Genomic DNA, 55,031 nt, shown 5'->3' with positions numbered 1-55,031 from the left:
CCCTGTGACACGGCTGTGACAGTCGGCGGACACCGCGATGAACTGGGCCGGGCAAGCTTCTTGGCACACGGACCGAAGCAGACTCCAACCGACGGGGGGCGCGAGATGAACGCACTGCACAGCACCACCTCGAGCGCAGTAGTCACGCGTCTCCACGACGTCGTACGGAGCGCCGAGAAGTCCGGCGCGGCGAACGGGCGGGGGTGCGTTCGCAGCGTCGGGCGTCAGCACAAGCCGCCGTACATGGTGGCCGTCGCTGACGGGGGAGCGGCGTACGGGGAGGTCACGGGGGAGCGGCAGCCGAAGCCGGAGACGGGGAACGCCGAAGCGGCGTTCACCGCCTACGTCCAGGAGCGCCGCGCCTCCCTGTACGCCACCGCCTACCACCTCACCGGCGACCGCTTCGAGGCCGAGGACCTGCTCCAGAGCGCGCTGTTCTCGACGTACCGCGCCTGGGACCGGATCAGCGACAAGGCGGCGGTGGGCGGCTACCTGCGCCGCACCATGACGAACCTGCACATCAGCGCGTGGCGCCGGCGGAAGCTCAACGAGTACCCGACCGAGGAACTGCCGGAGACGGCGGGCGACACGGACGCGATGCGCGGGACCGAGCTGCGGGCCGTGCTGTGGCAGGCGCTGGCCCGGCTGCCCGAGCTCCAGCGCACGATGCTGGTGCTGCGCTACTACGAGGGCCGTACGGACCCGGAGATCGCGGAGATCCTGGACATCAGTGTCGGCACGGTGAAGTCGAGCATCTGGCGCTCCCTGCGCCGGCTGCGCGAGGACGAGGTCCTCAGCTTCGGCCGTGACGAGGAGGAGTCCTTCGGCGAGCTGGTGGCCTGAAGGCAACGGGGGGCACGGGGGAAACACGGGGGACGTACGGGGGTACGGGGGAAAAGACGCGGGTCGGACAAGCCGGGGGGGCTTGTACGGCCCGCGTTTCCCGTTGTGCCGCCGCCGTCGTCGTGGTCTCCGGCGGCGATTCCTCAGCGTGCGGCGGGGGTGCGGTGGCGGCCGGCCGCGGCTGCGGCAAGCCGGCCCAGGGCCTCGTCCTTGGCGCAGGGGTGGGCGCCCAGGGACGCCTGGCGGGCCACGATGGAACGCTCCGCGCGCATCAGGCGCCAGCCTCGGCGCAGCAGGAAGGGGACCGACTTGCGGCCCTCCCTCAGGTCCCGCAGGAGCCGGCGGCGGAACGTCGTCGAGGGGCGGCCCCGCAGACAGAGCGCGTCCGCGAGCACGTCCAGCTCCTGGCAGCGCTCCACGATCTCCGCGGCGAAGATGCCCTCCGCCACGAACAGCGGCGTCCGCCCGATGTCCAGGGCGTCGTGGCCCACGCGCGCGCTGGTGGCGATGGAGTACACGGGGACGTCGGTCCGTCCCGTACGGCAGAGCTCCACGATCGCCGTGACGGCGGCGTCCGCGTCCCAGGAGTCCGGGGAGTCCCAGTCGATGTCGGCGCTGCCCGCCACCAGCGGGAGCGTCGGGTCGTCGCCCTCCTTGTAGAAGTCGTCGAGGCGCAGCACCGGGAGACCGGCGACGGCGGCGAGGGACGACTTGCCGGAGCCTGAGGGGCCCGCGAGCAGGACGACACGGGTCGGGATCGGTTGGGAACTCACGGGACACCAGTGTGAACCATTCCCTCGGGAAGGGGACCCCCGAGGGCGGGGGTTGGTATCGAGCGTCACACGTCCACTACGCTCGGTGCTCCTGCGGTCACTCCACGCTAAGGACCTCACATGGCGCGTCACGCTCACCCAGGCTCCAGGAAATCCCGCCGCGGCGCCCTGCTGAAGGCAGGGCTGACGCTGACGGCGGCCGGCGCGGCGGTACTCGGCCTGGGCGCCGCGGCCCAGGCCGAACCGGCGCCGCTGCCCGCCCCGGTGACCACGCTCGCCGGCAGCGACGCCGCCTCGACGCTCGGCGCCACGACGCACGCCGTGGGCCCGCTGACCGGTCTCCGGCTCGACCCGCTCCACAACACCGGCGTCGACACGCTGGAGAAGCTGCCGGTGGTCGGCGGGGCGACCGGGTCGCTTCCGAAGTAGCGGCACCGCCGCCGGCCTCGTCGAGCGCACGGCGAACGGCCCCCGGGCGCACACCCGGGGGCCGTTCGTCACCGTTTCGCTAGTACGCCGAGCCGGACGCGCCGAGCGAACCCGTCGGGTGCCAGACGGTCTTGGTCTCCAGGAAGGCCGTCAGGCGGTCCGTGCCGGGGGACTTCGTGAAGTCCACGGCGCGCGGGCGCAGGACGCGCTTGAGGTTGTCCGCCGCCGCGATCTCCAGCTCGCGCGCGAGATCGGCGTCCGCGCCCGTCAGGTCGATCGCGTTGACGTCCTGGTGGGCCGCCAGGTGCGGGCCCATCTCCGAGGCCTTGCCGGAGAGGATGTTGACCACACCGCCCGGCAGGTCGGAGGTGGCGAGCACCTCGCCGAGCGACAGCGCCGGCAGGGGCGCCTTCTCGCTCGCGATCACCACGGCCGTGTTGCCGGTCGCGATCACCGGGGCGATCACCGACACCAGGCCGAGGAACGACGACTCCTGGGGCGCCACGACCGTGACGACACCCGTCGGCTCCGGGGTGGAGAGATTGAAGAACGGGCCCGCGACCGGGTTCGCCCCGCCGACGATCTGGCCGATCTTGTCGGTCCAGCCGGCGTACCAGACCCAGCGGTCGACGGCCGCCTCGACGACCTCGGCCGCCTCGGACTTCGACAGGCCCTCCGCGTGCGCCACCTCGCGCACGAACTGGCTCTTGCGGCCCTCCAGCATCTCCGCGACCCGGTAGAGGATCTGGCCCCGGTTGTACGCCGTCGCGCCCGACCAGCCGCCGAACGCCTTGCGCGCGGCGACGACCGCGTCACGGGCGTCCTTGCGGGAGGAGAGCGGCGCGTTCGCCAGCCACTTGCCCTTGTGGTCCTGCACTTCGTACACCCGGCCGCTCTCGCTGCGGGGGAACTTGCCCCCGACGTACAGCTTGTAGGTCTTGAAGACGCTCAGACGGTTCTGCTCAACGCTGCTCATTTATCGCTCGCCCTCCGGGCTCGACGGGGCGAGGTACGCCTCCAGGCCGTGGCGGCCGCCCTCGCGGCCGAAGCCCGACTCCTTGTAGCCGCCGAAGGGCGAGGTCGGGTCGAACTTGTTGAACGTGTTGGCCCAGACGACACCGGCCCGGAGCTTGTTCGCCACGGCGAGGATCCGTGAACCCTTCTCGGTCCAGATGCCCGCCGACAGGCCGTACTGGCTGTTGTTGGCCTTCGCGACCGCCTCGTCGGGCGTACGGAAGGTCAGCACGGACAGGACCGGGCCGAAGATCTCGTCGCGGGCGATGGTGTGCGCCTGGGTGACGTTCGTGAAGAGCGTCGGGGCGAACCAGTAGCCGGCGGACGGCAGCTCGCAGGCCGGGGACCAGCGCTCGGCGCCCTCCGCCTCGCCCTTCTCCACCAGCGTGGTGATACGGGACAGCTGCTCGGCCGAGTTGATGGCGCCGATGTCGGTGTTCTTGTCCAGCGGGTCGCCGAGCCGCAGCGTCGAAAGGCGCCGCTTGAGGGAGTCGAGCAGCTCGTCCTGGATCGACTCCTGGACCAGCAGGCGCGAGCCCGCGCAGCAGACCTGGCCCTGGTTGAAGAAGATGCCGGTGACGATGCCCTCGACGGCCTGGTCGATGGGGGCGTCGTCGAAGACGATGTTCGCGCCCTTGCCGCCCAGTTCGAGGGTGAGCTTCTTGTCCGTGCCGGCCACCGAGCGGGCGATGGACTTGCCGACGGCGGTGGAGCCGGTGAAGGCCACCTTGTTCACGTCCGGGTGCTCGACGAGCGCGGCGCCGGCGTCTCCGTACCCGGGCAGGATGTTGACCACACCGCGCGGCAGCCCGGCCTGGCGGCAGATGTCCGCGAAGAACAGCGCGGAGAGCGGGGTCGTCTCGGCGGGCTTCAGGACGACCGTGTTGCCGGTCGCGAGCGCCGGGGCGATCTTCCACGCCAGCATCAGCAGCGGGAAGTTCCACGGGATGACCTGGCCGGCGACGCCCAGCGGACGCGGGTTCGCGCCGTAGCCGGCGTGGTCGAGCTTGTCGGCCCAGCCCGCGTAGTAGAAGAAGTGCGCGGCGACCAGCGGGAGGTCCGCGTCGCGGGTCTCCTTGATCGGCTTTCCGTTGTCCAGGGTCTCCAGGACGGCCAGCTCGCGGCTGCGCTCCTGGATGATCCGGGCGATCCGGAAGAGGTACTTGGCGCGCTCGGAGCCGGGCAGCGCCGACCACTTCTCGAACGCCTTACGGGCCGCCTTCACCGCGCGGTCGACGTCCTCGGTGCCCGCCTGGGCGACCTCGGAGAGGACCTCCTCGGTGGCGGGCGAGACGGTCTTGAAGACCTTGCCGTCGGCCGCCTCGACGAACTCGCCGTCGATGAACAGGCCGTACGACGGGGCGATGTCGACGACGGACCGCGACTCGGGCGCGGGAGCGTACTCGAATGCAGATGCCATGATGATCAGTCCACCGTCACGTAATCGGGGCCGGAGTAACGGCCGGTCGCCAGCTTCTGACGCTGCATCAGCAGGTCGTTGAGCAGGCTGGAGGCGCCGAAGCGGAACCAGTGGTTGTCCAGCCAGTCCTCGCCGACGGTCTCGTTGACCAGGACCAGGAACTTGACGGCTTCCTTGGTGTTGCGGATGCCGCCGGCGGGCTTCACGCCGATCTGGACGCCGGTCTGGGCGCGGAAGTCGCGCACGGCCTCCAGCATGAGCAGCGTGTTGGCCGGGGTGGCGTTGACCGCGACCTTGCCGGTCGAGGTCTTGATGAAGTCCGCGCCGGCCATCATGCCGAGCCAGGAGGCGCGGCGGATGTTGTCGTACGTGGAGAGCTCGCCGGTCTCGAAGATGACCTTGAGGCGGGCCTTGTCGCCGCACTCCGCCTTGATCGCGGAGATCTGCTCGAAGACCTCCAGGTAGTGGCCGGCGAGGAAGGCGCCACGGTCGATGACCATGTCGATCTCGTCGGCGCCGGCGGCGATCGCGTCACGGGTGTCCGCGAGCTTCACGGGGAGCGCGGCGCGCCCGGCCGGGAAGGCGGTGGCGACGGAGGCGACCTTGACGCCGGAGTCCCCGAGGGCGGCCTTGGCGGTCGCCACCATGTCGGGGTAGACGCAGACCGCGGCGGTCGTCGGGGCCGTACGGTCGGTCGGATCGGGGTTGACGGCCTTGGCGGCGAGCGCCCGGACCTTGCCCGGGGTGTCCGCGCCCTCGAGCGTCGTCAGGTCGATCATCGAGATGGCCAGGTCGATGGCGTACGCCTTGGCCGTGGTCTTGATCGAGCGGGTGCCGAGGGACGCGGCGCGTGCTTCCAGGCCCACGGCGTCGACGCCGGGCAGCCCGTGGAGGAAGCGGCGCAGCGCACTCTCGGACGTGGTCACGTCGGCGAAAGGGGATGCTGCGGATGCAGTGGTGGGCATGGTCACCAGTCGAGCATATCTACGCGCGTAGCGACCTGTACAGCCCCGAGGTTCGTCAGGGCGAGAGGTGACCGCTGTCACAGAGCGGTGACATGGAACGGACGGCTCCCGCATACAAGATCATTAAATTTCTTCTCGCAGCCAGCCAGAACTCGACGGCCCCACTCGCACGAGATGTCAGCGGCATGCGGCTCTTCCTCACCCACCTGTTCTGATTCACAGGAGTCGTTATGCGCACCGCCCTCCGCACCGCCCTCGCCACCGCGCTCGTGGCAGGTGTCGTGATCACCCCCGCCGTCACCGCCGGCACGGCCTTCGCCGACGAGGCGAAGCCCGCCGTCACCGCCACCGCCACCGTCCCCGTCCCCGGCACCTCGCCGGACGCGGACACCAAGAGCGCCCCGGCCCGCACCGTCCCGCTCGACGGCGGACTCACCGCCCAGGACCGGGGCAGCAACGGCCAGGGCCCCGCCACCCCCGTCGGCGACAGCCTCGGCAAGCACAAGCTCGCCGACGGCACCACGGGCGAGCTGTGGCGCAAGGCCAAGGGCTGGTACACGCTGGAGCTCCTCACCGCCGACGGCAGGCCGCGCGGCAGCGTCACCGCCGGCGGCCCCGAGGGCGCGGCGGAGCAGGGCGCCCAGTTCGGCGAGATGTGGGTGACGCTCGACAACACCGGCCGGATCGGCTCCTGGCTCAACCGGAACCTCGGCACCGACTACTCCGACATCCGTGAGGGCTGCACGGTGACCCGCAACAGCGGCTCGGGCTTCGACGACGTGAGCCTGCGGCTGGTCAACAGCCCGTCGGGCGCGGTCGCCCGGCTCAGCAGCGACAGCAAGGTCCTGGTGACCCTGACGCTCAAGAAGCCGACCGGCCTCGCCGGCGGCGTGTGGATGACGCAGCCGGCCGACGCGGCCGTGCCGACTCTGAACATGCGCACCGCTGACCCGAAGGTGAACTTCGACCTGGAGTTCCCGGCGCTGCCGAAGGGCTGCGACCCCGCCACACCCGGCACCGCGCCGACCACGCCCGCGCCGACCACGCCCGCGCCGACCACGCCCGCGCCGACCACGCCCGCGCCGACCACGCCCGCGCCGACCACGCCCGCCCCGACCACGCCCGCCCCGACCACGCCCGCCCCGACCACGCCCGCGCCGACCACGTCCGGGCCCGCCGGCACCTCGACGCAGACCACCGTCGTGCCCAGGGGCGGCGTCGCCGCCGGAGCGGAGACGGGGAGCGTGGAGAGCGCCAACGACTCGGCGCTGATGGCCTCCGGTCTGGGTGCGGCCGCCGTCGTCGCGGCCGGTCTCGGCTTCCTCGTCCTGCGCCGCCGTTCCGCCGCCGCCGACCGCGGCTGACCCGTACCGACCGTTCCACCCCTGCCACTGACCCGAGCAGGAGCACCACCCCACCCCGGGCCGGCCGCCGCACCCCCTGTGCGGCGGCCGGCCGCACCCCGTCCGGAGCCGCCCCGTGCACCGCCGTCGTACCGCCCCCGCCCTCCTCGTCCTCGTAGCCCTGGCGGCTCTCACCGGCTGCGCCGGACACGACGCCGGGGCCGCGGCCGCCCTTCCGCCCGCCCAGGTGTCCGAGACCGCCGCGCCCGCCCCGACGGGCAGCGCCGCGGCCGTCCGGCCGCTGCCGCGCTCGAAGCCGGTCCGCGTCCGGCTGCCCGCCGCCGGGGTCGACACCGGGCCCGGCGGCCCGGTCCTGGAACTCGGCCTCGCCCCGGACGGCACGGTCGAGGTCCCGTCCGAGGCGGAGGCCGACCGCATCGGCTGGTACGACAAGGGCGTCACGCCCGGCGAGACCGGCCCCGCGATCCTCATCGGCCACTTCGACACCGCGCGCGGCCCCGCCGTCCTCAGGAACGTCTCGAAGGTCCGCGTCGGCGACGAGATCACCGTCACCCGCGCCGACGGCACCGACGCCGTCTTCCGGGTGCGCGAGCTGGAGCAGGTCGACAAGAAGAGCTTCCCGACCCGGAAGGTCTACGGGAACACCACGCGGCCGGAGCTGCGGCTGATCACCTGCGGGGGCGAGCTGGTCGACGGCCACCGCCCCGACAACATCGTCCTCTACGCCGATCTGGTCACCCGAGCCGCCTGAGCCGCCCTGAGCCGCCTGAGCCGGGCGCCGGGCGCTGAGGCAGAATCGGCGGTATGACGAGCCCCCAGCCGCCCGCCGAGCCGGCCTACGCCGACCGCGTCTTCCGTTCGCCCCTCGGGATCGCGGGCGGTGTCCTGCTGATCGCCCTCGCCGTCTGGTTCTGCGGCGACGCGATGGTCCGGGGCGAGGGCCGCGCACCGTGGGTGGCGCTGGCGGCCCTGCTGCTCGTGGTGCCGCTCGTCGTGGCGTTCACGGTCCGGCCCGCGGTGTACGCGAACGACGACCGGCTCAGGATCCGCAACCCGTTCCGCGACATCACCCTGCCCTGGGCGACGGTCGCCGACGTCCGCGCCTCGTACTCCAGCGAGGTCCTGACCCGCGAGGGCACCAAGTACCAGCTCTGGGCCGTCCCCGTCTCCCTGCGCCAGCGCAAGCGCGCGGCCCGGCGCCAGACGCGCGCCGCCCAGGACGACCCGCACGGCCGCACCTCCGTCCACGTGGACGTGAGCGATCAGGCCCGCCTCGCCCCGGCCGACCGGACGGTCGCCGACCTCCGCGACCTCGCCGAGCGCCGGGCCTCCCAGCCGGGCGCCCAGGGCGAGCCGCGCGTGCGCTGGGCCTACGAGATCATCGCCCCGGCGGCGGCCGGGCTCGTGCTGCTCGTCGTCCTGCTCGCCACGCGGTAGGGGAGAGACCAGGGCTTACGGCGGGCCGTTCCAGATCAGGAGCATGTGACCGCCCAGCCAGGCGGAGGACAGGGCCGCGCCGGCGAGCACCAGGGCGGCCACATGGCGGCGGGCCCGGCAGATCGCGAGCGCCAGGGGCAGCAGCAGCGGGAAGCCCGGCAGCAGGAAGCGGGCGCGCGGGAAGTAGACGCCGCCGCTGCCCAGGACGACCAGGAGCAGCACTCCCGAGAAGACCAGCAGGAGCACCGGCTGGCGGTCGGCGAGACAGAGCGCGAACAGCGCCGCCGCGACGATCAGCGTCAGCGAGACCATGACCAGGAACAGCTTCGGTTCCTCGGCGTAGACCAGATGGCCACGCAGCTTCCGCAGGGTGACCGAGCCGCCGTCCCACTCGTTGCTCCACTCCTTCTGGACCGCGAAGTAACCGTCCCAGCGGCCGAGGCGCAGCCCCACCCACCCGACGTAGCCCAGCCAGCCGAGCGGCGCGACGAGGGCCGCGGCCAGGGCCGGGCGGCTGCCGCGCCGGGCGGCGAGCAGCGCGGCGACGGTGACCGCCGCCGCGACCGCGACCCCGGTCGGCCGGGTCAGGCCCGCCCCGACGGCGAGTCCGGCCGCCCACGCCCAGCGCTTGTCCATCGCCGCGTACAGCGCCCAGGCGGCGAGCGCGGTGAACAGCGATTCCGTGTAGCCCATCCACTGGACGGCGGCGACGGGCAGCGAGCCCCAGAGCACCGCGAGGACCGTTCCCACCCGGCGGCCGTACAGCCGGTCGCCGACCGCGAAGATCCCCCAGGCGGCGATCAGCGAGCAGAGCACCGCGAGGATCAGGCCCACGGAGGCGCGTGAGCCGGGGGTGACGGCCGCCACCGCCTTGACGAGGGCCGGGTAGAGCGGGAAGAAGGCCAGGTTCCTGGGGCCGACGGACGCCCCGGGGCCGAAGCCGGGGCCGAAGTCGGGGCTGGGATCGAGGGCCGGCTCGTACCCGTACCCGCCGTCGGCGATGCCCAGGTACCAGCGGGAGTCCCAGCCGTTGGCGAGCAGCGGCCAGACGCCGTGGCCCTTGAGGTGCGTCCAGCGGATCAGGACGGCGAGCGCCAGGAGCCGTACCGCCAGATAGCCGAGGAGGGCGGGGGCCGCGTGCCGCAAGGTGCCGCGCACCCGCTTCGGAATCCCCGCGCCGAGCGGGGGCGGAGGCCGCCGCGAGGCGGGCACGGTCGGTCGGGCGGTCAGGACCGGGGGCACGGGGGCGGCTCCAGGGGTGAGCGGCGGGATACCGGGTCACCCTGGCGCGGACCACCTGATCGCGGGACGCGCGTTGCATCCGTTGCCGTACGGAATTCACCCGTTCGGGCAAGCGCCGAGGGGCCCGTACGGAAGATTCCGTACGGGCCCCTCGGCGTTTTTCAGCGGCGCGTGCTCGAAGCGCGTGCTCGAAGCGGGCCGCTCAGAGGCCGGCGGCCGCCGACAGGTCGCGCTTGATCGCGGCGAGGATCTCGGCGCCCTTCGCCCGGGCCGACGACAGCTCGCTCGCGTCGCCGACCGGGACCACGACCTCCAGGTAGCACTTCAGCTTGGGCTCGGTGCCGCTCGGGCGCACGATGACCCGGGCCTTGTGCTCGCCGTCCAGGTAGTAGCGCAGGCCGTCCGTCGGGGGCAGCGAGTCCGTGCCCTTGGTCAGGTCCTCGGCGGTGGTGACCGTCAGCCCGGCCAGCGAGACCGGCGGACGCTCCCGCAGCGCGCTCATCGCGTTCGCGATGACGCTCAGGTCCTCGACCCGCACCGACAGCTGGTCCGTGGCGTGCAGCCCGTGCGCGACCGCGAGGTCGTCGAGGAGGTCCGTCAGCGTACGGTCCTTCTCCTTCAGCTCCGAGGCCAGCTCGGCGACGAGGAGAGCGGCCGTGATGCCGTCCTTGTCGCGGACGCCCTCGGGGTCGACGCAGTACCCCAGCGCCTCCTCGTAGCCGTACCGCAGCCCCTCCACGCGGGCGATCCACTTGAAGCCGGTCAGGGTCTCCTCGTAGCCCACCCCGGCCGCCTCGGCGATCCGGCCGAGCAGCGAGGAGGACACGATCGACTCGGCGAAGACGCCCCGCGCCCCCTTGTGGACCAGGTGCTCGGCGAGCAGCGCGCCGACCTCGTCACCGCGCAGCATCCGCCAGCCGCCCACGACCGTCCCGTCCGGCACGGCCACCGCGCAGCGGTCGGCGTCCGGGTCGTTGGCGATCACGAGGTCCGGCTCCACGACCCGGGCCGCCTCGAAGGCGAGGTCCATGGCGCCCGGCTCCTCCGGGTTCGGGAAGGCGACCGTCGGGAACGCCGGGTCCGGCTCGGCCTGCTCGACGACGAGCGCCGGCGCCGGGAAGCCGGCGCGGGCGAAGGCGGCCGTCAGGACGTCCTTTCCGACGCCGTGCATGGCCGTGTAGACGGTCCGCGCGGTGCGCGCGGAGCCGGGGGTCAGGACGGCGTCCGTACGGGCGAGATAGGCCTCCACGACCTCGTCGCCGAGGGTCTCCCAGCCCCCCGACGGGCGGGTCACGTCGTGCAGCGAGCGCACCGCGTCGATCTCGGCGGCGATCTCGGCGTCGGCCGGCGGCACGATCTGCGAGCCGTCACCGAGGTAGACCTTGTAGCCGTTGTCGCGCGGCGGGTTGTGGCTCGCGGTCACCTCGACACCGGCGACGGCGCCCAGATGCCTTATGGCGAACGCGAGGACGGGCGTCGGCAGCGGGCGGGGCAGCAGCGCGGCGCGCAGCCCGGCGCCGGTCATCACGGCGGCGGTGTCGCGCGCGAAGTCGGCCGACTTGTAGCGGGCGTCGTAACCGATCACGACCAGACCGTCGGTCTGCCCCTTGGCCTTGAGGTACGCGGCGAGTCCCGCGGCCGCGCGGATGACGACCGAGCGGTTCATCCGCATCGGCCCCGCGCCCAGCTCGCCGCGCAGCCCGGCCGTACCGAACTGCAGCGTGCCGCTGAACCGGGCCGCGAGCTCGCGCTCGTCACCGGCCTCCAGGAGCGCGGCGAGCTCCTCGCGGGTCTCACTGTCGGGGTCCTCGTCGAGCCACGTCCGGGCCCGGGCGATGAGGTCCTGCGTCACGGTGTGTGCCTCTCTGCTGCTGTCGTACGAGGTCGGGGTACGGACGGACACGCGGGTACGGGTACGCGCGCCGCTCTCGCTCCACACGTACCCGTACCCGTACCCCGGTGGCGCCCGAAGGCGTCCGTCAGATCCGGTCGAGCACCCGGGTGAGCAGCTCGCCCATGCGGGCGGCCGAGTCGCGGCCCGCCTGGAGGACCTCCTCGTGGTTCAGCGGCTCGCCCGAGAGGCCCGCCGCCAGGTTGGTGACGAGGGAGATGCCGAGCACCTCGGCGCCGGCCTCACGGGCCGCGATGGCCTCCAGGACGGTGGACATGCCCACCAGGTCGCCGCCCATGACCCGGACCATGTTGATCTCGGCCGGGGTCTCGTAGTGCGGGCCGGGGAACTGCACGTAGACGCCCTCTTCGAGGGTCTCGTCGACCTCCTTGCACAGCGCGCGCAGCCGCGGCGAGTACAGGTCGGTCAGGTCCACGAAGTTCGCGCCGACGATCGGGGAGGCGGCGGTCAGGTTGATGTGGTCGCTGATCAGGACCGGCTGGCCGGGGCGCATGCCCTCGCGCAGGCCGCCGCAGCCGTTGGTCAGGACGACGGTCTTGCAGCCGGCGGCGACGGCGGTGCGCACACCGTGGGCGACGGAGGCGACGCCCCGGCCCTCGTAGAAGTGGGTGCGGCCCAGGAAGACGAGCGCGCGCTTCTCGCCGATCTTGTACGAGCGGACCTTGCCGCCGTGGCCCGCGACGGCCGGGGCCGGGAAGCCGGGCAGCTCGGTGACCGGGAACTCGGCCTCGGGGGCGCCGAGCGCGTCGACGGCCGGCGCCCAGCCGGAGCCCATGACCAGGGCGACGTCGTGGGTCTCGACTCCGCTCAGCTCGCGAAGACGGGCGGCGGCGGCCTCGGCGGCCTCGTACGGGGTGGCAGTTGCGTTCACTGACTCTCTCGCCTCGGGGAGGGGGGTCCGAGGGGAGCCCCGGACGGATTTCCTACGCGCAGAAGCGTAGCCCGAGAATGCCTACGCGCGTAGATGACGATGCTGACGGACATGGGATCGTTGTCTTGTCGTTTCCGACGAATGGCGTAGCGGACTCGGCCCGGACGTCTCAGCAAGGACGCTTGCGGAGCTCCATCACGTAGTCGTGAGGTGCCCCGGCCGATTCGGCCGCGTCCGCGATCTCGCCCAGGTAGCGTGCCGACGGCAGCCCGCCCTCGTACGCGTTCAGGACGTACAGCCACACCGGCTCCTCGCCCTCCAGGGTGTCCACCCGCACCCGCATCCGGCGGTAGATGTCCAGGCCGACGCCCTCCCAGCGGTCCATCGAGTCCTCGTCCGCCGGAGCGATGTCGTACAGCGCGACGAAGACCTGGGAACGCGGCGCCTCCACGATCGTGGCCAGCGCCCCCTCCCAGCCCATCTGCTCCCCGCCGAAGGTCAGCCGCCAGCCGTTGAGCCAGCCGGTGCCGCGCAGCGGTGAGTGCGGGGCGCGGCGGGTCATGAGCCGCGCGTCGAGGTTGCCGGCGTACGCGGCGTAGAGCGACATGGGACCGAGGGTACGGGAGGGGACGGGGAACACGCGGAAGTACGTGATCGCGGCCGTACGGAGGCCCCGACGAGAGCCCGCGCCCGGCGTACGGGACAATGGGGTACGCACTTGAAGCGTGCGGGACAATGGCGTACGCACTGCAGCCCAGCGGGGGACCCCCCGGCAGAACGAGAGCGCGAGGCGTGACCCACGTGACCCGGATCGTGATCATCGGCGGCGGACCCGGCGGATACGAGGCAGCCCTGGTGGGCGCCCAACTCGGCGCGGAGGTGACCGTCGTCGACACCGACGGCCTCGGCGGCGCGTCCGTCCTGACCGACTGCGTCCCCTCGAAGACCCTCATCGCCACGGCCGAGGTGATGACCACCTTCGACTCCTCGTACGAAGAGCTCGGCATCATCGTGGCCGACGACACCCCGCACGTGGAGCAGGCCGCCCGGGTCGTCGGCGTCGACCTCGGCAAGGTCAACCGCCGGGTGAAGCGCCTGGCGCTCGCCCAGTCCCACGACATCGCCGCGTCCGTCACCCGGGCCGGTGCCCGCGTCCTGCGCGGCCGCGGCCGGCTCTCCGGCCGGCAGGCCGTGGACGGATCCCGCCAGGTGATCGTGACCGCCGCCGACGGCACCGAGGAGTCGCTGACCGCCGACGCCGTGCTGATCGCGACCGGCGGCCACCCGCGCGAGCTGCCGGACGCCCAGCCCGACGGCGAGCGGATCCTGAACTGGACCCAGGTCTACGACCTCAAGGAGCTCCCCGAGGAGCTCATCGTGGTCGGTTCCGGCGTCACCGGCGCCGAGTTCGCCGGCGCCTACCAGGCCCTCGGCTCCCGGGTGACCCTCGTCTCCAGCCGCGACCGCGTGCTCCCCGGCGAGGACCCGGACGCCGCCGCCGTCCTGGAGGAAGTCTTCCGCCGCCGCGGCATGAACGTCATGGCCCGCTCCCGCGCCGAGTCCGCCAAGCGCGTCGGCGAGCGCGTCGAGGTCACCCTCTCCGACGGCCGGGTCATCTCCGGCACCCACTGCCTGATGGCGGTCGGCGCGATCCCGAACTCGGCCGGCATGGGTCTGGAGGAGGCCGGGGTCCGGCTGAAGGACTCGGGCCACATCTGGACCGACCGGGTCTCCCGTACCTCCGCCCCGGGCGTCTACGCGGCCGGTGACGTCACCGGTGTCTTCGCGCTGGCGTCGGTGGCGGCGATGCAGGGCCGGATCGCGATGTACCACTTCCTCGGCGACGCCGTCGCCCCGCTGAACCTGAAGACGGTCTCCTCGAACGTCTTCACCGACCCGGAGATCGCCACCGTCGGCTACACCCAGGCCGACGTGGACGCGGGCAAGATCGACGCCCGGGTGGTCAAGCTGCCCCTGCTGCGCAACCCGCGCGCGAAGATGCAGGGCATCCGGGACGGCTTCGTCAAGATCTTCTGCCGCCCGGGCACCGGGATCGTGGTCGGCGGCTGTGTCGTCGCCCCGAAGGCGAGCGAGCTGATCCATCCGATCTCGATCGCGGTCGACAACAATCTGACGGTCGAACAGATCGCAAACGCTTTCACCGTGTACCCCTCCCTGTCGGGCTCGATCGCCGAAGTGGCACGGCAGTTGCACACCCGAAAGACCTCGGGCGAGGGCTGACCGGCCCTCCCGCCTGGGAAGATCTGGACAACCCCCGGCAACAAGGGGCATAGAGCGAGCAACGACGGGGCCTCCCATACCACTTGGAGGCCCCGTCTGTGCGCATCTTCTGCAATTCGGGCCAGAGTGCTGAAAAGCATCGGCCGCTCAGGTTACTGTCAGTTTCGTGTTCGCTGCAGAACGTCGTCAGTTGATCCTCGAAATGGTGCGCGCCAACGGTGCCGTGTCGCTCCGTGAGCTCGCCCGCGTCGTCCAGACCTCAGAAGTGACCGTACGGCGAGACGTGCGGGCACTGGAGGCAGAAGGACTCCTCGACCGCCGACACGGCGGTGCGGTACTACCGGGCGGCTTCACGCGAGAGTCCGGATTCCCGCAGAAATCCCATCTCGCGACCGCGGAGAAGACCGCCATCGCCGACGTGGCCGCGAGCCTCGTCGAAGAGGGCGAGGCCATCGTCGTCGGTGCCGGAACCACCACGCAGGAGCTGGCCCGCCGGCTCGCCCGCGTGCCCGGCCTCACCGTGGTCACCAACTCCCTGCTCGTCGCCCAGGCGCTCGCCCACGCCAACCGGGTCGAGGTCGTCATGACCGGCGGCACGCTGCGCGGCTCGAACTACGCGCTGGTGGGCAGCGGGGCCGAGCAGTCCCTCCAGGGGCTGCGGGTCTCCCGCGCCTTCCTGTCGGGCAGCGGCCTGACCGCCGAGCGCGGCCTCTCCACGTCCAACATGCTCTCGGCGAGCGTGGACCGGGCGCTGGTGCAGGCGGCGGCGGAGGTCGTGGTCCTGGCCGACCACACCAAGCTCGGCACGGACACCATGTTCCAGACGGTGCCCACGGACGTGATCACCCGACTGGTCACCGACGAGCCCCCGGCGCACGACGACCGGGCCGCGACGGAGCTCCAGGCGCTGGCCGACCAGGGTGTCCAGATCGCCGTGGCCGGGACGGGCGTGGGTACGGGAACGGGCGGGGGCGGTGACGCGGTCCCGCCGGGTGGCAGGGCCCGCCGTGACGTCCCGCTCCCGGGGCAGCGGGCGGCCAGGCATCCGGGCGCCGGCCAGTTCCGGGGCGGCCCGGCCTCCCTGGGCGGCGAGGTCCTTCCGCCGGAGCGGACCGCGCGCGTCGCCGACATGCGGCGCCGCTGATCCGGAGAAGCCTTACGTCCTGAGGCCCTTGAGGGTCAGGGAGAGCAGCCGGTCGGCCACGTCCTCGTCCCCCGGGGACTGTTCGGAGGCCAGTGCGATCGCGTTGGTGAGCTGCATCAGGTCCCGGATCGACACGTCCGTACGGACCGCCCCCGCCTGCTGGGCCCGGGACAGCAGGATCTCGCCGGCCGAGCGCAACGGCACGCTGCACCGAGCCAGCGCCGAACTCTCGTCCTGCGACGCCGACATGAGCGCGTGCGCGAGCCCGCGGTACTCACTCGCGTGGGTGATCAGCGCGCGGAGCCACTCGACGAGCGCCCGGCACGGGTCGGGGGCCTTCGCGAGGTCACGGGAGCGCTGGAGGAGGGCCGCCAGCGCCTCCTGGAAGACCGCGCTCATCAACGCGTCCCGGCTCGGGAAGTGCCGGTAGAGCGTCCCGATGCCGACCCCCGCGCGACGGGCGACATCCTCCAGAGAGGCGTCGGTGCCGTGCTCGGCGAACGCGGCACGTGCCTCGCTCAGCAGCCGCTCATGGTTGCGGCGCGCGTCGGCGCGCATGGGACCCACCCCCGTTCCTGTCGGCGAAGGGCCCGCAGGCGGTGTGTGCCTGCGGGCCCTTCGTACCGTACCTGCGGACCGTTGATCAGTCCTTGATCTCGCAGATGGGGGCGCCGGAGGTGAGGGAGGCGCCGATCTCGGCGGTGAGGCCCTTGATGGTGCCGGAGCGGTGGGCGTTGAGGGGTTGTTCCATCTTCATGGCTTCGAGGACGACGATGAGTTCGCCTTCTTCGACGTGCTGGCCCTCTTCGACGGCGATCTTGACGATGGTGCCCTGCATGGGGGAGGCGAGGGTGTCGCCGGAGGCGGTGGGGCCGGACTTCTTCGCGGCGCGGCGTTTGGGCTTGGCGCCGGCGGCGAGTCCGGTGCGGGCCAGGGTCATGCCGAGGCTGGAGGGGAGGGAGACTTCCAGGCGCTTGCCGCCGACCTCGACGACGATGGTCTCCCGGCCGGTCTCGTCCTCTTCGTCGGTGTCGGTGCCGGTGGGGGTGAACGGCTTGATGTCGTTGACGAACTCGGTCTCGATCCAGCGGGTGTGGATCGTGAACGGGTCGGAGGTGAAGGCGGGGTCGGTGACGACGGCCTGGTGGAAGGGGATGGCGGTGGCCATGCCTTCGACGGTGAACTCGGCCAGGGCGCGGGCGGCGCGCTGCAGGGCCTGTTCGCGGGTGGCGCCGGTGATGATCAGCTTCGCCAGGAGGGAGTCCCAGGCCGGTCCGATCACGCTGCCGGATTCGACGCCGGCGTCGAGGCGGACGCCGGGGCCGGTGGGCGGGTTGAAGGTGGTGACGGTGCCGGGGGCGGGCAGGAAGCCGCGGCCGGGGTCTTCGCCGTTGATGCGGAACTCGATCGAGTGACCGCGCATGGGCGGGTCGTCGTAGCCGAGGGGCTCGCCGTCGGCGATGCGGAACATCTCCCGCACGAGGTCGATGCCGGTGACTTCTTCGGTGACGGGGTGTTCGACCTGGAGGCGGGTGTTGACCTCGAGGAAGGAGATGGTGCCGTCGGTGCCGACGAGGAATTCGACGGTGCCGGCGCCGACGTAGCCGGCTTCCTTCAGGATCGCCTTGGAGGCCCGGTACAGCTCCGCGTTCTGCTCGGCGCTGAGGAAGGGGGCGGGGGCTTCTTCGACGAGTTTCTGGTGGCGGCGCTGGAGCGAGCAGTCGCGGGTGGAGACGACGACGACGTTGCCGTGGGTGTCGGCCAGGCACTGGGTCTCGACGTGGCGGGGCTTGTCGAGGTAGCGCTCGACGAAGCATTCGCCGCGGCCGAAGGCGGCGACGGCCTCGCGGACGGCGGAGTCGTACAGCTCGGGCACTTCTTCCAGGGTGCGGGCGACCTTCAGGCCGCGGCCGCCGCCGCCGAAGGCGGCCTTGATCGCGATCGGCAGGCCGTGCTCGCGGGCGAAGGCGACGACCTCCTCGGCGCCGGAGACCGGGTCGGGGGTGCCCGCCACCAGCGGGGCACCGGCCCGCTGGGCGATGTGGCGGGCGGCGACCTTGTCACCGAGGTCGCGGATGGCCTGCGGCGGCGGGCCGATCCAGATCAGACCGGCGTCCAGGACGGCCTGGGCGAACTCGGCGTTCTCCGAAAGGAATCCGTAGCCGGGGTGGATCGCGTCCGCGCCGGAGTCCTTCGCCGCTGAAAGGACCTTGGCCATGTCCAGATAGCTGCTCGCCGGGGTGTCACCGCCCAGAGCGAACGCCTCGTCGGCCGCGCGGACGTGCAGAGCGTCCCGGTCCGGATCGGCGTAGACGGCTACGCTCGCGATCCCGGCATCCCGGCACGCCCTGGCGACGCGGACAGCGATTTCGCCACGGTTGGCGATGAGCACCTTGCGCACGATGGCTCCCTCCTTGAAACAAGCTGAGTTTAGGGACTGCCGACACGGCTTCTCGACCCGTCCCCAGTGGTGAGCTTGCCCACACGGAGCGTGATACGAGGCGTTCGGGGTCGTGAAATCCCTTGTCGTACCACGGTACGCAGGGTTCCTTTACGGCACAGTAGCTCCGAGGTGTGGCGCAGGTCTCTGTTCCCCGGACCAGTCGCCGAATGGGTTTCTTTGTGGAGTCCCTACGAATGGCCCAATGATTCTTTGCGGCGCGGTGCCTCCGTCCGGACCCTTGTCCGAAGGATTACCAGTCAGTAGCCTTCGCGCTGACGTCCGTACTCCAGGTAACAGCCGCAGCAGGCGTACACAGGGGAGGCCCAAGGTGGCCCGCAGACCGATAGCACTCGTGACGGCAGCGGTGCTCTTCCTCGAGGCACCGGGCATCGTCGCGCTCAACGCCGTGATGGCGCGGTTCGTCGAGGTCCAGTCGATGTCCCTGGACGGCCTGGACCCGGACGCGATGGTGACCGGCACCTGGGTGCTGGGCATCGTCTCCGGCCTCCTGCTCGCCCTCTGCGGCACCGTCGCCCTGCTCGCCGGCGTCCGCGACAGGCGTCCGGGGCGGGCCGGGCGCGCCCTGCTCATCGGCTGCGCGGTCGTGCACGGGGTGCTGGGCGCGGTGGCGGTCGGCCTGATCGGCTGGGGCGCCTTCGCGTTCATGACCGTGGTGCTCGGCCTGGTCGTGCTGACGCTGGTGGCCTACGGCAAGGGCGCCGAGACCTCCGAGGCGCCCGAGGTCCCCGGGGCTCCTGAGGCCGGCGCTCCCGGAGGGGCGCCGGCGCCCGCCTGAATCCGGTCAGGTCCACAGGTCGGTGATCTCGACCCCGAGCTTGCCGAGCAGGGTCCGCAGCAGCGGCAGCGACAGGCCGATCACATTGCCCGGGTCCCCGTCGATGCCGTCGATGAACGGCGCCGAACGGCCGTCGAGGGTGAACGCGCCGGCCACGTGCAGCGGTTCGCCGCTCGCCACGTACGCGGCGATCTCGGCGTCCGTCGGTTCGCCGAAGCGGACCACGGTGGAGGCCGTCGCCGACTCGTACCGCTTGGCGGCCGTGTCGTACACACAGTGACCCGTCTGGAGGATGCCCACCCGGCCGCGCATCGCCTTCCAGCGGGCCGTGGCCTCCTCGGCGTCGGCCGGCTTGCCGAGCGCCCGCTTGTCCAGCTCCAGGACCGAGTCGCAGCCGATGACCAGGGCGCCGAACGCCTCCGGCCGCGCGGCCACATGGGCGGCCTTCGCCTCGGCGAGGGCGAGCGCGAGTTCGGCGGGGGTCGGCGCGTGCACCTTGTCCTCGTCGACGCCGCTCACGATCGCCTCGGGGGCGAGTCCGGCCTGCCGCAGCAGTCCGAGACGGGCGGGTGAGGCGGAGGCGAGCACGACACGGCGGCGATCAGCAGTCATAGGGGCAGCGTAGCCAGTACGGCGCGGGTACGGCGCCGTGCGGCGGTTCCGACGGAACGGCGGCTGTCAGTGGACGCCGACCACGAACATCGCCACCACCATCGCCAGCGCCAGCAGGACGGACGCGCGGCGCAGCATCCGCTGCATGTCGCGCATCTCCTTCGGAGGCTCGTTCTTCGGGTCGGACCAGAGCATGCCTCCGATCCTGCGGGCGGGACGGCCGGGGCGCCTGAGTACGCGTACTCAGCCGCCCCGGTGCCAACGGACTACTTACGGGCGGGTGAACACCCCGCCACCGGCGGCCGTCAGGGCCGCGCGCACCGCCTGCTCCGCGTGCTCGGGGCCCAGCGGCTCGCGCGTGATCATGAAGCGGTAGTAGAGCGGCGCCGAGACCGCGCGCAGCAGTTCCAGGCCGTCGGTGTCCGGCGGGATCTCCCCGCGGGCCGCGCCCCGCTTCGTGACGGGGGCCCATTCCTCCAGGCGGGCCCGGTAGAAGCCGTTCAGGGCCTCGGCGCACTCCTCGTCGCAGGCCGCGGCCGCGATCACCGCGCGGAAGACGGGGCCCATCCGGGGGTCGGTGAGGGTCCTGAGGACGAGGTCGGCGTTGGCGCGCAGGTCGCCCGCCAGGCTGCCGGTGTCGGAGGCCGGCAGGGACCGGTCCGCCATGTCCCGCAGCAGGTCGGCGACGAGGCCGACGGGGGAGCCCCAGCGGCGGTACACGGTCGTCTTGCCGACGCCCGCGCTCGCGGCGACGTGGTCCATGTTCAGCGCGTGGAAGCCGGTGGCGGCCAGGGCGTCCTCGGTCGCTTCGAGGACGGCCCGGCGCACCTTCGCGGTACGGCCCCCGGGGCGAACGGTACCGGCGGCGGCCGGCTGGCTCTCGCTCAAACGGGTCTCCTGTTCCATTAATGGCTCCGACTCTGCTACGGTCCTGGACATCCTAATGGAACCGGAAGCCCATTAAGGGGTACGTCCATGGTCGCCACCGCGCTCTCCACCCGTACAGACGACTCGCCCGCCCGCATGGACGGTCGCATGCGGCTCGTCCTCCTCGTCCTTCTCGTCGCCCAGTTCATGCTGGCCGTCGACTTCTCGATCCTGAACGTCGCGCTGCCCGTCATCGGCGAAGGACTCGGCTTCTCGCTGGGCAATCTGCAGTGGATCGCCACCGCCTTCGCCCTCGCCGCCGCCGGATTCACCCTCCTCTTCGGGCGCGTCGCCGACCTCGTCGGGCGCCGCCGCCTCTTCCTCGCCGGAATGGCGCTCCTCGGGATCTCCTCGCTCGTCGGCGGTCTCGCCACCGGTCCCGAGGTGCTCATGGCCGCCCGGGTCGCCCAGGGCCTCGCCACCGCCGCCGTCACTCCCGCCGGGCTCTCCCTGCTCACCTCCTCCTTCCCCGAAGGCCCCCTGCGCGCCAAGGCGCTCGGCCTCAACGGCGCCCTCATGTCCGCCGGATTCACCACCGGCGCGATCCTCGGCGGCGTCCTGACCGAGCTGCTCTCCTGGCGCTGGGCCTTCTTCATCAACGTGCCGGTCGCGCTCGCGGTCCTCCTCGTCGCGCCCGCCGTCCTCAAGGAGAGCCGCCCCGAGATCCGCCCCCGCCTCGACGTCCCCGGCGCGATCACCGTCACCGGCGGACTCCTCGCCCTCGTCTACGGCCTCACCGTCGCCGGCGAACACGGCTGGACCGACCCGGTGGCCCTGGCCGCCCTCGCCGCCGGAGCCGTCCTCCTCGTCGCCTTCCGCTTCGTGGAGCAGCGGGCCGCCTCGCCCCTCGTCCCCGTACGCATCCTGCGGCGCCGCACCGTCGTCTGGGGCAACCTCGCCGGGCTCGTCGCCTTCGTCACCGAGACCTCGCTGGTCTTCCTGATGACGCTCTACCTCCAGGACGTCCTCGGCTTCTCACCGCTCGCCGCCGGACTCTCCTTCGGCGTCCTCGGCGCCGGAACGATCCTCGGCGGCGTCTACGCCTCCCGGTTCATCGGCCGGTACGGCAGCCGGGCCGCCCTCGTCGCCGGCGGACTCCTCCAGGCCGTCGCCACCCTCGCCCTCTTCGGCCTCGGGGACGACCGCGGCTGGCTCTGGCTGCTGCTCGCCGCCACCTTCGCCGGCGGCATCGGCAACATGCTCGCCATCGTCGGCTTCATGGTCACCGCCACCTCCGGACTGCCCGACTCCGAGCAGGGCATGGCGACCGGCCTCGCCACGATGACCCAGCAGATCGGCATCACCATGGGCACGCCGATCATGAGCGCCGTCGTCGTCACCTCCACCACGGTCCTCGACGGCATCGGCCTCGCCGTCCTCGTCAACGCCGCGATCGTGTTCGCCGGGGCGCTGGCCGCGGGCCTCTTCCTCCGCCGGACGTGACCCTCGGACGACGCCGGGACACACGAAGGCCGGACCTCCCGCACAAGAGGTCCGGCCTTCACGTACACAGGGGTTCGGAGGGCCAGTTCAGACGGCCGCTTCACACGGCCGGTTCACACGGCCGGTTCAGACGGGCCAGTAGGAACGCGCCCACGAGCGCGGGCCCGGCCGGTGGCGTACCCCGCGCGCGATCCGCGACGGGTCCGACCAGCCCTCGGGGACCGCCGGGCCGCCGCCCGCGGCGGACGCAGCCGCCGTCGCCGCGGCCCGGGCCTGGACCACCGCCAGAGCGGCGGCCAGCTCCTCCGGCGTCGGGTTTCCTCGTACGACCTTGATCACAGCGGCTCCTTGCAGGTCTGGAGGTCTAGAGGGGGATGTTGCCGTGCTTCTTCGGAGGCAGGGATTCCCGCTTCGTCCGCAGCTGACGCAGGCCCTTCACGATCTGCGGCCGGGTGTCCGACGGCATGATCACGCCGTCGATGTAGCCGCGCTCGGCCGCCGTGTACGGGTTGAGCAGCGTGTCCTCGTACTCCTGGATCAGCCGCGCCCGCTCCGCCGCTGCCTCGTCTGCGTCCTTTGCGGCTTCGATGGTCCTGCGGTGCAGGATGTTCACCGCGCCCTGCGCGCCCATGACGGCGATCTGCGCCGTCGGCCAGGCCAGGTTCAGGTCCGCGCCCAGGTGCTTGGAGCCCATGACGTCGTACGCGCCGCCGAACGCCTTGCGGGTGATGACCGTGATCAGCGGGACGGTCGCCTCGGCGTACGCGTAGATCAGCTTGGCGCCGCGGCGGATGATGCCGCCGTACTCCTGGTCCACGCCCGGCAGGAAGCCCGGCACGTCGACGAAGGTGATGACCGGGATGTTGAAGGCGTCGCAGGTACGGACGAACCGCGCGGCCTTCTCGCTCGCGTTGATGTCGAGGCAACCGGCGAACTGCATCGGCTGGTTGGCGACGATGCCGACCGGGAAGCCCTCGACCCGGCCGAAGCCGGTCACGATGTTCGGCGCGAACAGCGACTGCGTCTCCAGGAACTCGCCGTCGTCCAGGACGTGTTCGATGACCTGGTGCATGTCGTACGGCTGGTTCGCGGAGTCCGGGATCAGGACGTCCAGCTCACGGTCCTCGTCGTTCACCTCGGTCTCGGCGACCTCGGGGAAGGCCGGCGGCTCGGAGAGGTTGTTCGACGGCAGGTACGACAGCAGGGACTTGACGTACTCGATCGCGTCCTTCTCGTCGCCCGCCATGTGGTGCGCGACACCGGACGTGGCGTTGTGCGTCCGCGCGCCGCCCAGCTCCTCGAAGCCGACGTCCTCGCCCGTCACCGTCTTGATGACGTCGGGTCCTGTGATGAACATGTGCGAGGTCTGGTCGACCATCACCGTGAAGTCGGTGATCGCGGGGGAGTAGACGGCGCCGCCCGCACAGGGGCCGACGACCAGCGAGATCTGCGGGATCACGCCGGAGGCGTGGGTGTTGCGGCGGAAGATCTCGCCGTACATGCCCAGCGCGCTGACACCCTCCTGGATGCGGGCGCCGCCGGAGTCGTTGATCCCGATGACCGGGCAGCCGGTCTTCAGGGCGAAGTCCATCACCTTGATGATCTTCTGGCCGAAGGTCTCGCCCAGCGCGCCGCCGAAGACCGTGAAGTCCTGCGAGAAGACGGCGACGGGACGCCCGTCGACCGTGCCGTAGCCGGTGACGACGCCGTCTCCGTACGGCCGGTTCTTCTCCAGACCGAAGTTGGTCGAGCGGTGCCGGGCCAGCTCGTCGAGCTCCACGAACGAGCCCTCGTCGAGCAGCAGCTCGATCCGCTCGCGCGCGGTCAGCTTCCCCTTCGCGTGCTGCTTCTCCACGGCACGCTCGGAGCCGGCATGGGTCGCCTCGTCAATACGGCGCTGCAGATCCGCGATCTTGCCCGCGGTCGTGTGAATGTCGATCTCTTGTGGCTCTACCGACTCGGACATCGGGATGCGGCTCCCTGCCTGGTCACGGGGGTTCGTTGGCTACGAATGGGCTACTGCTGGGCTACTGATCCGTAGGGTATCCACGCCGATACGGTTCGGCACTGCGGTCTTTGCCACACCTAGGCTGCCTTGCATGACGTCCTCTCATGGCTCAGGAGGGCCCTGGTCCGACCTGGACCGGCCCCCGCTCAACGCCGACGCGCTGCGCCGTGCGCTCGTACGCCCCGACGGTCTGTGGACCTCGCTCGACGTGGTCCCCAGCACCGGATCCACCAACTCCGACCTGGCCGATCGTGCCGACGGGCTGCCCGAGGGCACCGTGCTCGTCGCCGAGGAGCAGACGGCGGGGCGTGGCCGGCTCGACCGCAGCTGGGTGGCCCCCGCGCGCTCCGGCCTCTTCTTCTCCGTGTACCTCACCCCCGACGTGCCGGTGCACCGGTGGGGATGGCTGCCCCTCCTCGCGGGCGTCGCGGCCGCGACCGGGCTCGCGAAGTCCGCCGGGGTCGACCTCTCCCTCAAGTGGCCGAACGACCTCCTGGTCTCGGTCGGCGGCGAGGAACGCAAGACCGGCGGCATCCTCGCCGAGCGGGCCGGCGACCACGGAGTCGTCCTCGGGCTCGGCATCAACGTCTCCCTGCGGGAGGAGGAGCTGCCGGTCCCGGCGGCCGGCTCGCTGCTCCTCGCGAACGCGGTCTCCACCGACCGCGACACGCTGCTGCGGGCCGTCCTGCGCTCCCTGGAGCACTGGTACGGGGAGTGGGTGCGGGCGGGCGGCGACCCCGAGGCCTCGGGGCTCCAGGCCGCCTACGCCGCGGGCTGCGCCACGCTGGGCCGGCGGATCCGGGCGCAGCTGCCGGGCGAGCGGATGCTGGAGGGCGAGGCGGTGGCCCTGGACGGCGACGGACGGCTCGTGGTGGCCACCGAGGGCGGCGGCACGGAGGCCGTCTCGGCCGGCGACATCGTCCACGTGCGCGCGGAGTCGTAGAGCCTCGTGGGTACGCGATCCCGAGCTGGGAACGCGTACCCACGACCGCGCCGGCGACAGGCGGACGGCAGGGCGAAGCGTGAGGTCCGGCGGCGTTACGGCGTGAGCTGGCACACACCTGTCGTATCGTGGAGCGCGATCCAGGCGACAGATCGGCAGGGCAGTGGGCAGGGAACGGGCAGGAGGCGGCCGGTGACCGTCGACGACGCGCGAGGCGGCGGCGAGGACGAGACCCCCACCTATCCCACGCCCCACCATGTGGTCGACCACACGGCGGAGCCGACCGACGACCCTCTGGCCATCCGGCTCGAACAGCTCATCCTCGGGGCCGAGCGCCGCTACACCCCCTTCCAGGCCGCCCGCACCGCCGGCGTCTCCATGGAACTCGCCTCCCGCTTCTGGCGCGCCATGGGGTTCGCCGACATCGGGCAGGCCAAGGCCCTCACCGAGGCCGACGTCCTCGCCCTGCGCCGCCTCGCCGGTCTCGTCGAGGCCGGGCTGCTCAGCGAGCCGATGGCCGTGCAGGTCGCCCGGTCCACGGGACAGACGACCGCGCGGCTCGCCGAATGGCAGATCGACTCGTTCCTGGAGGGCCTCACCGAGCCGCCCGAGCCCGGCATGACCCGGACCGAGGTCACGTACCCCCTGGTCGAGCTGCTCTTGCCCGAGCTGGAGGAGTTCCTGATCTACGTCTGGCGGCGGCAGCTCGCCGCCGCCACCGGCCGGGTCGTCCAGGCCGCCGACGACGAGGAGATGGTCGACCGGCGGCTCGCCGTCGGCTTCGCCGACCTCGTCGGCTTCACCCGCCTGACCCGCCGCCTGGAGGAGGAGGAGCTCGGCGAACTCGTCGAGGCCTTCGAGACCACCTGCGCCGACCTCGTCGCCGCGCACGGCGGCCGGCTGATCAAGACCCTCGGCGACGAGGTCCTCTACGCCGCCGACGACGCCGGTACGGCCGCCGAGATCGCGCTGCGCCTGATCGAGACGCTCGGCCACGACGAGACGATGCCGGCGCTGCGCGTGGGCATCGCCTTCGGCACGGTCACGACCCGGATGGGCGACGTCTTCGGCACGACGGTGAACCTCGCGAGCCGGCTCACCTCGATAGCGCCCAAGGACGCCGTCCTGGTCGACGGGGCCCTCGCCGAGGAACTCACCAGGACCGGCGACGCGCCGGTCTCGGAGACCCAGGCGGCGGAGGAGGCGGCCCGCGCGGAGAAGGAGGGCGAGGAGCCCCCGTCGTACCGCTTCGCCCTCCAGCCGATGTGGCAGCGCCCGGTCCGAGGCCTCGGCGTCGTCGAACCCTGGCAGCTGACCCGCCGCCCCACCTAGGATCCCGGTGTACGTGAACAGTCGTTAACCGGGAGGGTGTGCGGTCATGTCGGACCAGTCCGAGCAGCGTTTTGGTGAGTTCGTCGCGGTGCGGAGGGCGGGGGCGGGGCACGTCGCCGAGCTGGTTCTCGACCGGCCCAAGGCGATGAACGCGGTCTCCTCCGAGATGGCCCGCTCCATCGGCGCCGCCTGTGACGCGCTCGCCGCCGACCCTTCCGTACGGGTGACGGTGCTGACCTCCTCCAACGACCGGGCCTTCTGCGTCGGCGCCGACCTCAAGGAGCGCAACTCGTTCACCGACGCCGAGCTGGTCCGTCAGCGGCCCACCGCCCGCGGCGCGTACACCGGCGTCCTGGAGCTGCCCATGCCGACCGTGGCCGCGGTGCACGGCTTCGCGCTCGGCGGCGGCTTCGAGCTCGCGCTCGCTTGCGACGTGATCGTGGCCGACGCGACCGCCGTGGTCGGGCTGCCGGAGGTGTCGGTGGGCGTGATCCCCGGCGGCGGCGGCACGCAGCTGCTTCCGCGCCGCGTCGGTGCCGCGCGGGCGGCGGAGCTGGTCTTCACGGCGCGGCGGGTGGAGGCCACCGAGGCCCGCGAGCTCGGCCTGGTCGACCTGCTGGAGGACGACGCCCGTACGGCAGCGCTGGAGCTCGCCGAGCGGATCGCGGCCAACTCGCCGGTCGGCCTGCGCGCCGCCAAGCGCGCAATGCGGCTCGGTCACGGCCTCGACCTGCGGGCGGGCCTGGAGGTCGAGGACGCGGCGTGGCGGTCGGTGGCCTTCTCGGGGGACCGGGCCGAGGGTGTCGCCGCCTTCAACGAGAAGCGGAAGCCGCAGTGGCCGGGGGAGTGAGCGGGAAAGCAATGAGAAATCGTGGCATTTGTCCAGAATGTAACTTTCTGTGACGCTTCGCCGGTGAAAATGGACTGAACCTCCCTAAGCTGTAGAAATGGGAGAGGATGTGCGGCTGCGAGCCGTGGTTGCGCTGGCGCAGGCGATGGCGGCGGCGCACACCCCGCGCGAGTTCTGGCGGGCGGCGGCGCTCGGCGCCCGCGACGGGCTCGGCGGGACGTTCGCCGCACTCTCGGTCTGGGAGCGGGACCACGGCCGGCTGAAGGTGCTGGTGAACGCCGGGGAGCGGGCGGCGGGGGAGGAGGAGTTCCCCGACGCCGAGACGTACCCCGTGCACCAGTTCCCCGAGATCACCGAGTTCCTGCACGCGCACTGGGCGGGCGGCGGCGAGCCGGACGCCTGGGTGGAGACCGCCGGTGACGCCGTCCCGACCGGCCGCGTGACCGGGCTCCGCCGGCGCGGGCGCGGCTGCTGCGTGGTCGCGCCGATCGTGCTGCACGGACGGGCGTGGGGGGAGCTGTACGTGGCGAGGCCGGTCGGAGCGCCGGTCTTCGACCGCGACGACGCGGACTTCGCGGCGGTGCTCGCGGCCGTCGTCGCGGCGGGCATCGCCCAGGCGGAGCGCCTGGAGGAGGTACGGAAGCTGGCCTTCACCGACCCTCTGACCGGGCTCGCCAACCGGCGCGCGGTCGACACCCGGCTCGACGAGGCGGTCGAGCGGTACCGGGCGGACGGCTCCGTGGTGAGCCTGGTGGTCTGCGACCTGAACGGCCTGAAGCGGGTCAACGACACCCACGGGCACGCGGTCGGCGACCGCCTGCTCGAACGGTTCGGCTCGGTCCTCTCGCGCTGCGGGGCGATGCTGCCGGGGGCCCTGGCGGCGCGCCTGGGCGGCGACGAGTTCTGCCTGCTGTCGGTGGGGCCCACCTCGGACGAGGTGGTGGCGGTCGCGGACGAGCTGTGCGTACGGGCCGGGGAGCTGGAGCTCGGCGAGGGGGTGGCGTGCGGGGTCGCGTCGACGGGCGACCCCATCGGCCCGCTGAAGTCCGCCCGCCGGCTCTTCCGCCTGGCGGACGCGGCGCAGTACCGGGCGAAGGCGGCCCGGTCGTCGAAGCCGGTCGTGGCGGGCCGCGACGGCACGGTCATCCAGCTCGCCGACGCGCCCCCGGGCGCCCGCGACCGCCGCCGCTTCCGCGACGCGCCACCGGTGTAGCCGTGGAGGCGCCGGTCCAGGGCGCGCGGTGCGGCGCCGGTGTAGCGCCGTCGCAGGCGCCCGTGCGGGGCGCCCGCGCCGTCATCGACCGCCCTGGCGACCGGCGGGCATCGGCTCCCGGCCGTCTCGGCGACCGCGGCGGGCATCGGCTTCCGGGCCGGGCGGGCATCGGCTTCCGGGCCGCCCCGCCGGTCGCGGGCCGGTGTGTCACGGAGCCGGCCGCCACCTAGTGACAGGTTGGTCTTCAGTCCGTAGGGTGCTGAATATGGATATGCACACCGTCGTCCTCGGCACGTCCGGAACCACCCCCCAGGACGTCATCGACGTCGCCCGCCACGGTGCCCGCGTCGAGCTCTCCCCCGAGGCTGTCAGCGCCCTCGCCGCCGCCCGGGCCGTCGTCGACGCCCTCGCCGCGAAGCCCGAGCCCGTGTACGGCGTCTCGACCGGATTCGGCGCGCTCGCCACCCGGCACATCAGCCAGGAGCTCCGCGCCCAGCTGCAGCGCAACATCGTCCGCTCGCACGCCGCCGGCATGGGCCCGCGCGTCGAGCGCGAGGTCGTGCGCGCGCTGATGTTCCTGCGGCTGAAGACCGTCTGCTCCGGGCACACCGGCGTCCGGCCCGAGGTCGCGCAGACCATGGCCGACGTCCTCAACGCCGGCATCACGCCGGTCGTGCACGAGTACGGCTCCCTCGGCTGCTCCGGCGATCTCGCCCCGCTCTCGCACTGCGCCCTGGCCCTCATGGGCGAAGGCGACGCCGAGGGCCCCGACGGCACCGTGAAGCCGGCCGGCGAGCTGCTCGCCGCGGCCGGCATCCAACCCGTCGAGCTGCGCGAGAAGGAGGGCCTCGCCCTCCTCAACGGCACGGACGGCATGCTCGGCATGCTCATCATGGCCCTCGCCGACCTCGACACCCTCTACAAGTCCGCCGACATCACCGCGGCCCTCTCCCTCGAAGCCCTCCTCGGCACCGAGAAGGTCCTCGAGCCCGAGCTGCACGCGATCCGTCCCCACCCCGGCCAGGGCGCCTCCGCCGCCAACATGCTCGCCGTGCTCAAGGGTTCGGGCCTCACCAACCACTTCCAGGAGGAAGAGGCCCCCCGCGTCCAGGACGCGTACTCCGTGCGCTGCGCCCCGCAGGTCGCCGGCGCCGGACGCGACACCATGGCCCACGCCCGCCTGGTCGCCGAGCGCGAGCTCGCCTCCGCCGTGGACAACCCGGTGGTCCTGCCCGACGGGCAGGTCCGCTCCAACGGCAACTTCCACGGCGCCCCCGTCGCGTACGTCCTCGACTTCCTCGCCATCGTCGCCGCCGACCTCGGCTCCATCGCCGAGCGCCGCACCGACCGGCTCCTCGACAAGAACCGGTCCCACGGCCTGCCGCCCTTCCTCGCCGACGACGCCGGCGTCGACTCCGGCCTGATGATCGCCCAGTACACCCAGGCCGCCCTGGTCAGCGAGATGAAGCGGCTCGCCGTCCCGGCCTCCGCCGACTCCATCCCGTCCTCCGCGATGCAGGAGGACCACGTCTCCATGGGCTGGTCCGCCGCCCGCAAGCTGCGCACCGCCATCGACAACCTCAACCGGATCATCGCCGTCGAGCTCTACGCCGCCACCCGCGGCATCGAGCTGCGCCGCGGCCTGACCCCCGCCCCCGCCTCGCGGGCCGCCATCGCCGCCCTGCGCGCGGCCGGCGTCCAGGGCCCGGGACCGGACCGCTTCCTCGCCCCCGACCTGGCGGCGGCCGACGCCTTCGTACGGGAGGGCAGGCTCGTCGCCGCCGTGGAGCCGGTCACCGGCCCGCTGGCGTAACGTCACGGCAGGACACGGCACATCGCAGAAGGGGCCGCCCTCATGGGCGGCCCCTCCTCGTGTTCCGGTCGTACGGCGGGCTACGAGGCCCGGCCGCCGCGTCTCATCGCCAGCGTCACGAAACCCGTACCGACGACGAGGAATCCCGTCCCGCCCAGCACGTACGGCGTGGTGTCCACCCCACCGGTCTCGGCCAGGCGCGGCTCGGCCGTCACCTGCTCGCGCTGCGGCGCCGCGGTGCGGTCCTCATCGGTGGCGTTCGCCGACGGAACGAACCACAGAGCGCAGAGAAGTGTCCCGGCGGCGGTGGCGGTCAGCAGCGGGCGGCGTGCGACGGACACAGATTTCGATCCCCCTTGCGGCAACCGCGAATTGGTGTGTGCGCCGATGCTAGTGAACACAGCGGGTCGCAGGAAAGCCGAGGGCCCGGGCGGCCTACGCTCCCTCGTATGAGTACTTCCGAGACATCACGTTATGTACGGCTTCGCGTGGAAGTCGTCCTGGAGATCGACGGCCCCGAGGAGCTGACCGAGGCCGCCGTCGGCCGGATCGACACCGACGAGTTCATGCCGGACGACGAGCGCGCGCACGCCCGTTCCGCCGTCCGCGAGGACAGCGCCGAGGCCCTGGCCTATCTCGTCGAACCCTTCGACCTCGTCAGCGAGATCCCGGGAATCGAGCTGGTCCAGGCCTCGTGGAGCAGCGAGGAGATCGAGTACGACCCCGATGCTCAGGAGTGGGACCTCGACGAGGAAGATGGGGACGACGACGCGGACGACGAGGCCGACGTGGACGAAGAGGAACGGGTGTAGCGGCGGTACGCCCCTGCTCGGAGCCCCGGTGGAAGCGTCGCAGGTCGCGGCGGTCACCGGGGCTCCGGCCGTACGGGCAGCCTTAGGGCCGTCCGTACGGGGAAGCGGTACGGGAGCAGCGGTACCGGGGCGGCGGTACGGGGAACCGGACGCTCCGCGCCTGCGTGTCGATCAGTGGTGTTCCCCACAAACCGCACGGTTCCGGAACCGCGCGGGGTGTCATGGATGTTCTTAACGAGTGTTGGCAGGGATTCGGCGACGATGGAGAAGCGTGTGATGACGGACGGCAAGCGTCGCAAGGGTCTGACGGCGGCCGCCGCGGTGCTCGGTGGCGTACTGGTGCTCTCTGCGTGCAGCGACGGCGACAAGGGCAACGCCGCCGGCAGCTCCCCGTCGCCCCAGTCACAGGCCCAGGTCGACGAGGCCGCGGCGCAGAAGACGTCCCAGGCCCAGATAACCATCTCGCCCGAGAACGGTGCCGCCAACGCGTCGATCAACAACGCCGCCAAGGTCACGGTCACCGAAGGCACGCTCACCGAGGTCACCCTCACCACCGCCGACGGCGAGAGCGTCAAGGGCGAGATCTCCGCCGACGGCAAGAGCTGGAAGCCCACCGAGCAGCTGAAGCGCTCCACCGTCTACAAGATCTCGGCGACGGCGAAGGACGCGGAGGGCCTGGAGGCCCACGAGAACTCCTCCTTCACCACCGTCTCGCAGGCCAACAGCTTCATCGGCAACTTCACGCCCGAGGACGGCTCCACCGTCGGCGTCGGCATGCCGGTCTCGATCAAGTTCAACAAGGCGATCACCGACAAGAAGGCCGTCCAGAGCGGCATCACGGTGACCTCCAGCAGCGGCCAGGAGGTCGTCGGGCACTGGTTCAACTCCCAGCGCCTGGACTTCCGCCCCGAGGACTACTGGGCCGAGGGCTCGACCGTCACGCTGAAGCTGAACCTCGACGGTGTCGAGGGCGCCGACGGGGTCTTCGGCGTCCAGCAGAAGACCGTCACCTTCAAGATCGGCCGCAACCAGGTCTCCACCGTCGACGTCGCCACCAAGACCATGACGGTCAAGCAGGACGGCAAGACGATCAAGACCATCCCGATCTCCGCCGGCTCCCCGGAGAACCCCACCTACAACGGTGAGATGGTGATCTCCGAGAAGTTCAAGGAGACCCGGATGAACGGCGCCACCGTCGGCTTCACGGACGACGACGGCAAGGGCGAGTACGACATCAAGGACGTCCCGCACGCGATGCGGCTCTCCACCTCCGGCACCTTCATCCACGGCAACTACTGGGGCGCGGACTCGATCTTCGGCTCCGTCAACACCAGCCACGGCTGCGTGGGCCTGAACGACGTCAAGGGCGCCGGTGACCCGAACCAGATGGCCGCCTGGTTCTACAACAAGTCGCTCATCGGCGACGTCGTGATCGTGAAGAACTCCAAGGACAAGACGATCGCGCCCGACAACGGCCTCAACGGCTGGAACATGAGCTGGTCGCAGTGGAAGGCCGGCTCGGCGATCTGACCGTAGAACGTCAGCACTGACGAAGGCGGCGGCCCCCTCACTCGTGGAGGGAGCCGCCGCTTCCGTATGCCGTCACCGCGACTGCCACCGTCACGGTGACCGCCACCGTCACCGTACGTTCGCCGCTTCGTTCACTCCCCAGCTGGCCAGCAGCCGCAGCGACTCCTCCGACGGCGAACCCGGCTCCGCGTGGAAGGTGACCAACGCCTGCTCCGGATCGTCCGCCAGCGTCAGGGTCTCGCACCACAGGGTCAGCTCACCCACCAGCGGATGGTGCAGCCGCTTGCTGCCGTGCCCCTTGTCCTTCACATGGTGCGCCGCCCACAGGTTCCTGAACGTCTCGCTCTTCACCGACAATTCGCCGACCAGCGCCGACAGCAGCGGATCGTCCGGATGCCGGCCCGCGTCGAGCCGCAGGTAGCTGACGACCTCACAGGCCTTCTGCTCCCAGTCCACGAACAGATCCCGGCAGTTGTCACCCAGGAAGAGAAGCCGGGCGATATTGCGCTCCTCCGGCGGCAGCGCGGTGACGTCGCCGAACAGCGCGGCCGCCATGCGGTTGCACCCCAGCACGTCCGTGCGCCGCCCCACGACGTACGCCGGCACCCCCACCATCGCGTCCATCAACTGCTGGACGCCGGGCCGCAGGCGCTGCGGCCGCGACGGCCGCCTCCTCCCCGGCGTCGGCTTGGCCAGCCGGGTCAGGTGCTCCCGCTCGGCGTCGCTCAGCCGCAGCGCCCGGGCGATCGAGTCCAGGACCTCCATGGACACATTGCGGCCGTTGCCCTGTTCGAGACGGGTGTAGTACGCCACGGACACCCCGGCCAACTGCGCCAGCTCCTCCCGGCGCAGCCCCGGCACACGGCGATGACGCCCGAACTGGGGCAGGCCCACGTCCTCGGGCTTCAGCCGGGCCCGACGCGAGCGCAGGAATTCGCTGAGTTCGGCACTGAGATCCATGCGTCCCCATTATCCCTGGTCATAGGACCGGACGAGCGTGTGTTCCTGACCCTGCCAGTGGTAGGCACGGCGGACGTAGGCACAACAGGGGGCTGGGTGAGCCGGCGGCGTTCCGGCAGGCTTTCCGCCATGACCACGAACGTTTCCGCCTACGCCGCACCCGCCGCCAACGCCCCGCTGGAGCGCACCACCGTGCCGCGCCGCCCGGTCGGCGAGCACGACGTGCTCATCGAGATCAGGTACGCCGGCATCTGCCACTCGGACATCCACCAGGCCCGCGACGGCTGGGGCGAGGGCATCTTCCCGATGGTGCCCGGCCACGAGATCGCCGGAATCGTCACCGAGGTCGGCCCCGGCGTCACCCGGCACAAGGTCGGCGACCGCGTCGGCGTCGGCTGCTTCGTCGACTCCTGCCGGGAGTGCGAGTACTGCGAGCGGGGCCTGGAGCAGTACTGCGTCAAGGGCGGCACCGGCACGTACAACGCCCTCGACAAGAACGGCGAGCCCACCTACGGCGGCTACTCCACCCACATCGTCGTCGACGAGAACTACACCCTGCGCATCCCGGACGGCCTCTCCCTCGACGAGGCCGCCCCGCTGCTCTGCGCCGGCATCACCCTCTACTCGCCGCTCGCCCACTGGAACGCGGGCCCCGGCAAGAAGGTCGCCATCGTCGGGCTCGGCGGCCTCGGCCACATGGGCGTCAAGATCGCCCACGCCCTCGGCGCCGAGGTGACCGTGCTCAGCCAGTCCCTCAAGAAGCTGGAGGACGGCCTCAAGCTCGGCGCCGACCACTTCTACGCCACCAGTGACCCGGAGACCTTCACCGCGCTCGCCGGCTCCTTCGACCTGATCGTCTCGACCGTCTCGGCCCCGATCGACTTCGGCGCCTACCTGAGCCTGCTCAAGACGGACGGCGCCCTGGTCAACGTGGGCGCCCCCGAGGAGCCGATCGCGCTCAACCTCTTCTCCCTGATCGGCGGCCGCAAGACGCTGGCGGGATCGATGATCGGCGGCATCGCCGAGACGCAGGAGATGCTCGACTTCTGCGCGACGCACGGCCTTGGCGCCGAGATCGAGGTGATCCGCGCCGACCAGATCAACGAGGCGTACGAGCGGGTGCTGGCGAGCGACGTGCGCTACCGCTTCGTGATCGACGCGTCGACCATCTGAGCGCCCGGGCGGGGCGGCCGGGGCATGACGTCCGGGGTAATCGACTTCGTACGGCATGTCCCGGCACGCTGAGGTCATGACCGCATACGCGATAGCGAACCTGAGCCCCAAGCCCGTCCTCGCCGAGGAGGTCTTCGTGTACATGGAGCGCATCCAGGCCACGCTCGACCCCTTCGGCGGCCGGTTCCTCATCCACGGCGCCCCCGAGCGGGAGGTGCTCGAGGGCGAGTGGCCCGGCGCGCTGGTCCTCGTCGGCTTCCCCTCGATGGAGCGGGCCCGCGCGTGGTACGACTCCGCCGCCTACCAGGAGCTGATCCCGCTGCGCACCCGCCACATGGACGGCGACATCCTGCTCATCGACGGAGTCGGCCCCGACTACAACCCGGCGTCCACCGCCGCGACCCTCCGCGCCGCGTCAGCCGGCCCCGGCGCGCCCTGAGCGGAGTCCGAGCCGGGCGCCCCCGAAGCCGGAACGGAAGCGGCGGTCGTGGGAGACCGCCGCTTACCGCGCCCTCGAAGGCTGCCTCCAGGTCCAGCGCTTCAGGAAGCGAGGCTCAGGCCACGTGGTGATCGTCGCGTCCGGCGAGAGGGGCTCATCCATCGGCCTTCGCGACGCCGATCGGGCAGGAGACGCCCGTGCCGCCGATGCCGCAGTAGCCGGCCGGGTTCTTGTCCAAGTACTGCTGGTGATAGGCCTCGGCGGGATAGAAGGTGCGGCCCTCGGCCGGGAGGATCTCCGTGGTGATCGTGGAGTGGCCGGAGGCCGTGAGGACCTTCTGGTAGGCCGCGCGGGAGGTCTCGGCGGACTCCGCCTGGGCGGGGGAGTGGGTGTAGATCGCCGAGCGGTACTGGGTGCCGACGTCGTTGCCCTGGCGGAAGCCCTGGGTCGGGTCGTGGGACTCCCAGAAGAGCTTGAGCAGCCGCTCGTACGAGACGGTCTTCGGGTCGAAGACGACCCGGACGGCCTCGGTGTGGCCGGTGAGGCCCGAGCAGACCTCTTCGTAGACCGGGTTCGGGGTGAAGCCGCCCTGGTAGCCGACCAGGGTCGTCCAGACGCCCTCGGTCTGCCAGAACTTGCGCTCCGCGCCCCAGAAACAGCCGAGCCCGAAATCGGCGATCTCAAGTCCCTCGGGGTAAGGGCCGAGCAGCGGGTTGCCGAGGACGGTGTGGCGGTCCGGCACCGTGAACTCGGGGACCGGGCGGCCCTTCAGCGCCTGCTCGGGCGTGGGGAGGACGGGGGTGCGTGACAGGAACATGCGGCATCTCCTCGACGGTGGCGTTACGCACAACGCCCGGGGGCCGGGAGGGATTCCCCTGCCCCGGCCCCCGGGCGGACCCCTGTCCCCGCCGTGCCGCTACCTCGGCAGCGTCGCCGGGCTGCCGCCGTTCGCCTCGTAGCCCGCCACCGCCAGGTTCCGGTACACCGTGTACTCGGCCGCCGGGTCGCCGCTCAGCGTCCACGGCAGCGCCCCCACGTGACCGTCCACGTGCACGATCTGGTGCATCGCCTCGGACCAGCGTTCCGAGCGGACCAGGAAGAAGACCAGGAGGTGGCGTACGTGCGCCAGCATCGGATCGTCGGGGCGGGCCGAGTGGACCGCGTACAACGCGCCCTCCATCGCCTTGGCGACCACCTCGGTCCGGAAGAAGTCCTGGACGAGGACGATCTCGGGCAGGTGCTCGTACACCGCGAACAGCGGCAGCGCGGCGAGCAGTGAGCCCCGCGGGGCGCGGGCCGCCGCCGCCGTCGCGAAGCGGTCGGCGTCCTCCCGCGAGCCGTGCCACTTCTCGCACCAGTAGTGCAGGGCGGCCAGGTGCGCGCCCATGTGCTGCGGCGCGCGGTCGATGATCTTCGCCCAGACCTGGTCGAACTCCTCGTGGCTGTAGCCGAGTCCACGGGCGACGGCCAGTTGCACGATGTACGGGACGGGGTCGCCGGGGGCGAGCAGCGCCGCCTCCTCGCTCACCTTGCGGGCCTCTTCGAGGATGATCCGGAAGTCGTCGGTCCCGGCGGCGGACGAACGCCACGCCTGCTGCACCAGGAACTCGGCGTGCACGGCGGCCCCGCCCGGGTCCTTGGGCGAGTCCGCCCGCCAGGCGCGCAGCCACGCGCCGCCGACGCCCGGCTTCTGCTGGAGCTCCAGGGAGGCCGCGCCCGCGAACGCCTGGACGCGCTGCCAGCGGACCTCGCCCTCCTTCTCCGTGCCCGCGAGCAGCTGCGAGGCCGCCCGCCAGTCCTGGGTCGCCTGGACCACGTCGAGGACGTCGAGCAGGTCGTGGTCGGGGCCGGGCATCCGTACGTCCTGCTGTTCCTGGCGCAGGAAGCCGTACGCCTCCGGGTCGGCGGCGTCCGGCGAGCCGGGTGCGACCTGGTGGATGCCGAGGCCGGACCGGCGGCGTCGTACGTAGGGAAGGACGACCGCGATCAGCAGCCCCATCGCGATCAGGAACCAGAGAATCTCCATGTGTCCATTGTCCAGGACACCCACTGAGACGTCGGGCGGCGGTGGGGGGTGCTCGGGACTACGCTCCTGACTCATGAGCGACCAGCACCTCAACCAGAGTTTCGAGACCCGCGCGATCCACGCGGGCAACACCGCCGACCCGCTGACCGGCGCGGTCGTCCCGCCCATCTACCAGGTGTCCACCTACAAGCAGGACGGCGTGGGCGGGCTGCGCGGCGGTTACGAGTACAGCCGCAGCGCCAACCCCACGCGTACGGCCCTCGAGGAGAACCTCGCGGCCCTGGAGGGCGGGCGGCGCGGCCTGGCCTTCGCCTCCGGCCTCGCCGCCGAGGACTGCCTGCTGCGGGCGCTGCTGGCCCCCGGCGACCACGTGGTCATCCCGAACGACGCCTACGGCGGCACGTTCCGGCTCTTCGCCAAGGTCGTCCAGCGCTGGGGCGTGGACTTCTCGGTCGCCGACACCTCCGACCTCGCCTCGGTGCGCGGTGCGGTCAACGACCGTACGAAGGTGATCTGGGTCGAGACCCCGTCGAACCCGCTGCTCGGGATCACCGACATCGCGGCGGTCGCGGACGTGGCGCGGACGGCCGGCGCGAAGCTGGTCGTCGACAACACCTTCGCCAGCCCCTACCTCCAGCAGCCGCTGGCCCTCGGCGCGGACGTCGTCGTGCACTCGCTGACCAAGTACATGGGCGGGCACTCCGACGTCGTCGGCGGCGCGCTGGTGACGGCCGACGAGACGCTCGGCGAGGAACTGGCGTACCACCAGAACGCGATGGGCGCCGTGGCCGGTCCCTTCGACTCGTGGATCGTGCTGCGCGGCATCAAGACGCTCGCCGTCCGCATGGACCGGCACAGCGAGAACGCGGGCAAGGTCGCCGAGATGCTGACCCAGCACCCGAAGGTCACCCAGGTCCTCTACCCGGGACTGCCGGAGCACCCGGGTCACGAGATCGCCGCCAAGCAGATGCGGGCGTTCGGCGGGATGATCTCCTTCCGTGTGACGGGCGGCGAGGAGGCGGCGGTCGAGGTCTGCAACCGGGCGAAGCTGTTCACGCTCGGCGAGTCCCTGGGCGGTGTCGAGTCGCTGATCGAGCACCCGGGCCGGATGACGCACGCGAGCGTGGCCGGCTCGGCCCTGGAGGTCCCGGCGGACCTGGTCCGGCTCTCCGTGGGCATCGAGAACGCGGACGACCTGCTGGCCGACCTGCGCGAGGCGCTGGGCTAGTCGACGCCGGCCCGGACGGGCGGGCCGGGCGCTCCTCACCGGGGGCGCCCGGCCCCCCTGACAGGCCTCACAGCCCTTCGAGCGGTGGTGTCGTCCCGGCGGGAGGCACCTCCCAGGGCCGTTCCGTCGCCGCCCACACCGCGAAGACGAGGACTGCCACGACAAGCAGGGCCCAGAGTGCCCGGCGCGTCACGCGGTCCCGGTGCAGCAGCCGGTTCCCGCGCTCGGCGGCGCGTGCGGCCAGGTCGCCGGGGACCGGCGGGTGCGGGGTCTCCAGCATCCGCCGGACCTCGTTCTCCCGCTGCTCGTGGCGGGTCATGAGGCGGCCCTCGTGCCCTGCGGGCCTGCGCCCGCGCCTGGACCTGGGCCTGCACCCGGGCCTGGGCCTGCGCCAGGGCCGCGGCGCAGCGCGGAGACGGAGCGGGCGCAGACGGCCCGTACCCGATCCTCCGGCAGGCCGAGCAGGGCCGCGGTCTGTTCCTCGGCCACCCCTTCGTACAGCCGGAGGACCACGACGAGACGTTCCTGCGGGGTGAGCGCGGAGAGCACGCCTCCCTTGCCGCGGTGATGGCGCCAGGCGGTGCGGGCGAAGCGGGTGGCGAGGTCGGCGCGGGTGCGGTCGTACGGATCCTCGCCGCGCAGCCGGTCCCAGTGGGCGTAGGTGTGGGCGAGGGAGGCGGTCAACAGCGCCTGGGCGCGCGGGTTGCGGGTCCGGGTCTCGGCGGTGAGCAGCGTCGCGGCGTGCAGCAGCCGCCCCGCCGCCCCCGCGACGAACGCCTCGAACTGCCGGGTCCGGTGGCGGTGTTCGCCTCCCCGACCGCGGTGCCCGTCCACTCGACCGTCTCGCACGTCCTCATATGAGGACAGGGCGGAGCCGAGGTCAAGAGGTCGGCGCGGACTCGCCCTCGGGGCTGGCGGGAAGGCCCGACTGGCGTGCGGAGAGAGCGGTGTTGAAGCGGGTGAGCAGCGTGCAGAACGACTCGCGCTCCGCCGCCGTCCAGCCCTCCGTGACCTGCGCCATCAGATCGCGGCGCGAGGAGCGGACCTCCTCCAGGCGGGCGAGGCCCCGGGGGGAGAGCTGGAGGACGACCGCGCGCCCGTCCTCCGGGTGCGAGGTGCGCTTGACCAGGCCGGTGTCGACGAGCGGGGCGACCTGGCGGGTGACGGTGGACGAGTCGATGCCCATGCCCGCCGCGAGCGCCTTGACGCCCATCGGCCCTTCCTGGTCGAGCCGGTTCAGCAGCAGGTAGGCGGCACGGTCCATCGAGTTGCGGAGCTGGCCCGTGCCGCCGAGGCGGGTCTGCTCGGCCCGGCGGGCGAAGACGGCCACCTGGTGCTGGAGGGCATCGAGGAGACCGGGGTCATGCTCAGTCGTCATGTCCTGAGATGTGGGCATGGCTGTGGGGGCTCTCTCGTGCGGTGGTCGGTTGGTGGGGGACAGAGTACGCGGACCTGTGGGGGTCCGTACCGGCGCTGCGCAAACCCGATGCGAGGGCTCTCGCCCGGGCCGCCACGAGGCCGTTGAGCTGCGAGACTTGCTGTCATGAGCTTCCGTACGCCGCACCCCTTGCATCCCCTGATCCTCGACGATGTGCGCGGGGCGCAGAAGATGCTCTCCGGGGTGGCCAGAGTGACCGCGATGGAGGGCAGCCGGTATCTGTCCTCGCTGGTGGGGGCGCCGGTGCACCTCAAGTGCGAGAACCTGCAGCGGACCGGTTCGTTCAAGCTGCGCGGGGCGTACGTACGGATCTCCGGGCTGCGATCCGAGCAGCGGGCGGCCGGGGTCGTCGCCGCCTCGGCCGGGAACCACGCGCAGGGGGTCGCGCTGGCCTCGGCGCTGCTCGGGGTGCGGTCGACGGTCTTCATGCCGGTGGGGGCGCCGCTGCCGAAGGTGGCGGCGACCCGGGAGTACGGCGCCGAGGTCCGGCTGCACGGCCATGTCGTGGACGAGACCCTCGCCGCGGCGGAGGAGTACGCGGCGCGGACCGGGGCGGTCTTCATCCACCCCTTCGACCACCCGGACATCATCGCCGGGCAGGGCACGGTCGGTCTGGAGATCCTGGAGCAGTGCCCGGAGGTCCGCACGATCCTGGTGGGGGTCGGCGGTGGCGGTCTGGTGGCCGGCATCGGTCTCGCGGTGAAGTCGGTGCGGCCGGACGTGCGGGTGATCGGCGTCCAGGCGGCGGGCGCGGCGGCCTATCCGCCCTCGCTGGCCGCCGGGCATCCGGTCGCGATCGAGTCGCCGGCGACGATGGCCGACGGGATCAAGGTCGGGCGCCCCGGCGACGTACCGTTCGCGCTCGTCCAGGAGTACGTCGACGACGTCGTCACCGTCTCCGAGGACGCGCTCTCCTCGGCGCTGCTGCTCTGCCTGGAGCGGGCGAAGCTGGTGGTCGAACCGGCCGGGGCGAGCCCGGTGGCGGCGCTGCTCAGCGACCCGGCGGCGTTCCAGGGGCCGGTGGTGGCGGTCCTCTCCGGCGGGAACGTGGACCCGCTGCTGATGCAGCGGATCCTGCGGCACGGCATGGCCGCCGGCGGGCGGTATCTGAGCCTCCGGCTGCGGGTCACGGACCGGCCGGGCGCGCTGGCGACGCTGCTCGCGGTGCTCACGGTGGTCGACGCGAACGTGCTGGACGTGAGCCATGTACGGACCGATCCGCGGCTGGGGCTGACCGAGGCGGAGGTCGAGCTGCATCTGGAGACGAAGGGGCCGGAGCACTGCGCGGAGGTCCGGACGGCGCTGCGGGACGCGGGCTACGTGGTGCTCGACTGAGCCCGTCCGAGGCGCACCTCTTGTGTATCGCGATGTATCGCGTTACGGTGTGGCTCCGGTCACTAATTCAGTGGGCGTGGCCCTACCTCCCCACCTAGGCTGGGCCGGTAATCGCCCGAATCCGCTGGGAGAACCCAATGCCAGGCGCGATCTACGCCGAAGGTCTGGTGAAGACCTTCGGCGACGTACGAGCTCTGGACGGCGTGGACCTCGACGTACCCGAGGGCACGGTCCTGGGCCTGCTCGGCCCGAACGGCGCGGGGAAGACGACCACCGTGCGCGTGCTGACGACGCTGCTCCAGCCGGACAGCGGAAAGGCCTTCGTCGCCGGAATCGACGTCCTCAAGCACCCCAACGAAGTCCGCCGCTCGATCGGTCTCTCCGGCCAATTCGCGGCCGTCGACGAGTATCTGACCGGCCGCGAGAACCTCCAGATGGTCGGCCGGCTCTATCAGATGAACGCCAAGGCGGCGAAGGCCAGGGCGGGCGAGCTGCTCGACCGGTTCAACCTCGCCGACGCGGCCGACCGCCCCGCCAAGACGTACTCCGGCGGCATGCGCCGCCGCCTCGACCTCGCCGCCGCGCTGGTCGTCTCCCCGCCGGTGATGTTCATGGACGAGCCCACGACCGGACTCGACCCGCGCAACCGGCAGCAGCTCTGGGAGGTCATCCAGGAACTCGTCGCGGGCGGCACGACCCTGCTCCTGACCACGCAGTACCTCGAAGAGGCAGACCACCTGGCCCACGACATCTGCGTCGTCGACCACGGCAAGGTCATCGCCCGGGGCACGTCCGACCAGCTCAAGGCCCAGACCGGCGGCGAGCGCGTCGAGGTCGTCGTCCACGAACCGGAGATGATCGCGCCGGCCCGCGACGTCCTCTCGCGCTACGGCCTGGCGGGCATCGGCCACGGCGAGGTCTCCGTCGAGCACCACACCCGCAAGCTGACCGTCCCGGTCGCCGGCGGCGCCAAGCTCCTCGCCGAGGTGATCCGCGACCTCGACACCGTCGGCGTCGAGATAGACGACATCGGCCTGCGCCGGCCCACCCTCGACGACGTCTTCATCTCGCTGACCGGCCACGCGGCCGAGCTGGCGGACGAGGAGAACGGCGGGCCCGGGCAGGACACCGAGGGCCGCGGGCCGGCCGCCGGGAAGAAGAGCCGGAAGGAGGCGGCCAAGTGACCGCAGCGACGGATGCCCCCGACCTCAGAGTCCCCAAGCCGCGCGGCGGGATCGCCCAGTCGATCAGCGACTCGCTGGTCGTCGCCCAGCGCAATCTGATCCGGATGACCCGGATCCCCGAGATGATCATCTTCGGGCTGATCCAGCCGATCATGTTCGTCGTGCTGTTCAGCTATGTCTTCGGCGGCTCGATCAGCGTCGGGGGCAGCACCTCGCCCGCCGCCTACCGCGAGTTCCTGATGGCGGGCATCTTCGCCCAGACCGTCACCTTCGCCACGGCCGGCGCGGGCGCGGGCATCGCCGACGACATGCACAAGGGCCTCATCGACCGCTTCCGCTCCCTGCCGATGGCCCGTGGCGCGGTTCTGACCGGCCGCACCCTGGCCGACCTCGTCCAGACCGCCCTCACGGTCGTCGTCCTCGCCATCGTCGCCCTCCTGGTGGGCTGGCGCACGCACGAGAACATGGGCAAGGTCCTGGCCGGCTTCGCCCTCCTGCTGCTGCTCGGCTATGCCTTCTCGTGGATCGGCGCCCTGATCGGTCTCTCGGTGCGGACCCCGGAGGCGGCCACCTCCGGCGGCCTGATCTGGCTCTTCCCGCTGACGTTCATCTCGAACGCGTTCGTGCCGTCGGACAACATGCCGACCTTCCTCCGGCACATCGCGGAGTGGAACCCCTTCAGCGCCACGGTCCAGGCGGCCCGCGAACTCTTCGGCAACCTCCCACCGGGCTACCGCGCACCGGACGCCTGGCCGATGCAGCACCCGGTGTGGGCCTCGATCATCTGGTCGGTGCTGATCATCGTGGTGTTCCGGACGCTGGCGGTACGGAAGTACCGCTCGGCGACGGCGTGAGTCAGGGCAGATCCATCCCCCATGACAGGGCGAAGGGCCGGACCCCGAGGGGTCCGGCCCTTGTCACGAAAAGCAGACGTCAGCCGGTGTACGGCGTGGCGCTGAGGATCTTCACCGTGGCCTTGTTGCCGTTCGGCAGTTCGTACTCGGCGTCCTCGCCGGCCTTCTTGCCGTTGACGCCCACGCCGAGCGGGGACTGCGGCGAGTACGTCTCGATGTCGCTGCTCGCGTACTCGCGCGAGGCGAGCAGGAAGGTCATCGTGTCGTCCTCGTCGCCGTCGAAGGCGATGGTGACGACCATGCCGGGCGCGACGACGCCTTCGTCGGCCGGAGCCTCGCCCACCTTGGCGTGCTCGAGCAGCTGGGTCAGCTGGCGGACCCGGAGCTCCTGCTTGCCCTGCTCCTCCTTGGCCGCGTGGTACCCGCCGTTCTCGCGCAGGTCGCCTTCCTCGCGCGCCGCGGCGATCTTCGCGGCGATCTCGGTTCGCGCGGGACCAGACAGGTACTCCAGCTCGGCCTTGAGCTGGTTGTACGCCTCCTGGGTGAGCCAGGTGACGTTGTCGCTGGTCTGGGTCACAGGTGCTCCTCGTAGGTACTGGGAATACAAAGCATCGCCCTACTCAGAAGGATTGTCCTTCCTGGGTGGGCGAAACCACGAGCCTAACAATTAGTGGCGAAAAGGGGGAGGACATAAACCACCGGGATGGCGTCGCTCCTGGTCAGAGGGCGAATCGGGGCTCGACGCGCCGACCGGCCCCTACCCACGGCTACCTCGCGGTACACCCCACGAGCTCGGCGCTGGTCGCCTTCGCGGTGGTACGGATCGAGTACACGCGGTCGACGCGGCCGGCGGCGGCCTCCAGGCGGACGTCCTTGCGGCCGACCTCGGCACCGTCCTCGGAGCGCGAGCGCAGGGTGCAGACGCCCGAGACGCCGGCGTCCTTGCGGACCTCCAGGTGCACCTGGACCTCGCTGTCGCTCACCACGTCGAACTTGATCAGCTCGGCGCTGATCTTGTTGTCGACGACGTAGTACCAGCCGAACCAGCCCATCAGGCCGAGGAACAGCACGCCGAGCGCGGCGCCGACGATCTTGAGCTTGCGGTCGGCGCGCTCGTCCGCGGAGCGGCCGTAGCGCCCGTCGGGCAGCTGCTCTCGCACCGCGCTCATGATCTTTCCTCTCGCCTCGGGGGGACCCGGAATTTTCCGCCCCCCGGTTCCGTCACTATAGAGACCTCCCTCCGCGACGAATCACCGAGGACCGAGTCTTGACTGAGCAGCTGCGACTGATGGCCGTTCACGCCCACCCCGACGACGAGTCGAGCAAGGGCGCGGCCACGATGGCCAAGTACGTGTCCGAGGGGGTGGATGTCCTTGTGGTCACCTGCACGGGCGGCGAGCGCGGTTCCATCCTCAACCCGAAGCTCCAGGGCGACGCCTACATCGAGGCGAACATCCACGAGGTGCGCCGCAAGGAGATGGACGAGGCACGCGAGATCCTCGGCGTGAAGCAGGAGTGGCTCGGTTTCGTCGACTCCGGCCTGCCCGAGGGCGACCCGCTGCCTCCGCTGCCCGAGGGCTGCTTCGCCCTGGAGGACATCGACAAGGCGGCCGGCGAGCTGGTCCGCAAGATCCGCTCCTTCCGTCCGCAGGTCATCACGACCTACGACGAGAACGGCGGCTATCCGCACCCCGACCACATCATGACCCACAAGATCACGATGGTGGCCTTCGACGGCGCGGCGGACACCGTGAAGTACCCCGAGGCGGAGTTCGGCCCGGCCTTCCAGCCGCAGAAGCTCTACTACAACCAGGGCTTCAACCGTCCCAGGACGCTCGCCCTGCACCAGGCGCTCCTCGACCGGGGCCTGGAGTCGCCGTACGGCGAGTGGCTGGAGCGCTGGAAGGAGTTCCAGCGCGCCGAGCGCACGCTGACGACGTACGTGCCGTGCGCGGAGTTCTTCGAGACCCGCGACAAGGCCCTGATCGCGCATCGCACCCAGATCGATCCGGACGGTGGCTGGTTCCGGGTGCCGATGGAGATCCAGAAGGAGGTCTGGCCGACGGAGGAGTACGAGCTCAGCAAGTCGCTGGTCGATACCTCCCTCCCCGAGAGCGACCTCTTCGCGGGCATCCGCGACAATGCCTGACATGAGCGCACACGTGGCACTGACCCAGCTTGTCCCCCTGGCCGCCGAGCTGGACAAGAACAAGGTGACCCCCGGCGTCCTCGGCTTCGTCGTCTTCGCCGTGATGGCCGTGGCCGTCTGGATGCTGATGAAGTCGATGAACCGCCACATGGGCAAGGTCTCCTTCGAGGAGTCCCCGGACCCGGCGCCGGCGACCGGGGCACCGGCCAAGACGGCCACCCGGGAGTAGCCGACAGCCCGAGGCGCGGGTCCCGCGGACCCGCGCCTGGGCGTTCCCGTACGCCAGTCGGCTCCGTACGCCCGTCAGCCCGGCAGCGTCCCCGCCCGCGATTCACGATCCCGGGCCGAGACCTGGGCCGGGACCGGCGCCTGGGCCGGGACCGGCACCCCCATCACCTCCCGGGCGTGCCGGTTCGGCACCATCCCCAGGTCCCACGCCTGCCAGCCGGCCTCCAGCTGGACCCCCCGCTCCAGGACCAGGGCGTACGCCTCGGCGCAGTCCTCCAGCTTGCCGTCCCGGGCGGGGTGGCGGTCCTCGATCAGCCGCCGCAGCTCCTCCTGGGCCACCGCCGTCCCCACCTCCACCCCGCCCGGCGAGGCGTACGGCAGCAGGGTGCAGCGCAGGAAGAGGGCCCAGTCGGCGCCCCGCCGGTCCTGGTACGAGAGGAACAGCCGGGCCGCCTCCTCGCACAGCTCCAGGGCCTGCCCGGCCTTCGCGTTCCCGCCGTCCACGATCGCCAGCTCCAGACAGGTCCAGGCCTCGCCGTGGGCCACCCCGATGCGGTGGAAGTCCGCCCGGGCGTCGACCAGGAGCTGCCGGGCGAAGCCGGAGTTGCGCAGGTTGCCCGTCTGGGCGGCGCGCTGGTCGCGGGTGACCCGGCCGGAGTGGTGCCGGGCACAGGCGAGCCCGTACACGTCCCGCATCCGCGAGAACATCGTCCGCGCCCGCTCCAGCTCCCGTACCGCCTCGTCCAGATCGCCGCGCTCCTCCAGGGCGTGCCCCAGGTAGTACAGCGTCCAGGCCTCGCCGCGGGCGTCCTCCAGGTCGCGGTGGCGGGCCAGCGCCCCGCGCAGCCCGTCGACCGCGGGCTCGACGTCGCCCTCGACGAGCCGGGCGCGGGCCAGTTGCGTCAGCGCCCAGGCCTCCCCGCGCCCGTCGTGGGTACGCCCGTACAGGTCGAGGGCGAGCCGCAGCTCGGCGCCGGCCCGCTTCGCGTCGCCCATCCGCAGGCACACCTGCCCCCGCTGGAAGTGCGCCCACGCCTCGCCGTGCAGGGACTCGTTCTCCCGGTGCAGTTCCAGGGCCGCGTCCAGCAGGGTCAGCGCCTCCGCGAGCCGCGCCCGGTCCCGCTCGACCGCCGCGAGGGCGTGCAGCGTCCAGCCCCGGTCGGCGGCGAGCGACTCCGGCTGCTGCAGGGCGAGGGCCTCCCGGAGCTTCGCCGAGGCCTCCGGCAGATTGCCCTGGTGGTGCAGGGTGATCCCGAGCGAACAGAGTGCGAGCGCGGCCCCCGCGTCCTGGTGGGCCTCCTGATAGAGGGAGACCACGGACGTCAGCGTGGTCCGCGCCTTGTCCAACTCGCCGAGCTGGCGGGCCGCGATACCCGTCCGCCACTGCACCGAGCGGGAGAGGAGCCCCTGCCCGACGGCGTCGGTGAGCTCGTTGATCTCGCCGAGCCGGTAGAGGTCGCCGCGCAGCAGGCAGTAGTCGCAGAGCGCGCCGAGGAGGTTCAGTACGGTCTGCTGGTCCACGCCCTCGGCGTGCCGCAGCGCCGCCGTGATGAAGCTCGACTCGTCGTCCAGCCAGCGCAGGGCCGCGTCCAGCGAGCCGAAGCCGTGCCCGCCGAAGCGGTCGGCGCGCGTGGACATCTTCCCGTCGACCATCCGGATCACCGCGTCCGCGAGCTCCGCGTAGTTCTGGATCAGCCGCTCCTGCGCGGCCGCGATCTCCGCCGCGTCCTCCTCCTCGTGGAGCCGGGCCGCCGCGAACCCGCGTACGGAGTCGTGCAGCCGGTAGCGCTCGCTGCCCACCCCGCCGCGGACATGGTCCAGGAGACCGGCCCGGGCGAGCTCCCGCAGCAGCCGGGCCCCGTCCTGCCCGCCACCGAGCAGCGCCCCGGCCGCCGCCGCACCGAGCGAGGCCCGCCCGGCGAGCGCGAGCCGCCGCAGCAGCCGCCGCCCGTCCTCGTCCAGATCCGTGAAATACCGTACGGAAAGGGCCCGGTCGAGCGCGTCGACGCCCTGGCCCGCACGGTCGAGGAGCCGCGCCAGCTCGCTCATCGAGCGGCGGTCCAGCGAGGAACCGGCGACCCGCAGCGCCAGCGGAAGCCCGCCGCACAGCTCCCTGACCCGGTCGAAGGCCTCGGCGTCGTACGGGCCCGGGTCGCGCGCCTCGGCCGCCTCCCGCAGCAGCTCCTCCGCGCCCGCCGCGTCCAGCGCCTCCACCGGCAGCAGATGCACGGAGGCCGGCACATCCGTCCCGAGGTCCAGCGGCTTGCGGCAGGTGACCAGGACCAGGCTCTCCGAACGCTCCGGCAGCAGGGTGCGAACCTGCTCCGCGTCCACGGCGTCGTCCAGAATCACCGTCACCGGCAACCCGGTCAGGTGCTGGTGGTACAGCTCAGCAAGCCTGCGGACCTGCTGCTCCGGGGAGGACCGCTCACGGAAGAGGAGCTGCTCGCGCGGTGCGCCAAGCCGGTTCAGCAGGTGCAGCAGCGCCTCCCGGGTCGACAGCGGTTTCTCGCCCCGCGTGCCGCCACCCCGCAGGTCCACCACGCACGCCCCGCGGAACTGGTCCTTCAGGGCGTGCGCCGCCCGCACGGCGAGCGTCGTGCGCCCCGCGCCGCGGTTGCCGTGCAGCATCACCACCGTCGGCCGGGTCGTCGTCGACGCCCGCCCCGCCTGCACCCACTGGGTGATCTGCGCCAGCTCCGCGCGCCGCCCCGCGAACGGCCCTCCCGGGTCCGGCAGATGGCCGAAGGACTGCTCGAGCACGGTCCGCCGGCGCGCCGCCGCGCTGCGGTCCGCGCCGCGCAGCTGGGCGACGGCCTTCTGCGGCGGCTTCTGGGCGGCCAGCAGAAGCCGCTGCTGGTCGAGGAAGGGCCGCACACCCCGTACTTCGAGGGCCGTGAGCCACTGCAGCCGCAGCTGCTCCGGCCCGCCCGGCCGGCCGAGCGCGCCCGCCCTGCGGCGCGCGGCCGGCCAGTGCGACGCGGTCACCTTCAGCACGGTCGCCGCCGCGCCCGCCACCGCCACCACGGCCCCGGCGCCGAGCGCCGTCCCGGTGGCCGTGCCCAGGGCCAGATCCGCCCCGAAGGCCGCGGCCGCCGCAACGGCCGTGACCAGCGCGGGAGTTCCCACCGCGTCCCCGCTGAACCGGTCGGCCAGTGACCGCTGTCCCGCCTCCGCCTCCTCCAGAGCGCGCAGATACTCCGCGTACTCCTCGCCCGCTGCCGCCGCCATGGTGTCCAGCGCGGCCCGGCCGCGTGCCAGCAGCGCCGTGGAGTCGAGGCGGCCCCCGGAGCGCCGCACCTCCTCATCGACGGCGCGCGCCAACAGCCGTTCGGCTTCGGCCCGGTGGCTGTCCCGCATGTGCGTCCCCCTCCGAGAGCTTCCGCTTCCGGGAACAAGTGTCCTGCGTGAGGCGCGCCGGCGCGAGGGAGCGGAGCGGTCGACCGTTGTCCCGCCCGGCCCCGCGGGCGATCGAGCCGTCCCGAACGTGTGCCCTTCGAGATCACGTCCGATGGCGTTCATCTGCTGAATAGCGCATCCGGGTGATCAGCCGGAACCAATCCAATTTCCGGCAGTTGATCAGCATGCTTCGGTAACGGAGCATTCCAGGGCCCTCCAGCTCAAGAAGGAAATCTCGTGATCAAGAAGGTTCTTGCCACCGCGGCAGTTGCGGCCTCCGTCGTCGGTATGTCCGCTGCCACGGCGTCCGCGGCGGCCGACGACGGCGCCAACAGCACCAACGTCATCGGCAACCAGTCGAAGCAGGCGATCGGTAGCAACTCCACCGGTGGCTACATGAGCCCCAACTTCGGCCTTGTCAACGGTGGTGTCCTGCACTGCTTCGACGTCCAGGACATCACCGCCCAGGTTCCGATCATCAACATCGTTGCCGTCAACGTGGATGACGTCCTGAGCCCGAAGCAGAACATGACCTGCACGCAGAACTCGGTTGAGCAGCAGCAGAACAACCCGCTGTCCGACCTCATCGAGGTTCTGGCCGACAACGGCAACACCGACGTCAGCTGACGTCAGCTTCGCCGCTGACCGGCCCCGCCCCTCGCAGATCCGCTGCGAGCGGCGGGGCCGCTCGCTGTGGCGCCGCCCCGTCCACACGCCACTCCCTCGGCGTACGGGCGGGGCTCCGGCGTGTGCGCGAGGATGGGGGTATGCCGAACAGACTGGCCCATGAGACCTCCCCCTACCTCCTCCAGCACGCCGACAACCCGGTCCACTGGTGGCCATGGTCCGCCGAGGCGTTCGAGGAGGCGCGCCGCCGAGACGTGCCCGTGCTGCTCAGCGTCGGCTACAGCAGCTGCCACTGGTGCCATGTGATGGCCCACGAGTCCTTCGAGGACGAGGCCACCGCCGCGTACGTCAACGAGCACTTCGTCGCCGTCAAGGTCGACCGCGAGGAGCGCCCCGACGTCGACGCCGTCTACATGGAGGCCGTGCAGGCGGCGACCGGCCAGGGCGGCTGGCCCATGACCGTCTTCCTCACCGCGGACGCCGAGCCCTTCTACTTCGGCACCTACTTCCCGCCGGAGCCCCGGCACGGCATGCCCTCCTTCCTCGACGTCCTGGAGGGCGTCTCCCGCGCCTGGACCGAGCGGCGCGCCGAGGTCGGCGAGGTCGCCGGGAAGATCGTCAAGGACCTCTCGGCCCGCTCCCTCGCCTTCGGCGGCGACGGCGTCCCCGGCGAGGAGGAGCTGGCGCAGGCGCTCCTCGGCCTCACCAGGGAGTACGACGCGCCCCGCGGCGGTTTCGGCGGCGCGCCCAAGTTCCCGCCGTCGATGGCGCTGGAGTTCCTGCTGCGCCACCACGCCCGTACGGGGGCCGAGGGCGCGCTGCAGATGGCCGCCGACACTTGCGAGGCGATGGCCCGCGGCGGGATCTACGACCAGCTCGGCGGCGGCTTCGCCCGCTACTCGGTCGACCGCGACTGGGTCGTCCCTCACTTCGAGAAGATGCTGGACGACAACGCCCTGCTGTGCCGGACCTACGCGCACCTGTGGCGGGCCACCGGCAGCGACCTGGCCCGGCGGGTCGCCCTGGAGACCGCCGACTTCATGGTCCGCGAGCTGCGCACGGCGGAGGGTGGTCTCGCGTCCGCCCTGGACGCCGACTCGGACGACGGGACGGGCAGGCACGTCGAGGGGGCGTACTACGTCTGGACGCCCGAGCAGCTCACCGAGGCACTCGGCGAGGAGGACGCCCGGTTCGCCGCCCAGTACTTCGGGGTGACCGAGGAGGGCACCTTCGAGGAGGGCGCCTCCGTGCTGCGGCTGCCCCAGGACGCCGGGGTGGCGGAGGCCGGCCGGCTCGCCTCGGTCAAGGAGCGGCTGCTCGCCGCCCGCGCCCGGCGCGAACGCCCCGGCCGCGACGACAAGATCGTCGCCGCGTGGAACGGTCTCGCCATCGCCGCCCTCGCCGAGACCGGTGCCTACTTCGACCGGCCCGACCTGGTCGAGCGGGCGACCGAGGCCGCCGATCTGCTCGTCCGGGTCCACTTCGACACGTCCGCGGGCGCCCGCCTGGCCCGTACCTCCAAGGACGGCCGGGCCGGAGCCAACGCCGGCGTCCTGGAGGACTACGCGGACGTCGCCGAGGGGTTCCTGGCGCTCGCCGGCGTCACCGGGGAGGGGGTCTGGCTGGAGTTCGCCGGGTTCCTCCTCGACATCGTCCTGGACCAGTTCGTCGCCGAGGGCGGGGCGCTGTACGACACGGCGCACGACGCGGAGACGCTGATCCGCCGCCCCCAGGACCCCACCGACAACGCCGCCCCCTCCGGCTGGACGGCGGCCGCCGGCGCCCTGCTCTCGTACGCCGCGCACACCGGCTCCGACGCCCACCGCGCCGCCGCCGAGGGCGCGCTCGGCGTGGTGAAGGCGCTCGGCCCGCGCGCCCCCCGGTTCATCGGCTGGGGACTGGCCACCGCCGAGGCCCTGCTCGACGGGCCCCGGGAGATCGCGGTCGTCGGAGCGCCGGACGACGAACGCGCGGCCGAACTGCGCCGGGCCGCCCTGCTGGGCACCGCGCCCGGCGCGGTCCTCGCCTTCGGCACCCCCGACAGTGACGAGTTCCCGCTGCTCAGGGACCGGCCCCTGGTCGACGGCCGGCCCGCCGCGTACGTCTGCCGTCACTTCACCTGCGACGCGCCGACGACCGACCCGGCCGAGCTGACCCGCGCCCTGTCCCGCTGACGGGCGCGCGCCCCGCCCGTACGCCTATCCGCAGAGCAGCGAGGAACCGGGAGCCGGCCGGTACTCGGCCTGCGGGATCTCGCTCACGGGATCGGCGTCGGGCGGCGGCAGCGGCTGGTCGGCGCGCAGCCGCTCGAACACCTCCTCCGCCTTGACCGTGTCCCAGCGGACCGAGGAGCCGGCACCCGGGACGGTCGCGAAGTCGCGCACGGGCACCGTCGCGAACTCGGTACGGGCGGGGGTGAGCTTCCGCAGGCGCGCGGCCAGGACCACCAGCTCGGTGGTGGACAGGCCGCGCTCCACCGTCTCCCTCCCGCGCAGCGTCGCCGCGAACACCGTCAGCTTCACCGGGTCCTGGAGCAGTTCGGCGCGCACCTTCTCGAAGGTGTTCACGACGAACTTCTGCTGCTTCCGGATCCGCCCGAAGTCCATCTGCCCGTCGGCGCGCCGCGAGCGGACGTACTGCAGCGCCTCGCCTCCCTCGACGTACGTCGTCCCCGGAGCGAGATCGATTCCGGTGAACGGGTCCTTGAGCGGCTCCTTCGTGCAGATGGGCACGCCGCCGTCGATCTGGTTCACGCTGTCCATGAACCGGCGGAAGTCGACCTCGAGGTAGCGGTGCACGGTGGTCTTCGTCATCGCCTCCACCCTGTCGATCGTGTAGGAGGGGCCGCCCTCCGTCCAGGCGCCGTTGATCTTCGCCGCGTGGGTGGGGTGCACGGCGCCGGTCCGCCGGTCCTGGTGGCCGGCCGGGAACTCGGTGAGCGAGTCGCGGGGCAGAGCCACCACGCTGACCCGGTCGTTGCCGGCCGAGACGTGCACCAGCATCACGACGTCGGTGCAGTCGCACTCCTTGCCGCCGAGCCGGTACGCCTTCTTCTCGGCGTCGGTCACGCCCCTGCGGGTGTCGAGACCGACCACGAGGATGTTGAGGCCGCCCTGGGGGGACGGCAGGGAGGAGGGGACGGCGGCGAGCGCCCCCGGGCCGAGGGCGACGAGCGCCGTGGCGAGGAGAAGGAGTCGCCCGGGACGCGGGAATTTCCTGACGGACACGGGTACGTAACCACCGATCGATAGGGAGCGGGGGAATGACCGACCGTAGAGCGGCGCACGTCGCACACAGGTACGCGACGCGGTGACGACCGGTCCAATCACTCTCCTGCGGGCGCCGTGTCATGATGCGGTGACCGCAGTGGATGGGAGGGAAGAGATGGCGCCCGATCCCGGTAAATGGGAGCGGTTGGCCTTCATTCCGAAGAGCCGTCAGGTGGCGGACCCGCCACCTGTCGACCGGGGACCGTTCCCCGTTTATTCCTCGCTGGTGCAGCAGTGGGCCCTGGCGGGCCGCACGGTTCCGGGAGTCCCCGACCGGGAGTGGGAACGGCTGACCACCATGGAGATCTGGCCCCGCTGATCAGCGCGTGTGCGGCGTCCGGCGGTATCCGTGGGCGCGATGGAGTGAATAGAGCGGGTCGTATGATCGGCCGCTTTCCATTTCGTGGCATGGTCGCCGTGGTGTGTGCGGTGGAGGTCGGGTACGTCACTTCCATGTGCCCGCGTTTCGCGAAATCCGTGATATCCGTCCGCCGCGGAAAGGACTCAGTCGAAATGAAGTGCAAGAAGGCTGCGGTTGTGGTCGCCGGTCTGTTCCTGGCCCTGGGCGCGGCCTCCCCCGCGATGGCGGAGGGCGAGGGTGCCACCGCGAACGGTGCGGCGATCGGTTCGTCGGGCCTCGTCTCCGGCAACGTCATCCAGGTGCCGATCCACGGGGCGGTCAACGCGTGCGGCAACAGCCTGAACCTCATCGGTCTGCTCAACCCGGCCTCAGGCAACGCCTGCGTCAACACCTGACGCGGCCGCGCCCCGTAGCGGGCGCACACTGACGGGCCGGTCCCGTGAGACGTCCAAGGCGTCTTACGGGACCGGCCTTTTCTCATGCCCGGAACACGGACGACGGTATCCCGGGCCCCCAACCGGGCGATGAAATCCCCCAATGGACTATGAATCAGATCTCCGCCGCGCTCACGGTCGGCTTATTAGGAATACTTTCGGAGTATCAGACTGACGCATCGTCAACTGGCGCGAAAGCGTGAAGGAGTGGTGGCCATGGCCGACCGAAGGCGGAAAACATCGAGGGTGTGGCTGGGGGTGTTCACCGCAGGCCTCCTTGCCTCAGGTTCGGTCGTGCTGTCCTCTCCGGCTCACGCCACCGAATCCACGACGACCCGGGACCCCCGACCGGCTCTCTCCTCCGCAATGGGCGCGTTCCTCGAATCGGGGCCCGTCGGCGTCAGCCGGATCGGCCAGCTGGAGCGGTGGCTCGGCGGGCGGGAGCTCCGGGTCGGCCACACGTACCTCCCCGGTGACCTGTGGTCGAACATCGAGGGCCCCCCGGGCTTCCTGGACGCCTGGGCGGACTGGCGCAACGAGCAGAAGGACCGGCTGTTCGTCCTGAACGTGCCGATGCTGGAGCGGAACGAGGCCGGGGTCTCCGACCAGGAGGTCCGCCGACTGCTGCAGCTCGGCGCGGCGGGGTACTACGACCACCACTTCCGTACGCTCGCCGAACGCCTGGTCGACCTGGACGCGAACGACACCGTCATCGTCCTCGGCTGGGAGATGAACGGCACGACGTACACCCACCGGTGCGCGCCGGACCCCGCGGCGTGGAAGAAGTACTGGAACCGGATCGTCACGACGATGCGGTCCGTCCCGGGTCAGAAGTTCCGTTTCGACTTCAATCCGAGCCGGGGCACGGACGCCATTCCGTGGACGGAATGCTATCCGGGTGACGACGTGGTCGACATCATCGGCATGGATTCCTACGACCAGCCGCCGGGCTCCAGTTTCGACCAGCACGTCAACGAGCCGTACGGGCTGCAGAAGCAGGTCGATTTCGCCGCCGAGCACGGCAAGGAGATCTCGTATCCGGAATGGGGGCTCTTCCGGAACGGAGACAACGCCGAGTACATGCGGCGGATGCTCGCCTGGATGGACGAGCACAAGCCGCTGTACCACACGATCACCGACTACTGCCCGCACGGCGTCTGGCAGTGCGAGAACAACCCGCAGTCCTCGCAGGTGTTCCGGCAGATGCTGTACGGGGCGGAGCCCGAGGTCCCCGAGGTACCGGAGGTCCCCGAGGTGCCCGAGGTGCCTGAGGTCCCTGAGGTCCCGGAGGTACCTGAGGTGCCCGAGGTGCCCGAGGTGCCCGAGGTGCCGGAGGTCCCGACGAAGCCCGAGCCGAAGCCGGTGCCCGAGGTCCCGACGAAGCCCGAGCCGAAGCCGGTGCCCGAGCCCAAGCCGGAGCCGAAGCCTGAGCCCAAGCCCGAGGTCCCGCCGAAGCCCGAGCCCAAGCCGGAGCCGAAGCCTGAGCCCAAGCCCGAGGTCCCGCCGAAGCCCGAGCCCAAGCCGGAGCCGAAGCCTGAGCCCAAGCCCGA

The 55,031-nt window shown here is 71.7% G+C and carries 55 protein-coding genes; 29 read left to right on the top strand and 26 right to left on the bottom strand.

Annotation, left to right across the window (positions count from 1 at the left end; translation table 11 throughout):
- Positions 1 to 105 precede the first annotated feature (105 nt).
- Positions 106 to 843, top strand: a complete 738-nt coding sequence (locus ACF06X_RS15885) for a SigE family RNA polymerase sigma factor (RefSeq protein WP_392287871.1) — start codon at positions 106 to 108, stop codon at positions 841 to 843.
- Between the two features lie 143 nt (positions 844 to 986).
- Here the strand turns inward: ACF06X_RS15885 and ACF06X_RS15880 are convergent, their stop codons facing one another.
- Positions 987 to 1,685: a uridine kinase gene (locus ACF06X_RS15880; protein WP_392287870.1), complete on the bottom strand. Its 699-nt coding sequence runs from the start codon at positions 1,683 to 1,685 to the stop codon at positions 987 to 989.
- A gap of 51 nt (positions 1,686 to 1,736) precedes the next feature.
- On the opposite strand from ACF06X_RS15880, the gene ACF06X_RS15875 reads away from it, so the two are divergent.
- On the top strand, positions 1,737 to 2,045 hold the full coding sequence (locus tag ACF06X_RS15875; RefSeq protein WP_392287869.1) for a hypothetical protein: 309 nt from the start codon (positions 1,737 to 1,739) through the stop codon (positions 2,043 to 2,045).
- A gap of 79 nt (positions 2,046 to 2,124) precedes the next feature.
- Here the strand turns inward: ACF06X_RS15875 and ACF06X_RS15870 are convergent, their stop codons facing one another.
- The 3 genes from ACF06X_RS15870 to deoC are packed head-to-tail and all read right to left on the bottom strand — an operon-like array spanning position 2,125 to position 5,444.
- Positions 2,125 to 3,021 carry an aldehyde dehydrogenase family protein gene (locus ACF06X_RS15870; protein WP_392287868.1) on the bottom strand — a complete coding sequence of 299 codons (897 nt, stop codon included), beginning with the start codon at positions 3,019 to 3,021 and terminating at the stop codon, positions 2,125 to 2,127.
- Positions 3,022 to 4,479 (bottom strand): aldehyde dehydrogenase family protein, encoded by a 1,458-nt coding sequence (locus ACF06X_RS15865; protein ID WP_392287867.1) that lies wholly within the window; start codon positions 4,477 to 4,479, stop codon positions 3,022 to 3,024.
- Between the two features lie 5 nt (positions 4,480 to 4,484).
- Entirely contained in the window at positions 4,485 to 5,444 is a 960-nt protein-coding gene (gene deoC, locus ACF06X_RS15860) for a deoxyribose-phosphate aldolase (protein ID WP_392287866.1), read from the bottom strand.
- 230 nt (positions 5,445 to 5,674) lie between these two features.
- Between deoC and ACF06X_RS15855 the strand changes: the two genes are divergently transcribed.
- From ACF06X_RS15855 to ACF06X_RS15845, 3 genes are all read left to right on the top strand, one after another.
- Positions 5,675 to 6,808: a hypothetical protein gene (locus ACF06X_RS15855; protein ID WP_392287865.1), complete on the top strand. Its 1,134-nt coding sequence runs from the start codon at positions 5,675 to 5,677 to the stop codon at positions 6,806 to 6,808.
- 115 nt (positions 6,809 to 6,923) lie between these two features.
- The gene (locus ACF06X_RS15850; RefSeq protein WP_392287864.1) at positions 6,924 to 7,559 is read left to right on the top strand and encodes a class F sortase; all 636 of its coding nucleotides are present in this window, start codon (positions 6,924 to 6,926) and stop codon (positions 7,557 to 7,559) included.
- 53 nt (positions 7,560 to 7,612) lie between these two features.
- Entirely contained in the window at positions 7,613 to 8,245 is a 633-nt protein-coding gene (locus tag ACF06X_RS15845) for a PH domain-containing protein (RefSeq protein WP_392287863.1), read from the top strand.
- A gap of 15 nt (positions 8,246 to 8,260) precedes the next feature.
- Here ACF06X_RS15845 and ACF06X_RS15840 read toward each other — a convergent pair whose 3' ends face one another.
- The 4 genes from ACF06X_RS15840 to ACF06X_RS15825 form a co-directional block, all read right to left on the bottom strand.
- Complete coding sequence (locus ACF06X_RS15840) at positions 8,261 to 9,487, bottom strand: hypothetical protein (RefSeq protein ID WP_392287862.1); 1,227 nt, start codon at positions 9,485 to 9,487, stop codon at positions 8,261 to 8,263.
- Between the two features lie 202 nt (positions 9,488 to 9,689).
- A complete protein-coding gene (locus ACF06X_RS15835; RefSeq protein WP_392288418.1) occupies positions 9,690 to 11,339 on the bottom strand; it encodes a phospho-sugar mutase in 1,650 nt (549 codons plus the stop codon).
- Between the two features lie 127 nt (positions 11,340 to 11,466).
- On the bottom strand, positions 11,467 to 12,270 hold the full coding sequence (locus tag ACF06X_RS15830) for a purine-nucleoside phosphorylase (RefSeq protein ID WP_392287861.1): 804 nt from the start codon (positions 12,268 to 12,270) through the stop codon (positions 11,467 to 11,469).
- Positions 12,271 to 12,439: 169 nt separating this feature from the next.
- Positions 12,440 to 12,877, bottom strand: a complete 438-nt coding sequence (locus ACF06X_RS15825) for a gamma-glutamylcyclotransferase (RefSeq protein WP_158989730.1) — start codon at positions 12,875 to 12,877, stop codon at positions 12,440 to 12,442.
- 194 nt (positions 12,878 to 13,071) lie between these two features.
- On the opposite strand from ACF06X_RS15825, the gene ACF06X_RS15820 reads away from it, so the two are divergent.
- Both ACF06X_RS15820 and ACF06X_RS15815 read left to right on the top strand, forming a co-directional pair.
- On the top strand, positions 13,072 to 14,511 hold the full coding sequence (locus ACF06X_RS15820; RefSeq protein WP_392288417.1) for an NAD(P)H-quinone dehydrogenase: 1,440 nt from the start codon (positions 13,072 to 13,074) through the stop codon (positions 14,509 to 14,511).
- A gap of 202 nt (positions 14,512 to 14,713) precedes the next feature.
- Positions 14,714 to 15,655, top strand: coding sequence for a DeoR/GlpR family DNA-binding transcription regulator (locus ACF06X_RS15815; protein ID WP_392288416.1), 942 nt, complete (start codon positions 14,714 to 14,716; stop codon positions 15,653 to 15,655).
- Positions 15,656 to 15,667: 12 nt separating this feature from the next.
- Here the strand turns inward: ACF06X_RS15815 and ACF06X_RS15810 are convergent, their stop codons facing one another.
- Together ACF06X_RS15810 and ACF06X_RS15805 are read right to left on the bottom strand one after the other, a co-directional pair.
- Positions 15,668 to 16,213 (bottom strand): TetR/AcrR family transcriptional regulator, encoded by a 546-nt coding sequence (locus ACF06X_RS15810; RefSeq protein ID WP_392287860.1) that lies wholly within the window; start codon positions 16,211 to 16,213, stop codon positions 15,668 to 15,670.
- 85 nt (positions 16,214 to 16,298) lie between these two features.
- The gene (locus tag ACF06X_RS15805; protein WP_392287859.1) at positions 16,299 to 18,056 is read right to left on the bottom strand and encodes an acetyl/propionyl/methylcrotonyl-CoA carboxylase subunit alpha; all 1,758 of its coding nucleotides are present in this window, start codon (positions 18,054 to 18,056) and stop codon (positions 16,299 to 16,301) included.
- A gap of 370 nt (positions 18,057 to 18,426) precedes the next feature.
- Between ACF06X_RS15805 and ACF06X_RS15800 the strand changes: the two genes are divergently transcribed.
- A complete protein-coding gene (locus tag ACF06X_RS15800; RefSeq protein WP_392287858.1) occupies positions 18,427 to 18,894 on the top strand; it encodes a hypothetical protein in 468 nt (155 codons plus the stop codon).
- A 6-nt stretch (positions 18,895 to 18,900) separates the two neighbouring features.
- On the opposite strand, the gene ACF06X_RS15795 is transcribed toward ACF06X_RS15800, so the two are convergent.
- The 3 genes from ACF06X_RS15795 to ACF06X_RS15785 form a co-directional block, all read right to left on the bottom strand.
- On the bottom strand, positions 18,901 to 19,506 hold the full coding sequence (locus ACF06X_RS15795) for a nucleoside triphosphate pyrophosphatase (protein ID WP_392287857.1): 606 nt from the start codon (positions 19,504 to 19,506) through the stop codon (positions 18,901 to 18,903).
- Positions 19,507 to 19,572: 66 nt separating this feature from the next.
- The gene (mmpB, locus tag ACF06X_RS15790; RefSeq protein WP_392287856.1) at positions 19,573 to 19,701 is read right to left on the bottom strand and encodes a morphogenic membrane protein MmpB; all 129 of its coding nucleotides are present in this window, start codon (positions 19,699 to 19,701) and stop codon (positions 19,573 to 19,575) included.
- A 75-nt stretch (positions 19,702 to 19,776) separates the two neighbouring features.
- Positions 19,777 to 20,412, bottom strand: coding sequence for a TetR/AcrR family transcriptional regulator (locus ACF06X_RS15785; RefSeq protein ID WP_392287855.1), 636 nt, complete (start codon positions 20,410 to 20,412; stop codon positions 19,777 to 19,779).
- A 69-nt stretch (positions 20,413 to 20,481) separates the two neighbouring features.
- On the opposite strand from ACF06X_RS15785, the gene ACF06X_RS15780 reads away from it, so the two are divergent.
- A complete protein-coding gene (locus ACF06X_RS15780; RefSeq protein WP_392287854.1) occupies positions 20,482 to 21,876 on the top strand; it encodes an MFS transporter in 1,395 nt (464 codons plus the stop codon).
- Positions 21,877 to 22,002: 126 nt separating this feature from the next.
- Here the strand turns inward: ACF06X_RS15780 and ACF06X_RS15775 are convergent, their stop codons facing one another.
- The gene (locus ACF06X_RS15775) at positions 22,003 to 22,215 is read right to left on the bottom strand and encodes an acyl-CoA carboxylase epsilon subunit (RefSeq protein ID WP_391935689.1); all 213 of its coding nucleotides are present in this window, start codon (positions 22,213 to 22,215) and stop codon (positions 22,003 to 22,005) included.
- Between the two features lie 25 nt (positions 22,216 to 22,240).
- Positions 22,241 to 23,842 (bottom strand): acyl-CoA carboxylase subunit beta, encoded by a 1,602-nt coding sequence (locus ACF06X_RS15770; protein ID WP_392287853.1) that lies wholly within the window; start codon positions 23,840 to 23,842, stop codon positions 22,241 to 22,243.
- A 133-nt stretch (positions 23,843 to 23,975) separates the two neighbouring features.
- Here ACF06X_RS15770 and ACF06X_RS15765 point away from each other — a divergent pair, with 133 nt between their 5' ends.
- The 5 genes from ACF06X_RS15765 (at position 23,976) to hutH (ending at position 30,035) form a co-directional block, all read left to right on the top strand.
- Complete coding sequence (locus ACF06X_RS15765; RefSeq protein ID WP_392287852.1) at positions 23,976 to 24,827, top strand: biotin--[acetyl-CoA-carboxylase] ligase; 852 nt, start codon at positions 23,976 to 23,978, stop codon at positions 24,825 to 24,827.
- Positions 24,828 to 25,019: 192 nt separating this feature from the next.
- Complete coding sequence (locus tag ACF06X_RS15760) at positions 25,020 to 26,159, top strand: adenylate/guanylate cyclase domain-containing protein (RefSeq protein ID WP_392287851.1); 1,140 nt, start codon at positions 25,020 to 25,022, stop codon at positions 26,157 to 26,159.
- 46 nt (positions 26,160 to 26,205) lie between these two features.
- A complete protein-coding gene (locus ACF06X_RS15755; protein WP_392287850.1) occupies positions 26,206 to 27,009 on the top strand; it encodes an enoyl-CoA hydratase/isomerase family protein in 804 nt (267 codons plus the stop codon).
- 97 nt (positions 27,010 to 27,106) lie between these two features.
- Positions 27,107 to 28,222, top strand: coding sequence for a diguanylate cyclase domain-containing protein (locus tag ACF06X_RS15750; RefSeq protein WP_392287849.1), 1,116 nt, complete (start codon positions 27,107 to 27,109; stop codon positions 28,220 to 28,222).
- Between the two features lie 271 nt (positions 28,223 to 28,493).
- A complete protein-coding gene (gene hutH / locus ACF06X_RS15745) occupies positions 28,494 to 30,035 on the top strand; it encodes a histidine ammonia-lyase (protein WP_392288415.1) in 1,542 nt (513 codons plus the stop codon).
- Positions 30,036 to 30,115: 80 nt separating this feature from the next.
- On the opposite strand, the gene ACF06X_RS15740 is transcribed toward hutH, so the two are convergent.
- Positions 30,116 to 30,376 carry a hypothetical protein gene (locus ACF06X_RS15740; RefSeq protein WP_392287848.1) on the bottom strand — a complete coding sequence of 87 codons (261 nt, stop codon included), beginning with the start codon at positions 30,374 to 30,376 and terminating at the stop codon, positions 30,116 to 30,118.
- A 108-nt stretch (positions 30,377 to 30,484) separates the two neighbouring features.
- Here ACF06X_RS15740 and ACF06X_RS15735 point away from each other — a divergent pair, with 108 nt between their 5' ends.
- Together ACF06X_RS15735 and ACF06X_RS15730 are read left to right on the top strand one after the other, a co-directional pair.
- Positions 30,485 to 30,847, top strand: a complete 363-nt coding sequence (locus ACF06X_RS15735; RefSeq protein ID WP_392287847.1) for a hypothetical protein — start codon at positions 30,485 to 30,487, stop codon at positions 30,845 to 30,847.
- A gap of 261 nt (positions 30,848 to 31,108) precedes the next feature.
- Positions 31,109 to 32,377, top strand: coding sequence for an Ig-like domain-containing protein (locus tag ACF06X_RS15730; RefSeq protein WP_392287846.1), 1,269 nt, complete (start codon positions 31,109 to 31,111; stop codon positions 32,375 to 32,377).
- A 108-nt stretch (positions 32,378 to 32,485) separates the two neighbouring features.
- Here ACF06X_RS15730 and ACF06X_RS15725 read toward each other — a convergent pair whose 3' ends face one another.
- Complete coding sequence (locus ACF06X_RS15725) at positions 32,486 to 33,337, bottom strand: helix-turn-helix domain-containing protein (RefSeq protein ID WP_392287845.1); 852 nt, start codon at positions 33,335 to 33,337, stop codon at positions 32,486 to 32,488.
- Between the two features lie 129 nt (positions 33,338 to 33,466).
- On the opposite strand from ACF06X_RS15725, the gene ACF06X_RS15720 reads away from it, so the two are divergent.
- Positions 33,467 to 34,510, top strand: coding sequence for an NAD(P)-dependent alcohol dehydrogenase (locus ACF06X_RS15720; RefSeq protein ID WP_392287844.1), 1,044 nt, complete (start codon positions 33,467 to 33,469; stop codon positions 34,508 to 34,510).
- Between the two features lie 76 nt (positions 34,511 to 34,586).
- Positions 34,587 to 34,949: a DUF1330 domain-containing protein gene (locus ACF06X_RS15715; RefSeq protein ID WP_392287843.1), complete on the top strand. Its 363-nt coding sequence runs from the start codon at positions 34,587 to 34,589 to the stop codon at positions 34,947 to 34,949.
- Between the two features lie 154 nt (positions 34,950 to 35,103).
- On the opposite strand, the gene msrA is transcribed toward ACF06X_RS15715, so the two are convergent.
- Together msrA and ACF06X_RS15705 are read right to left on the bottom strand one after the other, a co-directional pair.
- Complete coding sequence (msrA, locus tag ACF06X_RS15710; protein WP_392287842.1) at positions 35,104 to 35,766, bottom strand: peptide-methionine (S)-S-oxide reductase MsrA; 663 nt, start codon at positions 35,764 to 35,766, stop codon at positions 35,104 to 35,106.
- 99 nt (positions 35,767 to 35,865) lie between these two features.
- Complete coding sequence (locus ACF06X_RS15705; RefSeq protein WP_392287841.1) at positions 35,866 to 36,975, bottom strand: hypothetical protein; 1,110 nt, start codon at positions 36,973 to 36,975, stop codon at positions 35,866 to 35,868.
- Positions 36,976 to 37,048: 73 nt separating this feature from the next.
- Here ACF06X_RS15705 and ACF06X_RS15700 point away from each other — a divergent pair, with 73 nt between their 5' ends.
- Complete coding sequence (locus ACF06X_RS15700; protein WP_392287840.1) at positions 37,049 to 38,203, top strand: cystathionine gamma-synthase; 1,155 nt, start codon at positions 37,049 to 37,051, stop codon at positions 38,201 to 38,203.
- 67 nt (positions 38,204 to 38,270) lie between these two features.
- On the opposite strand, the gene ACF06X_RS15695 is transcribed toward ACF06X_RS15700, so the two are convergent.
- The 3 genes from ACF06X_RS15695 to ACF06X_RS15685 are packed head-to-tail and all read right to left on the bottom strand — an operon-like array spanning position 38,271 to position 39,599.
- Positions 38,271 to 38,522, bottom strand: a complete 252-nt coding sequence (locus ACF06X_RS15695; protein WP_392287839.1) for a hypothetical protein — start codon at positions 38,520 to 38,522, stop codon at positions 38,271 to 38,273.
- The gene (locus ACF06X_RS15690; protein WP_392287838.1) at positions 38,519 to 39,052 is read right to left on the bottom strand and encodes a sigma factor-like helix-turn-helix DNA-binding protein; all 534 of its coding nucleotides are present in this window, start codon (positions 39,050 to 39,052) and stop codon (positions 38,519 to 38,521) included. The genes ACF06X_RS15695 and ACF06X_RS15690 overlap by 4 nt, the downstream gene beginning before the upstream one ends.
- Positions 39,053 to 39,083: 31 nt before the next feature.
- A complete protein-coding gene (locus tag ACF06X_RS15685) occupies positions 39,084 to 39,599 on the bottom strand; it encodes a MarR family winged helix-turn-helix transcriptional regulator (protein ID WP_392287837.1) in 516 nt (171 codons plus the stop codon).
- 147 nt (positions 39,600 to 39,746) lie between these two features.
- On the opposite strand from ACF06X_RS15685, the gene ilvA reads away from it, so the two are divergent.
- From ilvA to ACF06X_RS15670, 3 genes are all read left to right on the top strand, one after another.
- A complete protein-coding gene (ilvA, locus tag ACF06X_RS15680) occupies positions 39,747 to 40,976 on the top strand; it encodes a threonine ammonia-lyase (protein ID WP_392287836.1) in 1,230 nt (409 codons plus the stop codon).
- Between the two features lie 137 nt (positions 40,977 to 41,113).
- Positions 41,114 to 42,160 carry an ATP-binding cassette domain-containing protein gene (locus tag ACF06X_RS15675; RefSeq protein WP_392287835.1) on the top strand — a complete coding sequence of 349 codons (1,047 nt, stop codon included), beginning with the start codon at positions 41,114 to 41,116 and terminating at the stop codon, positions 42,158 to 42,160.
- Positions 42,157 to 43,014, top strand: coding sequence for an ABC transporter permease (locus tag ACF06X_RS15670; protein ID WP_392287834.1), 858 nt, complete (start codon positions 42,157 to 42,159; stop codon positions 43,012 to 43,014). Before ACF06X_RS15675 ends, ACF06X_RS15670 begins: the two co-directional genes overlap by 4 nt.
- A gap of 79 nt (positions 43,015 to 43,093) precedes the next feature.
- Here the strand turns inward: ACF06X_RS15670 and greA are convergent, their stop codons facing one another.
- Entirely contained in the window at positions 43,094 to 43,591 is a 498-nt protein-coding gene (gene greA, locus ACF06X_RS15665; RefSeq protein ID WP_392287833.1) for a transcription elongation factor GreA, read from the bottom strand.
- Between the two features lie 190 nt (positions 43,592 to 43,781).
- Complete coding sequence (locus ACF06X_RS15660; protein ID WP_392287832.1) at positions 43,782 to 44,183, bottom strand: DUF4307 domain-containing protein; 402 nt, start codon at positions 44,181 to 44,183, stop codon at positions 43,782 to 43,784.
- A 98-nt stretch (positions 44,184 to 44,281) separates the two neighbouring features.
- Here ACF06X_RS15660 and mca point away from each other — a divergent pair, with 98 nt between their 5' ends.
- Together mca and ACF06X_RS15650 are read left to right on the top strand one after the other, a co-directional pair.
- The gene (mca, locus tag ACF06X_RS15655) at positions 44,282 to 45,163 is read left to right on the top strand and encodes a mycothiol conjugate amidase Mca (protein WP_392287831.1); all 882 of its coding nucleotides are present in this window, start codon (positions 44,282 to 44,284) and stop codon (positions 45,161 to 45,163) included.
- A complete protein-coding gene (locus ACF06X_RS15650; protein WP_392287830.1) occupies positions 45,156 to 45,392 on the top strand; it encodes a hypothetical protein in 237 nt (78 codons plus the stop codon). Before mca ends, ACF06X_RS15650 begins: the two co-directional genes overlap by 8 nt.
- Positions 45,393 to 45,466: 74 nt before the next feature.
- Here the strand turns inward: ACF06X_RS15650 and ACF06X_RS15645 are convergent, their stop codons facing one another.
- Positions 45,467 to 48,751 (bottom strand): tetratricopeptide repeat protein, encoded by a 3,285-nt coding sequence (locus ACF06X_RS15645; RefSeq protein ID WP_392287829.1) that lies wholly within the window; start codon positions 48,749 to 48,751, stop codon positions 45,467 to 45,469.
- Positions 48,752 to 49,027: 276 nt separating this feature from the next.
- On the opposite strand from ACF06X_RS15645, the gene ACF06X_RS15640 reads away from it, so the two are divergent.
- Together ACF06X_RS15640 and ACF06X_RS15635 are read left to right on the top strand one after the other, a co-directional pair.
- Positions 49,028 to 49,417, top strand: coding sequence for a rodlin (locus tag ACF06X_RS15640; RefSeq protein WP_392287828.1), 390 nt, complete (start codon positions 49,028 to 49,030; stop codon positions 49,415 to 49,417).
- A 140-nt stretch (positions 49,418 to 49,557) separates the two neighbouring features.
- Positions 49,558 to 51,591, top strand: a complete 2,034-nt coding sequence (locus tag ACF06X_RS15635; protein ID WP_392287827.1) for a thioredoxin domain-containing protein — start codon at positions 49,558 to 49,560, stop codon at positions 51,589 to 51,591.
- Between the two features lie 24 nt (positions 51,592 to 51,615).
- Here ACF06X_RS15635 and ACF06X_RS15630 read toward each other — a convergent pair whose 3' ends face one another.
- The gene (locus tag ACF06X_RS15630; protein ID WP_392287826.1) at positions 51,616 to 52,644 is read right to left on the bottom strand and encodes an LCP family protein; all 1,029 of its coding nucleotides are present in this window, start codon (positions 52,642 to 52,644) and stop codon (positions 51,616 to 51,618) included.
- A 157-nt stretch (positions 52,645 to 52,801) separates the two neighbouring features.
- On the opposite strand from ACF06X_RS15630, the gene ACF06X_RS15625 reads away from it, so the two are divergent.
- From ACF06X_RS15625 to ACF06X_RS15615, 3 genes are all read left to right on the top strand, one after another.
- Positions 52,802 to 53,005 (top strand): hypothetical protein, encoded by a 204-nt coding sequence (locus ACF06X_RS15625; protein ID WP_392287825.1) that lies wholly within the window; start codon positions 52,802 to 52,804, stop codon positions 53,003 to 53,005.
- Positions 53,006 to 53,199: 194 nt separating this feature from the next.
- Entirely contained in the window at positions 53,200 to 53,442 is a 243-nt protein-coding gene (locus ACF06X_RS15620) for a chaplin (protein ID WP_392287824.1), read from the top strand.
- A gap of 255 nt (positions 53,443 to 53,697) precedes the next feature.
- On the top strand, positions 53,698 to 55,031 hold a 1,334-nt coding region (locus ACF06X_RS15615; protein ID WP_392287823.1), incomplete at its 3' end, for a glycoside hydrolase family 26 protein.

Origin of the sequence: Streptomyces sp. NPDC015346 (genome assembly GCF_043078785.1) — a bacterium.
Taxonomy (GTDB): Bacteria; Actinomycetota; Actinomycetes; order Streptomycetales; family Streptomycetaceae; genus Streptomyces.
The sequence above is the reverse complement of the archived record's forward strand: the minus strand, read 5'-3'. Positions and strand labels throughout refer to the sequence as shown.

What these genes read in the sequence shown, in the direction of transcription:
- ACF06X_RS15885 (WP_392287871.1), top strand. Translation starts at nt 106, where the DNA reads ATGAACGCACTGCACAGCACCACCTCGAGCGCAGTAGTCACGCGTCTC.
- ACF06X_RS15875 (WP_392287869.1), top strand. Translation starts at nt 1,737, where the DNA reads ATGGCGCGTCACGCTCACCCAGGCTCCAGGAAATCCCGCCGCGGCGCC.
- ACF06X_RS15870 (WP_392287868.1), bottom strand. Translation starts at nt 3,021, where the DNA reads ATGAGCAGCGTTGAGCAGAACCGTCTGAGCGTCTTCAAGACCTACAAG.
- ACF06X_RS15865 (WP_392287867.1), bottom strand. Translation starts at nt 4,479, where the DNA reads ATGGCATCTGCATTCGAGTACGCTCCCGCGCCCGAGTCGCGGTCCGTC.
- deoC (WP_392287866.1), bottom strand. Translation starts at nt 5,444, where the DNA reads ATGCCCACCACTGCATCCGCAGCATCCCCTTTCGCCGACGTGACCACG.
- ACF06X_RS15855 (WP_392287865.1), top strand. Translation starts at nt 5,675, where the DNA reads ATGCGCACCGCCCTCCGCACCGCCCTCGCCACCGCGCTCGTGGCAGGT.
- ACF06X_RS15845 (WP_392287863.1), top strand. Translation starts at nt 7,613, where the DNA reads ATGACGAGCCCCCAGCCGCCCGCCGAGCCGGCCTACGCCGACCGCGTC.
- ACF06X_RS15825 (WP_158989730.1), bottom strand. Translation starts at nt 12,877, where the DNA reads ATGTCGCTCTACGCCGCGTACGCCGGCAACCTCGACGCGCGGCTCATG.
- ACF06X_RS15815 (WP_392288416.1), top strand. Translation starts at nt 14,714, where the DNA reads ATGGTGCGCGCCAACGGTGCCGTGTCGCTCCGTGAGCTCGCCCGCGTC.
- ACF06X_RS15810 (WP_392287860.1), bottom strand. Translation starts at nt 16,213, where the DNA reads ATGCGCGCCGACGCGCGCCGCAACCATGAGCGGCTGCTGAGCGAGGCA.
- ACF06X_RS15795 (WP_392287857.1), bottom strand. Translation starts at nt 19,506, where the DNA reads ATGACTGCTGATCGCCGCCGTGTCGTGCTCGCCTCCGCCTCACCCGCC.
- mmpB (WP_392287856.1), bottom strand. Translation starts at nt 19,701, where the DNA reads ATGCTCTGGTCCGACCCGAAGAACGAGCCTCCGAAGGAGATGCGCGAC.
- ACF06X_RS15785 (WP_392287855.1), bottom strand. Translation starts at nt 20,412, where the DNA reads ATGGAACAGGAGACCCGTTTGAGCGAGAGCCAGCCGGCCGCCGCCGGT.
- ACF06X_RS15780 (WP_392287854.1), top strand. Translation starts at nt 20,482, where the DNA reads ATGGTCGCCACCGCGCTCTCCACCCGTACAGACGACTCGCCCGCCCGC.
- ACF06X_RS15770 (WP_392287853.1), bottom strand. Translation starts at nt 23,842, where the DNA reads ATGTCCGAGTCGGTAGAGCCACAAGAGATCGACATTCACACGACCGCG.
- ACF06X_RS15765 (WP_392287852.1), top strand. Translation starts at nt 23,976, where the DNA reads ATGACGTCCTCTCATGGCTCAGGAGGGCCCTGGTCCGACCTGGACCGG.
- ACF06X_RS15755 (WP_392287850.1), top strand. Translation starts at nt 26,206, where the DNA reads ATGTCGGACCAGTCCGAGCAGCGTTTTGGTGAGTTCGTCGCGGTGCGG.
- ACF06X_RS15750 (WP_392287849.1), top strand. Translation starts at nt 27,107, where the DNA reads ATGGGAGAGGATGTGCGGCTGCGAGCCGTGGTTGCGCTGGCGCAGGCG.
- hutH (WP_392288415.1), top strand. Translation starts at nt 28,494, where the DNA reads ATGCACACCGTCGTCCTCGGCACGTCCGGAACCACCCCCCAGGACGTC.
- ACF06X_RS15735 (WP_392287847.1), top strand. Translation starts at nt 30,485, where the DNA reads ATGAGTACTTCCGAGACATCACGTTATGTACGGCTTCGCGTGGAAGTC.
- ACF06X_RS15730 (WP_392287846.1), top strand. Translation starts at nt 31,109, where the DNA reads ATGGAGAAGCGTGTGATGACGGACGGCAAGCGTCGCAAGGGTCTGACG.
- ACF06X_RS15725 (WP_392287845.1), bottom strand. Translation starts at nt 33,337, where the DNA reads ATGGATCTCAGTGCCGAACTCAGCGAATTCCTGCGCTCGCGTCGGGCC.
- ACF06X_RS15720 (WP_392287844.1), top strand. Translation starts at nt 33,467, where the DNA reads ATGACCACGAACGTTTCCGCCTACGCCGCACCCGCCGCCAACGCCCCG.
- ACF06X_RS15715 (WP_392287843.1), top strand. Translation starts at nt 34,587, where the DNA reads ATGACCGCATACGCGATAGCGAACCTGAGCCCCAAGCCCGTCCTCGCC.
- msrA (WP_392287842.1), bottom strand. Translation starts at nt 35,766, where the DNA reads ATGTTCCTGTCACGCACCCCCGTCCTCCCCACGCCCGAGCAGGCGCTG.
- ACF06X_RS15705 (WP_392287841.1), bottom strand. Translation starts at nt 36,975, where the DNA reads ATGGAGATTCTCTGGTTCCTGATCGCGATGGGGCTGCTGATCGCGGTC.
- ACF06X_RS15700 (WP_392287840.1), top strand. Translation starts at nt 37,049, where the DNA reads ATGAGCGACCAGCACCTCAACCAGAGTTTCGAGACCCGCGCGATCCAC.
- ACF06X_RS15695 (WP_392287839.1), bottom strand. Translation starts at nt 38,522, where the DNA reads ATGACCCGCCACGAGCAGCGGGAGAACGAGGTCCGGCGGATGCTGGAG.
- ACF06X_RS15685 (WP_392287837.1), bottom strand. Translation starts at nt 39,599, where the DNA reads ATGCCCACATCTCAGGACATGACGACTGAGCATGACCCCGGTCTCCTC.
- ilvA (WP_392287836.1), top strand. Translation starts at nt 39,747, where the DNA reads ATGAGCTTCCGTACGCCGCACCCCTTGCATCCCCTGATCCTCGACGAT.
- ACF06X_RS15675 (WP_392287835.1), top strand. Translation starts at nt 41,114, where the DNA reads ATGCCAGGCGCGATCTACGCCGAAGGTCTGGTGAAGACCTTCGGCGAC.
- ACF06X_RS15660 (WP_392287832.1), bottom strand. Translation starts at nt 44,183, where the DNA reads ATGAGCGCGGTGCGAGAGCAGCTGCCCGACGGGCGCTACGGCCGCTCC.
- ACF06X_RS15650 (WP_392287830.1), top strand. Translation starts at nt 45,156, where the DNA reads ATGCCTGACATGAGCGCACACGTGGCACTGACCCAGCTTGTCCCCCTG.
- ACF06X_RS15645 (WP_392287829.1), bottom strand. Translation starts at nt 48,751, where the DNA reads ATGCGGGACAGCCACCGGGCCGAAGCCGAACGGCTGTTGGCGCGCGCC.
- ACF06X_RS15635 (WP_392287827.1), top strand. Translation starts at nt 49,558, where the DNA reads ATGCCGAACAGACTGGCCCATGAGACCTCCCCCTACCTCCTCCAGCAC.
- ACF06X_RS15625 (WP_392287825.1), top strand. Translation starts at nt 52,802, where the DNA reads ATGGCGCCCGATCCCGGTAAATGGGAGCGGTTGGCCTTCATTCCGAAG.
- ACF06X_RS15620 (WP_392287824.1), top strand. Translation starts at nt 53,200, where the DNA reads ATGAAGTGCAAGAAGGCTGCGGTTGTGGTCGCCGGTCTGTTCCTGGCC.